Genomic DNA, 57,671 nt, shown 5'->3' with positions numbered 1-57,671 from the left:
GGATTCGCTTGTCTGTACACCCAACAACAACAAACGAAGAAACAGCCTATATCTGTAACTCTTTAAATACACTAGCTGAAAATATTGAAAATTGGGCTAAAGATTATAAATATGATCCTATTAAAAATGATTATGTACATAATTCTGAAGAGTCAATTGAGCGAAAATTAGTGGACACTTGGTTCGCTGTTTAAAAAATAAACATGAGTATTATTAATTTAGAATTTCTAGAGCAGGAATATCCATCAATTAAAGAAAAATCAATAGAAGGTAGATGGGTAACTTTTAAAGATATAAAAGGGGCTTTAGAAAGACTCTCTGAAAACTTTGAAAATAAACAAATTGGTAATTCGGAAGAGGGAATTCCAATCTATAAATTAAAATTAGGTTCTGGTAAGAAAAAAATTCTTATCTGGAGCCAAATGCATGGAAACGAAAGCACAGGAACAAAAGCTGTTTTTGACTTTTTGAATTTCATGGTTACCTATAAGACAAATGAAATAGTAAAAACTATTTTAGAGGAAACTGAAATTCTAATAATACCTATTTTAAATCCTGATGGGGCATTAGCCTATACGAGAGTAAATGCTAACGGCATTGATTTAAATAGAGATGCGGTTGATTTAAAGGCTAAAGAGAGTAAAATATTGCGAAGTGTATTGGATAACTTTAATCCTGAATTTTGTTTTAACCTACATGACCAAAGAACTATTTTTGGAGTAGAAGGAACAGAAAACCCTGCAACAATATCTTTTTTGGCACCTTCGGAAGAAGAAACAAGAAAAGTTACTCCGGGTAGAATTCAAACAATGAATGTGATTGTTGCCATGAATAAGCTTTTACAAGAGGTAATTCCGAATCATGTTGGTAGATATACTGATGAGTTTTATCCAACAGCTACAGGAGATAATTTTCAAAAGCTTGGACATAACACAATTTTGATCGAAGCAGGACATTTTTCTGACGATTATGCAAGAGAAGAGGTAAGGAAATTCAATTTTTATGCTCTTATTCAAGGAATTTTTCATATATCCGCAACAAATAATTTCGACGAATACAAGGAATATTTCGCTATACCTAACAATATCAAGAACTTCTATGACGTAATTGAACGTTCAAAAAATAATGAAAAAGATATTGCTTATCAGTATGTAGAACGAATTGAAAGTAATAAATTTGCACTTACTTTAGTTAAAGAGAAAGAAGGAGACTTGTCATCTTATTTAAGCCACGAAGAATTCAATAAAAATGATTAATCTTTGGATTTCTTGTAATTAAAGTATATAAAGTTTGAAAAAAAATCATATTTTAGCAATATTACTTGAATAAATACAAAAATGAAAAAATTTGTACTGGATGAGATCGATCATCAAATCTTAGACATTTTAATTGAAAATGCTCGAACACCTTTTACCGATATCGCAAAGAAATTATTAGTTTCTGCTGGTACTATACATGTTAGGGTAAAAAAAATGGAAGATGAAGGAATCATTGAAGGTTCTACTCTTACTTTGAACTATGAAAAGATGGGTTATTCGTTCATAGCACATGTAGGTGTTTTTTTAGAAAAAACCTCTATGACGCAACATGTATTAGATAACCTTAGATTAATACCGAATGTTACTGTTGCTTACGTTACTGCAGGAAAATATAATATATTCTGTAAAGTAAGAGCTAAAAATACTAATGATGCCAAAGATATTATTTATCGTATTGATGATATTCATGGAGTAAATAGAACAGAAACAATGATATCATTAGAAGAGAGTATTAATGATAAAAAACGTTTAATGCATGCTATTTTCAAAGAGTTTTAATAGCAAACAGCAAACAAACTAAAATCAAAACAAAATAAAAAAGGTTACCATTTGGTAACCTTTTTTATTAATATGGTAATTGAAAGACTATCTTCTTGTTAAGAAATATTCCAATTGAAATTTTTGAATATCTTTTTCCAATCTTCAGGAAAAGAAGCTGACAAAGTAAGTTCTTTTTCTGAAAAAGGGTGTTTAAATACTAAGGTTTTTGCGTGTAAAAATAGGTTCTCACAATCAAAATTACTTTGATACATTAAATTATGGTTTTTATCACCATATTTTGGATCACCGACGAGTGGATGACTGATTTTATTTGTGTGAATTCTTAGTTGATGAAGCCTACCTGTTTTGGGTGATAATTTCACTAAGCTATATCTTGAGGTATCATAAGGTTTCACAGGAATATCTAAAGTAATCTTATCCACAGTTTCAAGTAGTGTTTCTGCTTCTTTGTAAACATTAGAATCCCTTCCTTTTACAGGAGAATCGATAGCCAATTTCTCTGGTGAATGACCTCTAACGATACCGTAATAAATCTTGTTTATAGCATTATCTGTAAAAAGCTTTTGAAACTTTGAAACATATTTTGTTTCTCTGGCTAATAATATAATTCCTGAGGTTTTACGATCCAGTCTATGTACAGGATATAGTTTCTCTCCGAGTTGCTCTTGAAGTAGTTGTAATAAAGATTTTTCATCGACAACATTTCTAGAGTGATGTGCATGATGTACTACAACATTATTAGGTTTTGATACGCAAACTACATATTCATCTTGATAAACTATTTCTAAACTCAAAACTTCAAAAAATTAAAATATTAAACAGTAACATGTCTTTTAACATATTGTAATAAAATCAATGTAAGAATACCACATATTGAAAAACCAAAAAATAGAGGAATTGATGTTTTATCTACCCAATTACCAATAAAACTTGCTATTGGAACTGCCATAATTGTAGATATAAAACCATTTAAGGCAGCGCCAACCCCAGCAATATGACCAATAGGCTGCATGGCTAAAGCTCTTAGATTTCCAAAAAGAAAACCTATTGAGAAAAATTGAAGAGAAAAGAAACCTACTAATATTTCAACAGGAGGATTCTCTTTTCCAAAGAAAATAAATACATAGGTAATGGAAATAATAACGAATAAGAAGGAAAAAAACTTAACAAGTTTAAACATCCCAAATCGCATTACTAAAGTTCCATTTAAGAAAGTAGCTAACCCAACCGAAATTGCTAATCCGGCGAAAATAAAAGGGAATTCATCCACTAAGTTATATTGTTCCTGAAAAATTTGTTGGGAAGCACTTAAATACACCATAAAAGAGCCTGTAACCAATCCTGAGACTAAAGTAAAAATGACTGCTTGCTTGTATTTCATGAACTCTTTGAATCCATTGACGAATAGTTGAGAGGATAAAGGTGTTTTGTGTTCTTCCTTTAAAGTTTCTGGTTGTCTTTTCCAGAGCCAAATCATTACTAAAACTCCGAAAATAAGCTGGCTATGAAAAATCGATTTCCAACCATATAGGTCTAAAAGAATTTTACCGATTGAAGGAGCAATAACGGGAACTAAAATAAAAATCACAACAATAAATGACATGATTTTAGCCATATAATTTCCGCTAAAAGTATCTCTAACCATGGCAATACTAATAGTTCTTGGTGCAGAAAGACCAATTCCCTGAAGTATTCTTCCGAAAATCATTGTTTCTATATTATTTGCCGCTACACAAAGAAAACTGGCTAAAACAAAAAGAATAAAACCTGCATATATAACAGGTTTTCTACCAATACTGTCAGAAATTGGACCAGCTATTAATTGACCAAATCCAAGTCCCAGGAAAATCATGGTGACTAAAAGTTGATTGTCCTTAGAATCTGTAATATTAATTGACTTACCAATGTTTTCAAGGGCAGGAAGTAAAGCATCAATTGATAAGGCTACTAAAGACATTAAAGAAGCCATTAAAATAATGAATTCTAATCTAGACTGATTTTTTAAATTTTGCATCGGGCAAAGGTACAATAAGAAATAAGAATGTTTTTTAGAAGAAGTAAAATTAACATTAATTAAAGTGGTGCTATTAGTAAGTTAGAAGGGTGGTAGGGTATGGCTAATAGCACCTTTATTTAATTAATCAACTGTTAAACAAATAAAAATAAAAATACCCTACCATTTTTTTAAAAAATCTTAAGTTTGCTGTAATGAAAACCAAAAAGAATATTTGCCAAAAGAAAACATTTAACCAATTATATGAAGAGCAGTCGCAGTCTTTGTATAATTTTATGTACTACAAATGTGCCGATAGAGATCTAGCTGAAGATTTTGTTCAGGAATCATTTATAAAGCTGTGGGAAAATTGTGCCAAGGTAGTTTTAGAAAAGGCAAAATCTTTTTTATTTACAGTAGCAAATAATATGTTTTTGAACCATGTGGCTCATAAGAAAATCGTATTAAAGCATGCTTCTGAAAATAAAAAAGAGTATACAAACGAGACCCCTGAGTTTATTTTAGAAGAACAACAGTTTTTGAAAAAACTAAAAGAAGCAATTGCTAGTTTGCCTCCAAAACAGAGAGAGGTATTTTTAATGAATAGGATTGATAAGAAGAAATATAGAGAAATTGCGGACATCCTTGGTCTATCTGTTAAAGCGGTAGAAAAGAGAATGTCTCTAGCCTTAAAAAGCCTAAGAGATCAATTAGGCTCAAATTTTAGGTAGGGTTGCATAAGGTTTATTTGTTATACATTTAGAAAAACGAGAAATGAATAAAAGAATAGATGAAGCCTTCTTACAGAGGTGGTTAAATAATGAATTGACAGAGGTGGAGTTGAAAGAATTCCAGAAGACTTCTGATTATGCCATGTGTAAAAGAATAATGGAGGTTTCTGCTGAGTTTGAAAAACCTGAATTTAATTCCGATAAAGTTTATCAGGAGTTAAATGAGCGTATGGAAAAGAAAAAATCAAAAGTTGTAAAGCTAAATTGGAAATATATTGCTGCTGCTTCTGTAGCTTTGATTGTTGGTGCTTTATTTTTTATAGATTCTTCTGTAAAGTATGCTACTGGTTTCGGAGAACAAATGGCGGTATTCTTACCAGATAGTTCTGAGGTTTATCTAAATTCAAAAGCATCAATAAGTTTTGATGATAAGAATTGGGATGAGAACAGAGAGGTGATTTTGAATGGAGAAGCTTTTTTTAAAGTTAAAAAAGGGAAAAAGTTTAAGGTAATTACAGATTTGGGGAGTGTAAGTGTTCTAGGTACGCAGTTTGATGTACAAACTTCAACGGATTATGTAGAAGTAAAATGTTTTGAAGGAAAAGTAAGCGTTGTGTCTGGAAAAGAAAAGAATATTTTAACACGAGGAAAGGCTAGTAGGAGTTTTAAAAGTGGTGTTACTGAAAATTGGGTAATATCAAATCAAGAACCTCTTTGGAAAAACGGAGAAAGTTCTTTTCAAAGTATCGCTTTAAGGTATGTGGTGTATTCTATTGAAAATCAGTATGGTATAAAAATAAATGCCGATAAAATAAATTTAGAACAGAAATTTACTGGAGGTTATACTCACAGTGATTTGAAGGTTGCTTTAAAAACTGTTTTTGAACCTATGAAAATAGATGTTATTTTTACAGGTGAAAATACAGTCACCTTACTAAAGCAATAAATGAAATTTAAACTTTATGTTCTAATATTATATTTTCTCAGCTCATTTGTTAGTCAAATATTTGCGCAAGAGGATAACTCTAAGGGAGCCTTACCGTTGAGAGACTATTTGTTGAAAATAGAATCTGTTCATAAAGTAAAATTTTCTTATAGTGATCTTGTTGTTAAAAGCAAGTATGTGAAATTTGATAATTCAGCCAAAGAAATTTCAGTTATACTAAACCAATTACGAGAAGAAACTTCCTTAAACTTTGAAATTCTAAAGGATCGTTATATTATTATTTCGGAACATCATTTAAAAAATGATTATAAGCTTTGTGGATATATCTTTGACGAAAAAGAGGGGAAAGCCATTGAAGGAGCTAATGTTCTAGTAAAAAGATTAAAACGAGGTGTGAGTTCTAATTCAAAAGGTTTTTTTGGGTTGAATGATATAATAGATTCAGATTCAATTAGTATTTCATATGTTGGATACAAATCTAAAGTCATTCCTTGTAAAGATTTCAAAAAAAATAAATGTGTTGATATACGTTTAAATAAGGAGATTACAGTTTTAGAAGAAGTCCTTGTGTCTGATTACTTATCAGGGGGGATAGATAAACAATCTGATGGAGCCATTGTCATTTCTCCTCAAAAGTTGGGAGCTATTTCAGGCTTGGCTGAGCCAGATGTACTCCAAACCATTCAATTTTTACCAGGAATAAACAGTCCAAGTGAAACTGCCGCAGATCTTTTTATAAGAGGAGGAACGCCAGAACAAAATCTTATACTTTTTGATGGAATCAAAATGTATAATACTTCACATCTCTTTGGGATGATTTCCTCTTTTAACCCTTATATCATTAGTGACGTAAAAATATATAAGAGCGGAACAAGTTCGGAATATGGAAATCATATATCAGGGGTAGTGGATATAGAAACTAAAAAACAAATTCCGAACAAAATTCAAGGAGGTTTAGGAGTAAACATGACACATTTTGATGCTTTTGTCAATGTACCCTTAGGAAAAAAACTAGGAGTCGTAATTTCTGGGAGAAGATCTTTATCTGATATTTTTGAAACTCCAACTTTCAATAATTTTTCACAAAAGGTTTTTCAGAATTCTGTTATCGGTACTAATGCCACATTCTTAGGAGCTAATTTTGAGAATGAAAACAACTTTTACTTTTTTGACTTTAATACCAAAATTACCTACGATTTATCTCATAGAGATGTAATTACATTCAATTACTTGTTAGTTAGAAATAAACTGAATTATTTTTTCAATACAGTTAATTCTGATGCTTATATCACGAGAGACTTTTTAAATATTAGAAATACAGGATGGCGTTTAAAATGGAATCATGATTGGAGTACGAATACTGTTCAAAAGACTAGTATATACTCTTCAGAATACGATTTTTCTTATAATTACGAAGGAGAATTCAACTATGATCAACCTTATACTCAAAACGCGTTAAAAACAAATTTTATAAAGGATTTTGGTTTTAAAACAACAGTCGAGACCAAAACAAATGACAGAACTACTTTCTTGGCAGGTTACGAATTAGTGAATAATAGGGTTAGTTATGAGATTGATAGAAACTCTACTAGAGCAGGAGTTAATCCTGGTTTGTACCCTTTAAAAAATACTGCTGACAATAATTCGCACTCATTATTTTTTAACTATGCCTACAATAATAAAAGTAAGACTGTTTTAAATTTAGGGGTAAGAGCAAATTATTTTTCATTAGCTGATGAAACCTATTTAGCGCCAAGATTATATATGGAGCAGGAAATTATGCCTAAGTGGTCTTTAAAAACTTCATATGAGTATAAACAGCAAGTAATTAATCAACTTCTTGAAAATCATACTTCTGATTTTGGATTGGAAGATCAAATTTGGGTTTTAATAGATAATGATGAGTTGCCTGTATTGAGGAATCATCAATATACGCTGGGAGCTATTTATAAATCGAATAAAACGATATTCGATGTTGATTTTTATAAAAAACATAGTTTAGGTATTACTTCTTTTACTCGTGGTACTGTGGGAAGTGTTCCAAACTTGTTGCAAGGAACTGGAGAGGTAGATGGGGTTGATATTTTATTAAAGAAAAGCTTTGGTAAGTACGATTCTTGGATAAACTATAGTTATGCAAGATCTACTTATAAATTTGACGGAGCAAATGAAGGTAGGGCATTTCCTAGTAATTTCGATATAACAAATAGTTTTCAATGGGCACATAATTTAAAGCTCGGTAATTTTAGCTTGTCACTTGCATTGTTATACAAAACAGGAACACCTTTCAGTCTTGTCGATTCTATTACTAATAATGGAGCAATAGTTGTTAAAGACTTGAATTCACAACGATTACCGGACTATCACAGAGTTGATTTCTCTTCGAGTTACGAATTTAGCTTTGATAAATACAAACGATGGAAAGGAAGAATAGGTGTTTCATTACTTAATATTTATGACAGAACGAATATTTTAGATAGGAGTTATAGAGTTATGTCTAACAACTCAGAATTCAAAGCACAGACAGTGGATAATTTATCTTTAGGTTTTACACCAAATGTTGTATTAAGACTATTTTTAAAGTAATTATAAAAAAATGTGTATCTTTGTTTAATAAAAAGACTCAAATATTGAACAATATTAAGACGACTTTTACGATTAAAGACCTTGAAAATATTTCAGGAATAAAGGCGCATACCATAAGAATATGGGAGAAAAGGTATGGGTTACTTGAGCCCAAGCGTACAGATACCAACATTAGGTATTACTCTTCAGAGAGCCTTACGAAACTTTTAAATGTAGTTTTATTAAATACGCATAACTATAAAATATCAAAAATAGCAAATATGTCACCAGAGCAGATAAAAATTACTGCTCGCGAATTATCTTTTAAGCTAGCTGCTAGTGATGAGGCTATTAATTCGTTTAAGTTAGCTATGTTTCAGTTTGATAAGGTTTTATTTAACAATACGTATAATAAACTACTGCATAAAAAAACGTTCAGAGAGATCTTTAAAGACGTTTTTGTTCCTTTTTTAGAACATATTGGTATGTTGTGGCAGACGGATACTTTGTTACCTGCCCATGAGCATTTTATATCTAATTTAATTATTAGAAAAATACAATTAAATACAGAAAAGTTAGAGTATACTGCAAATAACAAAGAGCTTACCTATGTCCTGTTTTTACCAGAAGGAGAAATCCATGAAATTGGACTTTTATATTTAAACTATGAGCTTGCTCTTAGAGGGTATCATACAATTTATTTAGGTCAAAGTTTACCTTTAAATAATCTTACTTATTTCTTTGATAGTGAGAGTGATGTTTGTTTTGTTAACTCTATGACTGTTAAGCCTTATGACGACAAGATAGTTAAGTACTTTGAAGATGTAGATGAAGTACTTAAAAATACAAATCACAAATTTGTAAGTCTTGGGAACAGAGCAATGTCTTTGGATTTAAGTAAGTTTAAATCCAATATTACTGTATTCCCATCGGTTATAAAATATCTCGATCAGATGTAATTTTCAGCACTGATTTTAATTCTGTTTAATTAATTTAAAGAAAAAATTAACAGAAATTTTAGCTTGTTTTTTCGGTTCTATTATAATTTTGTTTAACTTTGTGTAAGTATGATTAAACAAAAAAATAAAATATCTATTATCGGTTCAGGGTTTTCCTCAATATCTGCGGCTTGTTATATGGCTAAATATGGATATGAGGTTACCGTTTATGAGAAAAATAATACTGTAGGTGGTAGGGCCAGACAATATTTGAATGAAGGATTTACTTTTGATATTGGTCCTACATGGTATTGGATGCCTGATGTTTTTGAAAAGTTTTTTGCTGATTTTGGTAAAAAGCCATCTGATTATTATGAGTTAGAAAAGTTATCTCCAGCATACCAGGTATATTTTGGTAAACAGGATAGTATAACAATACCTGACAATTTAGAGGATATATGTGAGGTTTTTGAAAAAGAAGAAAAAGGAAGTTCAAAGCATCTTATGAACTTCATGAATTCAGCAAGAGATAACTATGATATTGCAGTGAAGGATATGGTGTATAAACCAGGAGTATCTGCTTTAGAACTTGTAACTCCAAAAACAGCTGTAAGAGTAAACCAGTTTTTTTCTACCATAAGACAACAGGTAAGAAAAAAGATAAAAAGTAAGAAATTAATACAAATTTTAGAGTTCCCCGTTCTATTTCTAGGAGCCAAACCAAGTAATACACCTGCCTTTTATAATTTTATGAACTATGCCGATTTTTCTCTGGGAACTTGGCATCCGAAAGGAGGAATGTACAAAGTTATAGAAGGTATGGTTAGTTTGGCCAAGGAAATGGGGGTGACTTTTGTTACAAATGCGAGTGTAACCAAGATCAATCTAGACTCTAAGAGTAATGTAAAAAGTATACAGGTAAATGATAAGGAAATTGAAACATCCTTATTGTTGAGTGGTGCAGATTATCATCACACAGAGAGCTTATTAGACCAAAGCTATAGACAATATACTGAAAGGTATTGGTCAAAGAAAATATTTGCGCCTTCGTCATTATTGTTTTATATTGGGTTTAATAAAAAAATTAAGAATGTTGAGCATCATACATTATTCTTTGATGCGGATTTTGATACGCATGCAGTGACAATTTATGATGATCCGAGCTGGCCAGAAAATCCTTTATTTTATGCGAGTTTTCCTTCGATAACAGACGAGTCTTTTGCACCTGAAGGAAAAGAAGCTGGAACATTTTTAATTCCTTTAGCTCCTGGAATAGAAGACACTCAGGAGTTAAGAGAGAAATACTTCAATATTATCATTGAAAGACTTGAAAAACTAACAAACCAAACAGTGAGGGATAGCATTCTTTTTAAAGAGAGTTATTGTGTTAATGATTTCATCAAAGACTACAACTCATATAAGGGGAATGCCTATGGATTGGCAAATATTTTAACCCAAACGGCTTTTCTAAGACCAAAATTAAAGAGTAAAAAAGTAAACAATTTATACTTTACAGGACAACTGACGGTTCCTGGACCAGGGGTTCCTCCGTCTTTAATTTCTGGAAAAGTTGCCTCAGAACTAATCTTAAAAACACGTAGATAATGAAAGAATTATTTGATCAAGTTTCGTACAACTGCAGTAAACTAGTTACAAAAAAATATAGTACATCGTTTTCTTTAGCTACTCGAATGTTGGCTCCAGAAATACGATCTGCTATTTATAATATTTACGGGTTTGTTCGGTTTGCGGATGAAATTGTAGATACATTTCATGAATATGATAAAGAAGCTTTGTTATTTCAGTTTGAAAAGAACTACTATTTAGGAATGCATCAAGGAATTAGTTTAAATCCTATTTTAAATTCTTTCATTCATACAGTAAAGAAATATAATATTCAAGATGATTTGGTACAGGCTTTTCTCAAAAGCATGAGAGCTGATCTATCTAAGAAAGATTACGAAACCCAAGAGGAGTACGATGCCTACATCTATGGATCTGCCGATGTCGTAGGGCTAATGTGTTTACGTGTTTTTGTGAAAGGAGATGAAAGGAAGTATGAAGAACTAAAAGATGCAGCAATGCGTTTAGGTTCCGCTTTCCAAAAGGTTAATTTTTTACGTGATTTAAAAGAAGATATTGAAGAGTTAAATCGATCATACTTTCCAAATATTAATTTAAGAGAATTAAACAATGAATCAAAAGAAACGATAATAAAAGAGATTGAAGAGGATTTTCAGTATGCATATAACAATGGGATTTTAAAATTACCTGTTGAAGCAAAGTTTGGAGTTTATATCGCATATAAATATTACAAACGTTTACTGAGGAAGTTAAAATCGGTTCCTTCATCTGAAATTATGGAATCTAGAGTAAGGATTTCAAACGGATTAAAAATTAGTCTTTTGATGAGGGGATATGCGAGATATAAGTTAAATTTGTTAGAGTAAATTCTCTCACTATCTATCTATGAAGTTATTATTGCTTATTTTTTCGTTTGTTTTTGTGATGTCAAATGAGGTTCCTGAGTATGTTTTGGACTATCATAAAGCAGATACAAAAGAAAAAGAATTGGTTTTTATCAATAAATACAAATCTTCGGATAAAATTAGTATAAAGGGCTACGTCGTTTCATTACAAATGAAGCAAGCAAAACATAAATTTTTTCCTTGGAAAAAGTTAGCTGTTTTCAATCAAGGAAAGAAAAAATTGGAAACTTTAATAAAAGAAAACCCAAACAATACTGATTTACGTTATTTACGATTAGTAATTCAAGAGAATATACCAGCAATATTAAATTATAAATCAAGTATCAAAATAGATAAAGAGTTTTTGTCTCAAAAACTAAAAGAAGCCGATAACTCAGACTATTTAGATTTTTATATAAAAAAGAATACATCTTTATGATTTTATTTATAGCAATAACCTTAGTTACATTTATTATAATGGAAGGCATTACATGGTTAACGCACAAATATGTTATGCACGGTTTTGGATGGTATTTACATGAAGATCATCATCAACCTGGATATCCACACGTTTTCGAAAAAAATGATGCTTTTTTCATTGTGTTTGCCATCCCTAGTATGTTGCTCTTTTACTTTGGAATTAGACCGGAATTGAATTACTTGTTCTTTATTGGTTTGGGAATATTATTATATGGTTTGGCCTATTTTTTAGTCCATGACGTGCTAATACATAGAAGATTTAGTTGGTTTAAGAATACAAAAAACAGGTATTTAAGAGGGTTAAGAAAGGCTCACAAAATACATCATAAACACATGGGGAAAGAAGATGGAGAATGTTTTGGAATGTTGTTTGTTCCGTTTAAGTATTTTAAAAAGGCAAAATGGTAAATAATTATCTATATCTAATATTAAATATTGGAAGCCTCAGTATTCCTTTGCTGTATAGTATTTTTGAAAAAGAATTCCATTTTATAAAGCACTTTAAATACGCTTTACTAAGTATTTTGACCGTTGCTATTCCTTTTTTAATCTGGGATGCTCTATTTACATCTGCAGGTGTTTGGGGGTTTAATTCAGATTATCACGTGTCTTTACTTATTTTAAACATGCCAATAGAAGAATGGATGTTCTTTTTTTGTATACCTTATGCGTGTTTATTTACTCATGAAGTCCTGAAGTATTATTTACCGAATTTTAAATTGTCGAAACAAGCTACTTTATGGATTTCTTTAATACTTCTAACTTTAATAGCGGTGTTATTAATTATGAATTTTGGAAAATGGTACACCACCGTAAATTTTAGTTTCTTTTTGGTTCTTTTAATCTATTCACTTAAGTATTATAAGAAAGAGTTGGCAGTTTATTTTCCTAGTTTTTTGGTTATTCTAGTTCCTTTTTTCATCGTAAATGGAATATTGACAGGAAGCTTTATAGAGGAACCGGTTGTTTGGTATAATAATAATGAAAATCTCAGTTTTCGCTTATTTACGATACCATTTGAAGATATTTTTTATGCTTTCAACTTGCTATTTTCAATTCAGTTAGTGTTTAATTACCTAAAAAATAGAAGTTATGTTGAGTAAACCAATTACAAGGTATTTTGTATTCCTTACGGCTAATTTGTTAGCATTGTATATTGGTGTGCAGTTGATGAATGATGGACCTAGAACAGAGTGGTATTTATCTTTAGAAAAAGCTCCGTGGACCCCACCAAATTGGATGTTCGGAACGGCTTGGACCACCATTATGTTTCTGTATGCAGGATACATGACAAAATTAAGTTTTCAAAGATCCTTTTTAAACAAAAAACTTTTACTACTATATTCAACACAATGGATGTTAAATGTGGGTTGGAACTATGCATTTTTCAATCAACATAAAACAGGATTTGGCCTAGTCGTCATATTACTCTTACTACTCTTGATAGTTTATTTTACATTCAGTTTTAAAAATGAACTTAAACAATATTCGTGGCTCATTGCTCCTTATTTAATTTGGATGATTATTGCCACGAGTCTCAATACATATATTGTCTTAAACAATTAAAAATTAAAAAAATGACAGGAAAAAAAAGGATCACTTCAGACAAAATAATTGAATTATATATGAATGAAGTGTTGTTAAACGGTACCCCAAAATCAGTATACGCTTTTGCGAAAGAAAACAAATTCGAAGAAAATGAATTTTATCAGTTCTTTTCGAGTTTCGAGACTTTAGAGAAGCAAATTTTTGGGATTTTTTGTACAAAAACATTGGAGCTGCTTTTGAAGAATGAAGAATATAAAACGTATGATTCAAAAAGTAAATTATTAAGCTTTTACTATACATTCTTTGAATTATTAACAGCTAACAGGTCGTATGTTTTTCAAAGATTAAAAGAGAATAAAAATAAACTTGAATCATTGAAATTATTATCACATTTAAGGAGAGAGTTTATAGAGTTTACAGACAGAGAGATTTTTACCGATTCTATTGATTTAAAAAATGAAAGAATTAATAAATTAAGAGATAAAGGTATGGCTGAAGCTTCATGGTTGCAGTTGTTATTTACACTTCAATTTTGGTTGGAAGATGAATCTCCAAATTTTGAAAAGACAGATATTTTCATAGAAAAATCGGTTAAAGCAAGTTTCGATTTAAAAGATATAACACCAATTCAAAGTGTTTTCGATTTTGCTAAGTTTTTATGGAAAGAAAAAACGCCTACAGCTTGAAGTGATATGTTTAAATAATTATGTAAACATGCTGTGCTTATCTAAAACATTGAGCACAACAAAAAAAGAAAAAAATGAAAAGTATAAATAGTATACCAACCTCAAAAATAGAAAGAGCTTCAAAACTAATTACCACTGGAATCAAAGTAGGAGTTAATTATGCGAAGTATTATGGAGAAAAGATTGTGAAATCTGAGGAAGAGGCAAAAGAAAACTTGAATGAAGCGAATGCCACGGATATTTATGATGGATTGAAAACGTTGAAAGGATCTGCCTTAAAAGTTGCTCAAATGCTAAGTATGGAAAAGAATATTTTACCTAGAGCCTATGTTGAGAAATTTTCACTTTCACAATTTTCGGTGCCTCCTTTGTCTTCGCCTTTGGTCGTTAAAACTTTCCGTAAATATTTTAAAAAAGCTCCAACAGAAGTTTTTGATACGTTTACAACAGAATCTGTAAACGCAGCAAGTATTGGACAAGTACATAAAGCAACTAAAGATAAGAAGCAATTAGCGGTGAAAATTCAGTATCCTGGAGTTGCAGATAGTATCTCTTCTGATTTGGCAATGGTAAAACCAATAGCAATAAAGATGTTTAATATTCGAGGAGAGGGGTCTGATGAATATTTTAAAGAAGTAGAGAATAAATTAGTAGAAGAAACAAACTATGAATTGGAGCTTGCTCAAAGTAAGGAAATAGCTGATAAATGTCGTACAATTCCTAACTTAAAATTCCCTGATTATTATCCAGAATATTCTTCAGAGAGAATTTTAACCATGGACTGGATGGAAGGCTTGCATTTGTCGGAATACATAGCAAAGACACCTTCTCAAGAAAGTTTAAATAAAATAGGACAGGCTTTGTGGGATTTTTATATGTATCAAATGCATGTTTTAAAGAAGGTGCACGCCGATCCTCACCCAGGAAACTTCCTAGTTTCAGAGGATGATGAATTAATTGTGATTGACTTTGGCTGCATGAAAGAAGTTCCAGATAGCTTTTATATTCCTTATTTTGAATTAGCGGAAAAAGAAAATGTGAATAATCCTGAATTCTTCGAATCTAAGTTATATGAATTAGAAATTTTAAGAACTGATGATTCTAAAGAAGAAAAGGTCTTTTTCAAGGAGTTATTTCATGAAATGCTATCATTGTTTACACAACCTTTTCATCAAGAAGAATTTGACTTCTCAAACGAAGTGTTTTTTAATAAAATAGCCGATTTAGGTCAAAAGTATGCGAAAAGCACAGAATTAAAGAAAATGAATGGAAATAGAGGATCAAAGCACTTTATTTATATCAATAGAACATTTTTTGGTTTGTATAATTTAATGCATGATTTAAAAGCCAAAGATGTAAAAATTAATAACTTTAAAACACTATAATGTATTTCACTCGTGATCATATTGATCAATTAGAACATTTGTATAAAATAAATCTGATCAACAGTGTATCAGGTTTCAAGTCGGCAAACTTAATAGGTACAAAGTCTAAAAATGGAACATCAAATGTGGCTGTTTTTAGTTCTGTAGTTCATTACGGTTCAGCACCGCCAATTTTAGGTTTTGTCCTGAGACCAACTACAGTTAGACGAAATACTTACGACAATATTAAAGAAACGGGGTATTTTACAGTAAACCATATTCATCAAGGTATTATTGAAGATGCTCACCATACTTCAGCAAAATATTCATCTGATGTGTCGGAATTTGACATGACTTCATTGGAAGAAGAGTATTTAAATGAATTCTATGCACCTTTTGTGAAAGGTTCTCCCATAAAAATTGGGTTGAAATATGTAGAGGAATACTATATCAAAGCAAATGACACGATTTTAGTATTGGGTGAAATTTTAGACCTTTATATTGAGGAGAGATTGGTGAAAGAGGATGGGTTTGTTAATTTGTCAGAAGCTAAAGTAGCTGCAATAAATGGTTTAGATAGTTATTCTGTTCCAGAACAAAATAAACGTTTGACTTATCAACGCCCTAAATCAAAACTGTTAGAATAATAAAAATGATCATATGAAAATTTTAATCACAGGCACAACAGGTTATATCGCAAAACGTCTAATACCTAAACTTTTGGATGAAAACCATGAATTAATTTGTTGTGTCCGTGATTTAAATAGAATTCCAGAAAACCTTAAAGAAAAAGAAAACATAAAATTCATTGAAATCGATTTTCTTCAAAAAGAAAGAATTGAATTTCCTCAGGATATTGATATAGCTTATTATTTGATTCACTCAATGTCCACGAGTAGCTCCAATTTTGAAGAGCTTGAGTATATCTGTGCTTTAAATTTTAAAAACCTTCTGGAAGAAACAAAATGTAAACAAGTAATTTACTTAAGTGGTATTGTTAACGATCAAAGCTTATCAAAGCATTTGAAATCGAGATTTAGAGTAGAGGAGACTTTACAATCAAAAAAATACCATCTAACTACTTTCAGAGCTGGAATTATTGTGGGTAGTGGTAGTGCTTCCTTTGAAATTATTAGAGATTTAGTAGAAAAGTTACCAGTTATGGTTGCTCCAAAGTGGTTAAATACGAAAACACAGCCTATTGCTATAAGAGATATTTTAACGTATTTGACTGAAGCAATTGATAAAAAAGAACTTTACAATAAATCATTTGATGTTTTTGGACCAGAAGTTTTAACATATAAGCAAATGCTACTTCAATTTGCTGAAGTAAGAAAGTTAAGAAGGTTAATAATAACGTTACCTGTATTAACTCCAAAGTTGTCTTCCTATTGGTTGTATTTTGTGACCTCGACTTCATTTAAATTGGCAGCTTCTTTGGTTGATAGCATGAAGGTTGAAGTAATAGGAAAGCCTTCGGAAATAAATGAAATTATTAAAATTTCACCAATTAGCTATAAAGAAGCAGTAAAAAAGGCTTTTATTAAAATAGAACAAAACTCTATTGTTTCTAGTTGGAAAGATGCTATGATTAGCGGGGTTTTCAATGCTAACTTCTCTAAACATATAAATTTACCTCAATATGGTTGCTTCAAGGATATTCGAAGCAAAAAAATTATAGATGAAAATTTTACCCTAAATCAGATTTGGAAAATAGGTGGAGAAACAGGTTGGTACCGATTTAACTTCCTTTGGAAAATACGAGGTTTTATTGATAAACTATTTGGTGGTGTGGGGTTAAGAAGAGGAAGAAGACATCAAACAGAATTGACTTCGGGAGATGCTCTCGATTTTTGGCGTGTGCTTTTAGCAGATAAAAATGACAAAAGGTTATTACTTTATGCCGAAATGAAACTCCCGGGTGAAGCTTGGTTAGAGTTTAAGATTATTAAACAAACCTTATACCAACGTGCGGTTTTTAGACCCAAGGGAATATTGGGTAGAATGTACTGGTATGCTGTTTTACCTTTTCATGGTTTTGTTTTTAAGGGAATGTTGGATGCTCTAGTTGAAAACAATAACTCTTAATTCATATCCGATTATTGGGTTTATAAATCTTAGTTTCTGAAGCTAGTTTAATTATCAATACTATAATTTATATATAATTGACTAAAAAACAACACTTACCAACTAAAGTATGTCCAATTTGTAAAAAACCGTTTTTATGGAGAAAGAAATGGGAGAAAAATTGGGATTCCGTAAAGTATTGTAGTAAGAGATGTAGCGGTAATTCGAAAAGACGTACGTTAAAAGCTTAGACTTTCTACAATTTTTATTCAATAAAATAACCTTCTGAAAACGTTTTCATACTAATTTCTAGTTCTTTTTCATTAAAATGCGAATACCGTTGGTAAATATTTGTTTAACTTTAAGTTAGCATGTGTGATTGAAAACAATTTAAGGGGAGATATTTCTACGTTTTTTTTTGTTGCATACCACCTGTGAAGCTGAAGACTAAACAACTAAAAGATAAACCAACAAATGAGAAAATCTTTACTCGTTATCGTTATTATTGCTTTAAACTCCTGCAATAAAACTAATTCCAAAGCCAAAACATTTGACTCTATGAACAATACCGTCGTTAACAGTTCAATTGAACGAAAAATTGATAGTTTACTTGAGGTAATGACCTTAGAAGAAAAGGTAGGTCAAATGAATCAATACAATGGCTTTTGGGATGCAACTGGACCTGTTCCAAATAAGGGAAATCAAGCCGAAAAATATGAGGATTTAAAAAAAGGATTGGTAGGTTCTATGCTAAATGTAAGAGGAGTGAAGCAAGTGAAAGCACTTCAAAAAATTGCAGTTGAGGAAACACGTTTGGGAATTCCATTAATTTTTGGGTTTGATGTTATTCATGGATTTAAGACAATTGCTCCTTTACCGTTGGCGGAGGCTGCTAGTTGGGACTTAAAGATTATAGAGAAGTCAGCAAAGAATGCTGCAGAAGAAGCTGCCGCCGCGGGTCTAAATTGGACCTTTGCACCTATGATTGATGTTTCAAGAGATGCTCGTTGGGGTAGAGTTATGGAAGGTGGAGGAGAGGATCCTTTTTTGGGAGCTAAAATAGCAGTAGCACGGGTGAAAGGTTTTCAAGGAAACGATCTATCTTCACCCAAGACAATTGCAGCCTGTGCAAAACATTTTGCAGCCTATGGATTTATAGAAGCAGGTAGAGAATATAATACTGTAGATATTGGCACTTCTACGTTGTATAACACAGTTTTTCCTCCATTTAAAGCAGTATCAGATGCTGGTGTAAAAACGTTTATGAATGCTTTTAATGAACTTAATGGAGTTCCTGCCACAGCAGATAGATTTTTACAAAGAGAGGTTTTAAAGAAAGATTGGAAGTTTAAAGGTTTTGTAATTTCAGATTGGGGGTCAATAGGTGAATTGGTTGCACATGGGCATGCTAAAGATTTGAATCATGCGGCTGAATTAGCAGTAAATGCGGGGTCTGATATGGATATGGAGTCTAGTGCCTATGTTGAAGAATTGACTGGTTTAGTAAAAGAAGGTAAAGTAGGTAAAGAACTAATTGACGATGCCGTGAGACGAATTTTACGTGTAAAATATGAGTTAGGACTTTTTGATGATCCTTATCGTTATTGTAATGAAAATAATGAGGAGGAAGTAACTGGGAAAAAGAAGTTTCATGAAGATGCGTTAGACATAGCGAAAAAATCAATTGTACTTTTAAAAAATGAAAATGATCTACTTCCATTAAAAAAGCAGGGGATGAAAATCGCTTTAATAGGAGCGTTGGCAAATGATAAGACGAGTCCTTTAGGAAATTGGCGATTAGCAGCCAAAGAAGAGACTGCTGTGTCAGTAGTTGAAGGATTTCAAGAGTATAAAGAAAATAAATTGGAGTATGCAAAAGGTGCGGATTTGGTTATTCCAAATACAGAAATATCAATGACTCAAGAGGTACAGGTAAATACTAAAGATACTTCCGAGTTTGAAGAAGCATTATCTTTGGCTAAAAGGTCAGATGTTGTTGTTATGGTGTTAGGAGAACATGGAATGCAAAGTGGTGAAGCCCGAAGTAGAAGTACTATTGACTTACCAGGTGTTCAGCAACAGTTATTAAAAGAGGTTTATAAGGTAAACAAGAATATTGTGTTGGTGCTAATGAATGGAAGACCACTAGCTTTTCCTTGGGCTAAAGATAATATTCCAGCTATTGTTGAATCATGGCAATTAGGAGTACAAAGTGGAAATGCTATAGCTCAAGTAATTTATGGCGATTATAATCCTAGTGGTAAATTGCCAATGACTTTCCCAAAAAGTTTAGGACAGGTTCCAATATATTACAATCATAAGAACACAGGAAGACCAATAAGAGAAGGAAATGTTTTCTGGTCTCATTATTCTGATGAAACAAATGATCCGTTATATCCTTTTGGGTATGGGTTAAGCTATACTAGTTTTTCATACAATAATTTAAAGATAAAGGTTAATGGACAAAATAAGGTTCACGTAACGGTTGATGTTAAAAACACAGGAAAGGTAAAAGGAAAAGAGGTTGTACAATTATACTTGCATGATGTGTATGCTTCTATAACAAGGCCAATTCGAGAGCTTAAAGGTTTTGAAATGGTAGAATTGGAAAAAGGAGAGTCGAAAACAGTTAATTTCGAGCTTAATGAAAAAGAATTGGGGTTTTATAATAATAGAGGTGAGTTTTTAGTTGAACCAGGAAAATTTAATGTGTTTGTTGGTGGAAACTCAAAAGCTGAATTAACAAATACTTTTATATTGAAATAATTATGGGAGCATTATTTTCTTTTTTAGGATTTACAGCACTAGTAGCGATTATAGCATATTATGCAACAAGAAAAACTGATGAAAATACCTCAAAAGGGTATTTTTTAGGAGGTAGAAGTTTGACGGGAGTGGTCATAGCGGGTTCATTACTATTGACTAATTTATCAACTGAACAAATTGTAGGGCTGAATGGTTCGGCATATCAAGAAGGAATTTTGGTAATGGCTTGGGAAACTTTAGCAGCAATAGCTATGGTAATTACGGCGCTATTCTTATTACCAAGATATTTAAAAGGAGGAATAGCAACAGTACCCACGTTTTTAGAGCGAAGATATAATAAAACAACAAAGGCATTGACTTCCGGATTGTTCTTAACAGGGTACGTAGTTGTATTATTACCAATCGTTTTGTATTCAGGTGCTTTAGCTATTAATACCATGTTTGATATACCTGAGTTATTAAATGTTTCAAAAACATCTGCATTATGGATTTCTGTTTTTTCTATTGGAATTATTGGATCTATATATGCAATTTTTGGAGGTTTAAAGGCAGTAGCTGTATCTGATACTATCAATGCCATTGGTTTACTAATAGGAGGGCTATTAATTCCCTACTTTGGTTTTGTAGAAATAGGTCAAGGCGATTTTACAAATGGAGTTTCTACATTATTAAATAGTAATCCCGAAAAGTTTAATGCCATCGGAAGCAATGAATCATCAATTCCGTTTGCTACTATTTTTACAGGAATGATGCTCGTTCAGCTTTTTTACTGGGGAACCAATCAGGCTATTATTCAAAGGGCGCTTGGAGCAAAGGATTTAAAAGAAGGGCAAAAAGGATTGCTATTGGCTTCTTTTATTAAAATTATAGGTCCATTAATTGTAGTGGTACCGGGTATTATTGCATTTCATATTTTTCAGGGAAATCTACCTAATGCTGATGAAGCATATCCTGAGTTAGTCACAAAAGTATTACCACCCTCATTGGTTGGTTTTTTTGCCGCTGTATTATTTGGTGCAATTCTAAGTTCTTTTAATTCAGCTTTAAATAGTTCAGTAACCTTATTTGGTTTAGATATTTATAAAGAGTTTATTAATAAAGAAGCAACAGAAAAGGAAACGGTAAAAGCGGGTAAGTGGTTTGGTCTATTTTTGGCTTTACTAGCCATGTTTGTAGCTCCTTTTATAGCAAATGCTCCTGATGGATTGTTCGGTTATCTTCAAGAGGTAAATGGGTGTTATAGTATTCCTATATTAACTATTATTGTGGTAGGGTATCTTACAAAACGAGTTCCTGCTGTAGCCGCAAACTTTGCTATTATATTTGGTGCTGTATTGTATATCTTAAGTCAGTTTGTTTTGAAACCCATGGTTTTTGGTTCGGAAAATTACCCACATTTTTTACATGTAATGGGAATTCTATTTTTAATTAATATTGGTATTATGCTGCTTATTGGGAAGTTATATCCTCAAGAAGAGGCGTATGTTCAGAAATTTACGGAAGAGGTTGATATAACTCCGTGGAAATATGCGAAACCAGTAAGTGTAATTGTAGTTATTGTTGTTGTTTTGAGTTTCGTTTATTTTTCATAGCAGTATTTACCTATCACCAACTATTTATGTGGAGCAGATTACAAAAGTATATATAGTGATGGTTTTAATATAACCTTTGAAATTCAACTAGTTGTATTTAGAATAGGATAAAACGATATAACTATAAGAAATAAGAATTATTTTGTTTAATCTATTTTTTATTTAGTTAAACAAAATTCGTAAATTTGAAGTAATGTTAGTGTTAATCCGTTTTACATGCTTCAAAGAGAAAAAATAGTTGTTGTTTGGCTTAAGAGAGATCTTAGATTACATGATAATGAAGCTATTTACAATGCTTTAAAAACAGGTAATAAAGTTTTATTGTTATATGTGTTCGAACCTAGTTTGTTGAATGATCCTCATTATTCTGATAGACATTGGAATTTTATTAAACAATCTTTAAAAGATGTAAACGACCAATTAGCAACGTATCAAACGAGAATACTAACTGTTAACTCGGAAGTTATCCCTTTGTTTAGCTACCTTCAAACAAAATATAAAATTGTTAGTGTTTATTCCCACCAAGAAACAGGTTTGTTAAAAACGTACAATCGCGATAAAACTTTTAAGCGTTTTTGTAGTAATAACTCCATCAGTTGGATTGAAAATGTAAATAATGGTGTTTTCAGAGGAAGACAAAATAGAGAGCATTGGAAAGAGGATTGGGAAAATTATATGGCGGGCTCACAATTTCAGATTGAAAATGACAAAATACTTTCTTTTTTAGGTGAGCACGAAATTGATGAGATATCAAAGAACTTAACGCTGGTCTCATTAAATACTGATGATACTCCAAATTTTCAAAAAGGAGGAAGATCAATGGGATTAAAATACATGAGATCATTTTTTGAAGATCGTTATATCAATTATGCTAAATTTATTTCCAAACCAAATCAAGCCAGAGAAAGTTGTAGTAGGCTATCTCCTTATTTAGCTTGGGGCAACTTATCTGTAAGAGAGGTATATCAATATGCTAAAACTTTTAGAGGAGAAGCTGCAAATAAACGAGCAATTGACGCATTTACTTCAAGGCTGCGATGGCAAGCGCATTTCATTCAAAAATTTGAAATGGAATGTATTATGGAAAGCGAAAGTATAAATAAAGGATTTAGAAAGTTAAAGAAGGATATTTCGGTGAAGTATCAAGAGGCCTGGAAAGAAGGAAAAACTGGAATTCCGATTATTGATGCTTGTATGCGCTGTTTGCAAGATACAGGATATCTAAATTTTAGAATGAGGGCAATGGTAGTTTCTTTCTTTACCCACAATCTGTGGCAACCTTGGCAGGAAGCCTCCAAATATTTATCAAAAGTGTTCTTAGACTTTGAACCAGGAATCCATTTTCCGCAACTTCAAATGCAGGCAGGAGAAACTGGAATCAACACCTTAAGGATATACAATCCAGTAAAAAATGGAATAGAACATGATCCTGAAGCCTATTTTATATCCAAATGGGTTCCTGAACTCAAAGGATTACCCATTAGCTTTAGACATGAGCCTTTTAAACTTACCATGCTTGAGCAAAAATTATATGGATTCAAATTAGGTAAAAATTATCCGAATCCAATAGTAGATGTTGCAACAACAAGAAAACGAGCTTCAGATACAATATGGAACATGAGAAAAGATAGAGATGTAATTGAAGATAGTTTTAGAATTTTAAACAAACACATAATAAAATAGAGTATGATTATTTTTAATACAACGTATACAGAAAAATCAGATCTGCGTGAAATTAATCACTTAATAGGGAAGTCATTTTCATTTTTTGACAAGCTGCGATTAGGAGGTGTTGGAAGTGGGCGTTTAATTATTAATAATGTAAGTCAAAATTTTCAAAGTTTAGTGAACAAGGTTTCTGATTTAAATTATGCAAGCATAGAATTAAGACCAAAAGGAATCATTGTTCATATGACAAATCAATTAAAGCGGTTTTCATGGGCAATTCCTTACTATAAACTAGTCATTTTTAATGGAACTTATTTTAGCATACATTCTGACGGTAGCTTTGTTCAAATGATAAAAACAGGAAACCGTTCTATAAATAAGAAATTTATTGAAAAAATGCTCGATTTAAAAAATATAGCGAATGAAGAATTTGAATTTATTGACGACTATTGAAATAGATAGGATTATAGAAATGGCATGGGAAGACAGGACGACTTTTGACGCCATAAAATTTCAGTTTGAGCTCAGTGAGAAAGAAGTAATTCAGCTCATGAGAAAGAATTTGAAAGTAACTAGCTTTAAACGTTGGAGAAAGAGAGTGCAAGGAAGAAGAACCAAACATGAAGCTAAAAGAGATTTTTTAGTAGGACGTTTTAAGTGCTCAAGACAAAAGACAATAAGTAATAATAAGATAGCTAAAAGATAAATGAGTGAATTTAAACTTGGAATAACTCGTAAAGAGCATTTCAATGCAGCCCATAGATTGCATAACAAAAATTGGACCGATGAGAAAAATAAAGAGGTATTTGGTAAATGCAACAACCCGCATTATCATGGTCATAATTATGAATTAGAAGTAACCGTTATTGGCTATGTTGATGAGGAGACAGGATATGTTATTGATACAAAAATATTATCTGATATTATCAAAGAAAAGGTTTTAGAACCTTTCGATCATAAAAATTTAAATTTAGAAGTAGAATATTTTAAAGAGGTAAATCCAACTGTAGAGAATATAGCAGTTGTTATTTATCGAGTTATTAAAAATGAAATTCCAAAGCATTTGGAATTAAAAATTAAACTATATGAAACACCAAGAAACTTTGTTGAATACCCTTTTAACGTCTAATTCTTTAAATGGTCTTTCATTAGACGAAATTGGAGAAGATCATTTATATACAGGAATTGATACACCAATGAAGCCAGATGCTTTTAAAGTATCTGATAATGAAAAGAAAGAGAAAATAGCGGACTTGTTTTCTCAAATAATGGATGTTATGGGCTTAGACTTAACAGATGATTCATTGAAAGGTACGCCACAGCGTGTAGCTAAAATGTATATCGATGAGATCTTTTCTGGGCTAAATCCAGCTAATAAGCCGAAAATTGCCCTTTTTGATAATAAGTATCAATACAATCAAATGCTCATTGAAAAAGATATTCAATTTTACTCTAATTGTGAGCATCATTTTGTGCCTATCATAGGAAAGGCTCATGTAGCTTATATTTCATCAGGAAAGGTAATAGGCTTATCAAAATTAAACAGAATAGTACAGTATTACGCTAAGAGACCTCAGGTACAAGAGCGTTTAACAAATCAAATAGCTGTTGACTTACAAAATATTTTAGAAACAGAAGATGTAGCTGTAATTATTGATGCAAAGCATTTGTGTGTTTCTTCTAGAGGTGTTAAAGATGACTCATCATCAACAATTACTTGCTTTTATGGGGGAGCATTTAATAAACAAGAAAAGATTGTTGAACTACAAAACTATTTAAAAAGTTAAAAAATCAATTTTATATGAAAACCATCTTAGTAGTAGGAGGAAGTAAAGGAATAGGAGCTGCTATTGCGAATCAGTTAAAAAGTACACATCATATAGTTTCTTTTAGTAGAGGTGCAAACGATATTGAAGGTATTACTCACCATAGTATAGATGTATTACAAGATGAGTTTCCTAATATCGAAAATTTAGATGGATTGGTGTATTGTCCTGGAAGTATAAACTTAAAATCGTTAAGTAGACTTAAAATAGAAGATTTTCAGACCGACTTTAATATCAATGTAATTGGAGCTATTCGGGTGATTAAACATTATGAAAAGCAACTCATACAAACGAATGGAAGTGTTGTTTTGTTTAGCACAGTTGCTACACACTTAGGAATGCCGTTTCACTCGAGTATAGCTGTTAGTAAAGCAGCCATAGAAGGGTTGGCAAAATCGTTAGCGGCAGAATATGCAACAAAAATTAGATTCAATGTAATCGCACCTACTGTTACCGATACACCATTGGCGTCAAGATTACTCAGAAATGAAAAACAGCAAGAGAGTATGCGAGAAAGACATCCTTTAAAACAGTATCTCGATCCGAAAGAAGTGGCGTCATTAGCGGAGTACTTACTATCAGGAAATGCGAAATCTATTTCTGGGCAAATAATACCAATGGACGCCGGAATTGTGAGTGTTAAACTATAAAAATTAAGATATGAAACTTTTTACTATCATAGCGGCATTATTTATGGCAATTTCTGATATCGTAATCTGTGATTTTTCGAAAAATACTCCTTATAATTGGAGGGTAACCAATGATGATGTTATGGGAGGTATCTCAACATCTTCAATGAAAATAAACTCTAATAATCAGGGAGTTTTCTCAGGTCAGGTTTCTACTGAAAATAATGGAGGCTTCGCCATGACAAGATTGAAAACGGAAATTGAAATTTCTAATAAAAACAAAAAAGTTGCGCTTTACATCAAAGGAGATGGTAAAAAGTATCAATTCCGTATCAAATCTCAGAGAAATAAGAGGTATTGGTATGTACAATCCTTCCAAACAACAATGGGAGAACAAAAAATAGAATTGAACTTAAAAGATTTTTATCCTTCATTTAGAGGATATAAACTCAATAAAGAAAATTTTAACGCCAATAAAATAGAAGAAATTGCAATTTTGATTGGAAACAAAAAAAATGAGAATTTCAAATTAGAAATAAAAAAAATATTAATTGAATAAGTACTTTTCAATAAAGAGATAGCAAAAATTGGATACATGAAACTATATAAAATACTATTACTTATGACGCTGTTCGGAACATCAATAAAAGCACAAACCCTTGAGCCTAAGACTTCTTTATACGATATAAAAATTAGTGATATCAATGATAAGTCGATTGATTTGAAGGATTATAAAGGGAAAAAGATCTTGTTCGTAAATGTTGCTTCAAAATGCGGTTTTACAAACCAATACAAAGGCCTGCAAGAGCTTTATGATAAGCATAAAGACAATCTTATGATCATCGGAGTTCCATGTAATCAATTTGGAGGACAAGAACCTGGTACAGCTTCAGAAATTGAAAGTTTTTGTGAGTTGAATTATGGAGTTACGTTTTTAATCACGGAAAAAGTTGAGGTGAAAGGTGAAAATCAACATGCACTATATAAATGGCTAACTCAAAGAGGGTTAAATGGAAAATCCAACTCTACTGTAAAATGGAACTTTCAAAAGTATTTAGTAGACGAGGAGGGGAGGTTAGTAGATTATTTCTATTCAATGACAAAGCCTAATAGTAAGAAAATTACAAAATATATTTAAACGAAAACCCTTCAATCTGGGGGTGTGACAACTTCCATTAGGAAAAACGTTTGTGATTTTAGATTAATTGTTCACAAAAAGCACACCCCCTAAAAGAAGATGTCTCTTAATTTTATTTTAGTTGTAGGAATATTTTATAAATTAAGTGTTTAATTGATATTTAGATCCGAATGAAAAAACCTGATAATATTGTTTATAATGAAGAAACAAATGAGTACGACGCTTATTTAAAACCTTATGCAACTAATTTCACAGCGCCTAAAATCGATTTACCTAATTCTGTTAGTTGGAAAAAGCAAAATATTACGCTAGCTAACAAACAGATAAAAGCGTCTTTTGAAGAGTTAAAAAAAGAGTTTGAGGTGTTGTATAATAAATTTTCTTATAACGAATTGGTATATAGTTCAAAATTTACTTTTGAACCTATTGTAGGAGAAACATACCATTTATATGAAAACGAAAAGGGGCGTTTTTTATCATTGCTCAAACCTTCAGAATGTAATTTTAACTATATAGGTAGTTTTCGATTAGATTCAGATAAAATTTGGAATAAAATAGAATAATTGTAAAAATGATTGAGTTCAAAAAACACTCAGGAATATATACTTTGTCTACAAAGCAAGTATTAAATGTTTCATTGGAAGAGGCTTGGGACTTTTTTAGTTCCCCAGAAAATCTTCAAAGGATTACTCCTTCGCACATGGGCTTTAAAATTACTTCAGATGTAAATCATAAAGCATATGCTGGACAAATAATAACATACAAAGTAGGAATTCTACCAGGAGTAAAACAAAACTGGGTAACCGAAATCACTCAAGTGAAAGATCAAGAGTTTTTTATTGATGAGCAGCGTTTTGGTCCTTATAAAATGTGGCACCATGAGCACTGGTTTTATAGTTTACCTGATGGGAAAACATTAATGGAAGACAAAATTTCATATAAAATACCTTTTGGTTTTTTAGGTACGATAGCTCAAAACATATTTATAAAAAAACAATTGAAAGAAATATTTGAATATAGGTTTAACACGTTAGAAGCTATGTTTAATGAAAAATAATGTTGTTTTTTTCTGGTTCAGGCGTGATCTTCGTTTGGAAGATAACACTGCTTTATTTCATGCCTTAAATTCAGGTTTCGCTGTAATTCCAGTTTTTATTTTCGACGATGAAATCCTTGATAAACTTTCAAAGGACGATGCAAGAGTAACTTTCATTTATAAAACCTTGCACGAAATAGATGTTCAATTAAAAAAGCTGGGTAGCTCGTTAATCGTAAAGAAAGGAAATCCGCTAAAGGTTTGGAATAACTTATTAGAAGAGTATTCATGTAAGGGGTTATTCTTTAATCGAGATTATGAGCCTTATGCGTTGAAAAGAGATGCTGAGGTTATTGGTAATTTTGAGAAGAATGAAATCCCTACAAATACATTTAAAGATCAAGTAATTTTTGAAAAAGGGGAGGTGTTAAAAAAAGATAACACCCCCTATACAGTATATACACCTTTTAAAAATCAATGGTTGAAGCTTTTTAAGGCAGAAGAACACTTGATTCAAAATGATACAAGGGAGTATTCTAATAAATTTTATAAGTATAGTATTGACTTTCCTTCAATGCATGAAATGGGTTTTGAAGAAAGTAAGATTAAAGTAATTCCTTATAAAATTGATCAGTTGTTTAATTACGAAGAAGTTCGTGATTATCCAGCTTTAGACCAAACGTCGTATTTATCGCCTTATTTAAGATTCGGTCAAGTAAGTATACGTGCAATGGTGAAACATGCCCTAAAAACGAATGCAATCTTTTTGAGTGAGCTTATTTGGCGGGAGTTTTTTATGCAAATACTTTTTCATTTTCCCAAAGTGGTAACGAACAATTTTAGGGCCAAATATGATGTTGTTCCCTGGAGAAATAATGAGAACGAATTTAAGAAGTGGTGTAAAGGAGAAACTGGATATCCAATTGTCGATGCTGGAATGCGTCAATTGAATGCAACTGGATATATGCACAATAGAGTACGAATGATTACAGCAAGTTTTTTATGTAAACATTTGTTAATAGATTGGAGATGGGGCGAGGCTTATTTTGCTGAGAAACTATTAGATTATGAATTAGCATCAAACAATGGAAATTGGCAATGGGCAGCTGGAACTGGATGCGATGCAGCTCCTTATTTTAGAATTTTTAATCCCATTGAACAGCTTAAGAAATTTGATAAAGAACTAAAGTATACGATAAAATGGGTGCCTGATTTAAATGAATTGACCTACCCGCAACCAATTGTAGATCATAAAATGGCAAGATTAAGAGCTCTTGAAGCCTATAAAAAGGCATAATTTTATATAAATGGTAACGAATGCAAAGCCAGAGATAGATCTCTGGCTTTGTTTGTTTTTATTCTTTATTGGATAAATGCCCCGAGGCTTGTCTCACAGGTAAATGTTTTTAGTCTGAAAACGTATTCCTGTAAAGTACTCTGTTGGATTGCCCAAGAGAAATTTACTTCAACAGAACTATTTTACGATCGATAGACGCATTATTTTCCAATAAGAACCTTATAAAATATACCCCTTTGTCTTGTTTATTAAGATCTATTTTTCCATTTTCAATGTACGATTTTCTGTTATTAGAATATATTTCTCTTCCCAATGTGTCAAAAACACTAATTTTCTTAATTTTTGACGAAGCATTATTGAAATAAAAAATTCCTGTACTAGGGTTTGGATAAATAGTAGTTTTATAAAGAGAGATGTCACTAATACTAAGTACTTGTGATTGCGAGCAACCGTATTGATCAGGTGTCTCATTAGAAGGTGTGTTTCGGCATTCATCTATATTATTAGGAACTCCATCTTGATCGTCATCATCTAAAGATATTTCGTCAAAAGAATCTGTTACATCTAAATCAAACTTTTTCAAAATTGCTCTTTGCCAGGCATATTCTGGATTTAAATAAAGTGAGCTACCAACTGATTCAAGTGTTAGTAAATATTGATCATCATATTCTACATTTACATCACTATCAAGACTTATAGATGTATTAATTTCAAAATAGTTAGGCAGCATTTCACCAAATTTATTGAAAACGTATATATATTGGTCTCTGTAATTATGAAATAATAATTGATTGTTTTTTTCTTTAACATAAAAGGAGAATATTCCTATATTTCTATATTCCGAATCTGGTGAGTTTATAACTGTTAACCTATCCGAATAAATGACAATTTCTCCTTGATAGTTCATTGTGAAGATCCAGTTATTGGTAAAGGGTTGAATAATTGGAATCAATTGATTTAATTCTAAGCTTAAATATTCATTATTCAGTGAGAATTTATGAATTGTAAATTCATTTAAACCATAAATATATGTTGAAAGTAAAAAGTCCCCTTTATTATTTACTTTCCAATCCATAATTAATTCATCATCATTAGTAATTCCATCACCATTGGGGTCTTCATATAAATTTAAATCTCTAGACCATTGAAAGACATTATTCTTGAATAAGGAAATATTGGTTGTATCACTACTAATTTCGTAAATATAGTTATCTCCATTATTAGATATAAAAGAAGTTGAAAGGTCTTTTGGATATATTGGCGTATATAGGATTTCATCAGTAGGTACAATTTTATCTTCTAATATTGATAAATCACTTTTGTTCAAAGTAACGAATCTCTGTTGTCTAGGAGAAATAGATCCTCCAGGACCAAAATTATCTGGCCCCGTAGCTTCAGTTACGGCAAAAGCATAAGCAGTATCTCTAACAACTAACTCATTTCTCATAAAAACTTTCGAGGTACCTTTTCCACTATAACGATAAGAGGTTAGTTCGTCAGAATGATTCGCTTTTTTGATTAGCATATCAGTTTCAGAAATCAAAACACTTCCAGAATAATTTATATCCTTTGTAAATCCGGAAAGGAATGTTTCTTCTTCTGTTTTTAAAAGATCAATTATTTGAAATTCAGAAGTTGCTATTTGATTAAGTTGAATATTATCCAAAACATCAAAATTATGATCATAGTTGATTATTTTATTGCCATCTGTCAATATTGAAACCTGCCCATTATTAATACTGGCAAACTTCGCATTATAAGGAGAATCTTTCTCAAAAAATAAATTTCCGTCCTCATCATATTTTTGAAGCGTAACTTTTAGATTATTAGCATCTGAAGAAAGGGCATTATTACTAACAATTAGAAGGTTGTTTTGCTCGTCGAAGCCAAATTCGAGAGGGTATTTATTCACAGAGTCTTCGGGTAAAATAACATATTTGATTTCCCCATTTAGATCGACGTTTAATAATCCAAAGTTTTTATTGTTATCATAATTAGGAACAAGTAATAAAATATTATTTGAATTATCCTTTTTAATAACGCTATATTCTTCTGCAAACGATTGTCTAAAAAAACTAATAGCTTCATCCGTTAGGTCTAACTCAGAACTTGAATATATTGAATTTGTAAAGTGTTGAAATATAAATTTTTGATACGGAAATGAAGCAATATCCTCCGAGCTAATAGCGTAATATATATCGTCAATATTAATTATTTTAGATATTCTATTACTTCCATCGCTTGCAATAAAAGGTTGATTAGTCGAGAATTCGCTTAGTACTTCTCCAGAAGGAGAAATTTTTTTGAAATAGAAATTTACGGGTGTTTCGTTTATGGGTTTAAATATGAAACTAACATTATTTGAACTATCTATAAAGGATTTAAAAGATGAAGAATCATAGGCTATTGGGTCGTTTAAATCTGATAGGGCATGTTCCCATAGGAAGTTCCCATGTTTATCTAACTTAGTTAAAATGAAAGTTTGCCTATTACTTGTGTAAGCAGCTCGAAATATTATAATTAAATCGTCATTGGAATCTATATGAACACCAAGAATCCCATCATAAGACAGTCCTGTATCAAAAGATTTTTCTTTTTCCCATATGACATCGAGATTGCTATTTAACTTTATAATTTTACCGTCATTAAATGTGAAGTCATTTTCTGTTGTTCCAATTAAATAAAAGTTATTATTGCTATCCTTGATAGTAAACTTTAGGACGTCTCTATTAGTGTGGTTTTTATTCCCGTATGATATTTCTTTAAAGGGATTTATTTTCTCTTGAGAGAAGAAAAAGGAGTTGCAAAGTACTAAAATTAAGAAATAAATTTTTTTCATTATTTGGTCAATTTTTGGTTACTGCAAGATAATTATTTGATTTTTAATTGGATGTTCTATTTTTTTATACTGATGAATCGATTTAATATTGCGTCATTTTTTATCACAATTGCGTCATTTTAGGATTTTTTTACGTCTTAATTTTGTATTCAACTATTAAGACTAAATAAAAATAAATGATCTTAGACGAATTCCCGGTTCTTGTCGATTCTTCATTGCAAACCGACTTATTGCATGGAGAGTCTTTTAAAGACTTAGAAAAACAAACAAATTTAATTTTAGAAACCTTAAAAAAATTCTTTAGCAAAGAAGATTTTTATGTTGGAGATAATTTAAAGGAAATTAACCAACATAAATTAGATGCACAAATTGATGGAGAAGATACACTGTCATTTGAGAATGCCTTAGAATATCTCAATGATTTATATATAAAGAATACAATTGCTTTTCATAACCCTAACTACGTTGCTCATTTAAATTGCCCTGTTGTTTTACCTGCAATGGCTGCGGAAATTATAGCATCTACTGTTAATACAGCTATTGAAACTTGGGATCAAAGTACTTCTGCTACCTTTATAGAGCAGGCAGTAATTAGATGGATCAGTAACGAGTTTAAATTTCCTGAAAGCTCAGATGGTGTGTTTACAAGTGGAGGAACTCAATCTAATTTTATGGCACTATTGATGGCTCGCGATCATTATGCTTTTGAAAATTATGGAGTAAATATTAAACAACATGGTTGGTTTGAAGAGGTAAGTAAGTTCCGAATTTTCTGCTCTGAAAAAGCGCATTTCAGTATAAAAAAGAATGCAGCCTTATTAGGTATGGGCTACGATGCTGTTATTCCTGTAAAAACGGATAATAAAATGCGAATGGACCCTAATGAATTGGTTTTAGCAATAGAAAAAGTGAAACAAGAGGGGAATATACCGGTAGCAGTTGTGGCTACTTTAGGAACCACGGATTATGGTAGTTTTGATCCTTTAGAAACGATTTCAAGCATTGCTAAAGATTATAAAATGTGGTTACATGCTGATGGGGCATACGGAGGGTGTTTTGTTTTAACGGATACACATAAGAGTTACTTTGAAAAAATTAATTCGGTTGATTCAATAACAATCGATTTTCATAAAACAATGTTTCAACCAGTGTGTTGTAGTGCTTATTTAGCCAAGAACAAGCAACACTTTCAATATGTATCTTATTATGCGGACTACTTAAATCCAATCGAGGATAAAGACCCAGAGAGACCTAATTTAATAGAAAAGTCAATTCAAACAACAAGAAGGTTTGATGCTCTTAAAGTGTGGTTTACATTAAAAACATTAGGAAAAGAAACAATAGGAAGGTATTTGGAAAGAGTACATCACTTAGCAACTTCAGTATATAACAAAATCAAAGATGATGCTCATTTCGAAGTAGCTCATCAACCTGAATTAAGCACTATAGTGTTTAGATATAAAGCATTGGGAGTTCGTGAAAATAAAGTGCATGACAGAGTAAACATGTATATAAAAAACACCTTGTTTAAACAAGGAAGAACCTCCGTGGCTAGTACAAAGTTAGATGGAAATATCTATTTGAAATTTACCTTGTTAAATCCGAATAACACAGAAGAAAACCTTTTTGAAATTTTAAAAATGATTCAACAAAAAGGAGAACAATATAAAACTAATAACTAAAATAAAATGGCAGAGAATATAGCAGATTTTATAGCAATTGGAGTAGGTCCTTTTAACCTAGGATTGGCTTGTTTAACAGCTCCTATTGAAGGACTTAATGGAATATTTTTAGATAAAAGCGAAAAGTTTGATTGGCACCCAGGAATGATGTTACAAAGTACAACATTACAGATTCCTTTTATGGCCGATTTAGTAACCTTGGCTGATCCAACAAATCCGTTTAGTTTTTTAAATTACAGTAAAGAAAAAGGAAGGATTTACTCTTTTTATATCAGAGAGAACTTCTTGTTGCTTCGAAATGAATACAATCATTATTGTCAATGGGCAATTGAAAAGCTCCCTAATGTTTTTTTCAATACAGAAGTAAAAAATATTGATTTTGATGAAAAAGATCAAGTTTATGTGGTGACTAGCATATGTACAAAGACCTATGAAATCAAAATTTATAAGGCTAAAAAGATTGTTTTAGGTACTGGAACACAACCCTACATTCCAAATAGCGCGAAAAAACTAAATAAAGTGGCTACTCATTCTTCTAGCTACTTATTTGAAAAAGAAGAGTTGCAAAAGAAGAAGTCGATTACAGTATTAGGAAGTGGACAAAGCGCTGCAGAGATATTTTACGATTTATTACAAGATATTGATGAAAAAGGTTATGAGTTAAATTGGATAACAAGATCTCCTAGATACTTTCCACTTGAATATTCAAAACTTACTTTAGAAATGACTTCTCCTGAGTATGTTGATTATTTCTACAACCTTCCTTCAGAGAAAAGAGATGATTTAATTAGTAATCAAAAGCATTTATACAAAGGAATTAATCAGGATTTGATAAACGATATTCACGACTTGCTTTATACAAAAAGATCATATGCTTCTGAGCCATTAAAAGTTTCATTACGAACGAACACGGAGTTGGTAAATTCATCATATGAAAACAATAAAATTTCTTTAGAACTGCATCAAGTAGAAGAGGATAAGTATTTCGAAAAAACTACTGAAGGGCTGGTTTTATGTACAGGTTATCACTATAAAATGCCTGATTTTATAGAAGGAGTTAATGATAGAATTGGATGGGATGCAAAAGGTAGATATGATGTACAACGAAACTATACAATTGATAAAAACCACAATGAAATATTTGTTCAAAATGTTGAACTCTATACACACGGTTTTGTTACACCAGATTTAGGAATGGCCTGCTATCGTAACTCATATATTATAAAAGAAATTACAGGTAAAGAGCACTATCCAGTTGAAAAAAGTATTGCGTTTCAACAGTTTGGTGTAAGCCAAGAGGAAGAAATAATTAAAAACGTAAAAGAAACGGTATAAGTTCGATAAATGTTTAAAGTATTGGATTCGAAAGAAGTGCGCTATTTTAAATATTGAGACTTATATCTGTTTTTTTTAATGATAAAAATATACAGATGAATCTAAAGTCATTTTTAATAACAATGACCTTTATTGCAGTTGTTAGCGATTATTTATTGCATCCGTTTTATCCTCAGTTTTTTGAATTGAGATTTGGAATGTCAAATCCTAAAAATGTAGGGTATTATTTTGCTGCTATATGTTTCATGGTAATGATTGCATTTCCTTTTTGGGCATATGTTTCAAAGAAAGTAGCGGAGCTAAAAATACTGATATACACACAAGCAATAGCAGGTGTTTTGGCATTGTATTGTTATTGGACTGAGTCGTATATCAACTTTTGGATTGTTTCCCTAATCATGGTGCTTTTCAAAGGAAGTTATCTCTTGGTGTATCCTTACATACTTAAAATTATAAAGAAAGAAGAACATACAAGCACTATCGGTTTATTATCGGTAGTGGTTCATCTTGGAGGAATTCTAGGAGCCGTAATAGGAGGGTTTACAGTGGATTTTATCAATCCTAGCTCGATATTTATCATAATGGCACTTGGTGACTTTTTACAAATGTTAGTAAGTGCTTATCTATTACAGAGTAAAAAATACAATACAGATGTCATTATCGTTGCCGATGAGACGGAAAAAAGTTCTACTTCTAATAGTTTTATTATAAAAATTGGTTTGTTGACTTTAATTCTGTACTTCAGTGATTTCTTAATCCGCCCTTTCTTTTCAATGTATTGGGAAAGCTTTGCGTCAAATGACTCCAAGTTAATCTCAGGAACAATTTATGCGATACCAGGATTCGTTGCTTTAATCGCATTATGGATTAACAACAAGAGAAGCGCAAGTGGATACGAAGGTATTATAAAAGCTTTAATTATTGGACTTGTAGGACTCTCTCTTCAAGGAATTCCTTCAGAAAGCATGGTAATTATTGGTAGAATAATTTATGGATGGGCAATATTCCAAGGAATGGTAAAATTCGATGTCTTCTTATTCGAAATGAGTTCTCCTGAGTCGTATTCTATAGATTATAGCAAAATTCACTTTTTCCAAAATTTAGGAGTTTTACTGGCTTCGTTAAATGTAGGGTTAGTAGTTGACAACTTCGGTCTGCAAATGCCATTTATACTTGCCTTATCAGGTTTTATAATAACACTGTTACTGTACTTTTTTGTTTTTAAGTTTTCTTCTAACCTTAAAAGTAATCAGCCAAAATTAAAGCAGAGTTAGTGAAAGGAATACAAACTAAATATAAATTACTTATACCTCATACCGTGAGTAAAATTGTCATAAATGTCAGTAAATAATAAAATAGTATATAAACATAACTACAAAGATTTTGGAGAAATAAGCATTCGAACTTTTGATTTAAATGAGGATTCGAAAACACTCCATAATTGGGTAAATCAAGAGTATGCTGTTTTTTGGGGAATGCATAATACATCATTAGAAGATGTAAAAAGTGAATATAGGAAGTTAATAGAACCCGTAGATTATGATGTTTTTGTAGGGATTTATAACAATGAAGAAGTTTTTTTTCTTGAACGCTATAATCCACAGAATGACTTGATTAATAAGCATTATGAAGCCCAAACTTCCGATGCAGGAGTCCATATAATTGTGGCACCGCCGAAAAACACTAAAATTCCTCATTTTACATGGTATATGTTTCAGTCAATAATGGATTTTGTTTTTACAAATGAAAGTATCGACAGAATTGTAGTTGAACCAGATATTCGAAATAAGAAGATGTTCGCCTTATGCGAAAGAATCGGCTTTTATTTAGATAAAATCATAGAATTACCTCATAAAACGGCTCAATTAGCTTTTCTCGACAGAAAGAGATACCAAAATCAAATTAAGAAAATTACCCCTTCAAAACGTAGTAATATGAATACATTAGATAATGTGGTTTCTCCACAACAATCTGTTCAACATATAAAGCCAGAAGTATGGCTACAGTCAAACAAGCTATTGGTTAAGAAAGCAATATGTGAATTTACACATGAAAGAATATTTGCGCCTAAAAAGGTAAAATCTATTGGTGAAGGATGGAGTTTATTTACTTTATCTGCTGATAATTCCAATATTGTTTATGAATTTGAAGCTAAGGAATTGGCTTTAGAACAACTTATGATTAAAGAATCGACTTTAATCAAAAGGAAAGATAATGATCTTGTTGATTTAGATGCGATATTGTTTATTAAAGAGTTTGAACAAACTCTTGGAATAGATAAGCAGAAACTACCTGTTTATCTTGAAGAAATTATCAGCACCCTATATGGAAGTGCTTTTAAAATTACGAAGGGAAACCCAACGGCAAAGGAGTTAGCTCAAGCCGACTTTCAAACTATAGAACAATCTATGACGGAAGGACACCCTGGATTTGTTGCTAACAATGGACGTATTGGTTTTGATAGTAGTGATTATCGCTCATATGCACCTGAAGCAGGAAACTCGTTCTCATTATTATGGTTGGCAGGGCATAAATCAAAAGCCGTTTATTCAGCAATAGAGAGTTTGCCTTATGATAAACTTATTCATCAAGAATTGGATGCTAACACGATAAATCAGTTTAACCAAACATTGTCTTCAAAAGGATTAAATCCAGAAGACTATTTGTTTATTCCGATTCATCCATGGCAGTGGTTTAATAAACTGGCAATGGTCTTTGCTCCGGAAATAGCAAAAGCAGATTTAGTTTGTTTGGGATATGGTCCAGATCAATATTTAGCACAGCAATCAATTAGAACTTTGTTCAATACAACAAATCCACAAAAGTTTTATACGAAATCGGCCTTGTCTATATTAAATATGGGCTTTATGAGAGGATTACCTTTGTATTACCTAGGAACCGCTCCGAAAATGGCTATATGGCTTGAGAATTTGCTTTATGAAGATAAATTTATTCAAGAAGTAGGATTTAAAATGTTGAGCGAAATAGGATCAGTAAGCTATGTAAATCCTTATTTCGAGGAATTTGGTCCTCATAATGATTATAATAAAATGCTCGCTTCTTTATGGAGAGAAAGTCCATATTCTAAAATAAAAGAGGGACAAAAGCCAATTACTATGGCAGCATTACTTCATGTTGATCATCATGGAAACGCCTTATTACCAGAATATATTAAAAGCTCAGGATTAAGTATTGAATATTGGATAAGTAGCTATTTAAAAGCCTATTTGAGTCCATTAATTCACTGTTTCTATAAATACGACTTGGTGTTTATGCCTCATGGTGAAAATATTATCCTTGTCTTAGAAAACAACAAACCCGTAAGCTCATTACTTAAAGATATTACTGAAGAAGCCGTGATTTTAAGTCCAGAGGTGGAATTACCAGAAGACTTAAAAAGAATGTATGCACCTGTGCCAGAAGATGTAAAGTTATTATCAATATTTACTGATGTTTTCGATGGTTTCTTTAGGTATCTGACACCAATATTGGAAGAGCATGCGAACTTCCCAGAGAGCAAGTTTTGGGAGCTAGTAGCATTGAATATTAGAGAATATCAACAGCAACATCCCGAACTGATTGATAAGTTTAACAAATATGATTTATTCGCCGATACCTTTAAGCTATCGTGTTTAAATCGCTTACAATTAAATAATCATAAACAAATGATTGATTTAGATGACCCAGTGGCATTACTACAATTTGCAGGTGAAATAGCAAATCCTATCGCAGTTTATAGTGTTGAAACCGAACCAGAAGAAGTAGTATGATGTCGTTGATAGAACAAAAGATTTTTAGTAAAGAAATAGAGGGAATTGGGTGTATTGTATTACGACCAATTAACCTGAAGGAAGATATCAATACTTTGTACGATTGGGTGAAACAACCATATGCTAAGTATTGGGGGATGCTAGATTTTTCAAAAGATCAAGTTTTTGATTCTTATGATGAAATAGAAAACAATCCTCATCACCATACTTATATAGGAACACTCAATGATCGTCCTATTTTTTTAATGGAACGTTACAAGGCTTCTGAAGATATGATTGCAAAATATTACGATGCCGAATTAAATGACTATGGAATGCACATTTTGGTAGCACCAGCTCAAAAGAGAATTCCTCAATTTACTTGGAGTGTTTTTTCAACCATTATGGACTACTTTTTTAGTCTTCCATATGTGGCAAGAGTTGTTGTAGAACCTGATGCGAACAACGAAAAAATCCATAAGTTGAATAAAAAGGCTGGGTTTGTTTATCAAAAGGAAATAGAGTTACCTCATAAAGTTGCTTCATTAGCCATTTGTACAAAAGAGAACTACGAAGAAGCCTTAAATAAGTTACAAAATCATGAATAACCAAGAAATAACCTTTATTAACCCTGAAACTTGGGAGATAGTGAATAAACACTTAGTTAAAAAAGCAATTAGTGAGTTTGCACATGAGCTTATTTTAACACCAAATTTGAAGTCTGATGAATTAGAAAAGTCATGGAATGTTTATGAACTAATTAATGACAATAAAGAGGTTACCTATAAATTCAAGGCAAAAAAGTTTCATTTAGATCATTGGCATGTTGATGTGGATAGCATAATAAAGCTAAGAAACGGAAAAAAAGAAACAATTGATGCACTTATGTTCATCACTGAGTTTAGAAAAACACTTGAAATACCTGATGAGTTCTTAGCAACCTATTTAGAAGAAATCACAAGTACTTTAATTAGTGCAGCATATAAATATGAAAACGAACAGTTATCATCTGCTGATCTTGCTAATTCGGGATTTCAAGAGATTGAGCACGCGATGTCCGAAGGTCATCCTTGTTTCGTAGCCAATAACGGAAGAATTGGTTTTAATATTAACGACTATCATAAATATGCTCCTGAAACCAATAATCCATTTAAAATACTTTGGATAGCAGCTCATAAAGAGTTTGCAACATATACAGCAATAGAAGAGTTTGGTTACAATGAGATATTAATAAATGAATTAGGTATAGCCAAGATAAATCAGTTTAACGAAGTTCTTGAAAAAGTAGAGTTATCAAAGTCTGATTATATTTTTATGCCAGTACATCCTTGGCAATGGACGAATAAATTAGTACATGTTTTTGCTTCGGATATAGCAAATAAACGTATTGTATTGCTAGGAGAGAGTAACGATGATTATTCTGCACAACAATCCATAAGAACCTTATTTAATTTGACCAATCCAAAGAAGTTGTACACCAAAACCTCCTTATCCATTTTAAATATGGGATTTGTTAGAGGTTTATCACCTTATTATATGCAAAGTACTCCTTACATTACAAAGTGGATTAATGAACTTTTAGAGCGTGATTCTTATTTGAAAGAGGTTGGTTTCGAAATGTTGGGAGAGGTAGCAACTGTAGGATACCACAATCATTATTATGAAGTACTTGGAAAGACAAATCCGCATAATAAAATGTTATCTGCATTATGGCGAGAAAGCCCATTTTCTAAAATAAAGAAAACACAAAAGGTGGCTACAATGGCTTCATTACTTCATATTGATAGGAATGGAAAGTCTTTATTAGCTGAGTTTATTAAGAGTTCAGGTATCAAAGCTGATTTGTGGATTGAAAAATATCTAAAGGCATATTTTCAGCCTTTAATCCATTGCTTTTATAAGTACGAGCTGGTGTTTATGCCGCATGGAGAAAACATAATCTTGGTTTTAGAAAACAATCAGCCCGTTTCTATTTTGATGAAAGACATTACGGAGGAAGTAATTGTTTTTAATGAAGAAATGTATTTGCCAGAGCATGCAGATAGACTTTTTACTAAGACTACAGACAAAATGAAGATACTATCAATTTTCACAGATGTTTTTGATTGTATTTTCAGATTCTTGGGACAAATACTAGAAACGCATTGTGGTTATTCCGAAGATAAGTTCTGGGAACTTGTAGCAAAAAGTATTAACGAGTATCAACAAAGTCACCCAGAGTATACTGATAAATATGAAAGGTATAATTTATTTGTACCTGAATTTGATCGCTGTTGCTTAAATAAGCTTCAGTTATCAAATACAAAGCAAATGCTCAACTTGGCAGATCCTATCGAAAGCTTAAAGTTAAACGGAGTTCTTGAAAACCCTGTAGCTAAGTATGTAAAAGAATTTGTAGAACTTAAACCTGCGGACTAATGGAAATAGAAAGTTTAAGTGAAATTATTAAGAAACGAAGAACATATTACGCTTCCGACTTTTCAAACGAACCACTTCCTCGTGAAGCTGTAGAAACCATTGTAGAAAATGGACTTTGGGCTCCAACTCATAAGCTAACGCAACCATGGCGATTTGCTGTTTTAGAAGGAGTTCATAAACAGGAAATGGGAGTATTTATGGCTAATTTTTATAGAGAACTATTTACTATTGAAGAGTTTTCAAACGAGCGATTTGAAGAAACCAAACGGTATGCAAATAATGCTACGATGATTGCGATATTGTGTAAGCCAAGTTCTCGATTACCAGAATGGGAAGAAGTAGCGGCTGTTTCGTGCGCTGTTCAAAACATGTGGCTCAGTTGTACTGTAATGAATATTGGCGGGTATTGGGATACTGGAGCGGCTACTATAAAATATGTAGAAAATTGCATGGAAATTAAAGAAGGAGAAAAGTGTTTGGGTGTCTTTTTTATGGGGAACTTAAAACAAGATTTAATGGAAGTAAATCGAAAACGAAAACCTTTGTCTAAAAAACTAAGTTGGATATAATAAAAATGGGGAGTTTATCAAAAAAGAGAATTGAAGCCATTGATTTGGCTAGAGGAATTGGAGTGTTTTTTATTCCAATGGCTCATACATTATTAATTTACGGATCAACATATACGCAAGAAGAAAGCTGGTTAGGACTAGTAGTGCACTTTTTTGGAAAGTGGGCAGGTGTTTTCCTTATTGCTATGGGGTTTTCATACACATTATCGAGAAACAACTCAGTAATGAGTTCAATTAAAAGAGGAATAATGTTGATATTAGTTGGGTATTTAATGAATTTCCTAAAGTTTATTGTTCCCATCGTATTGGGTCTTGTACCAGAAAGTTTTATCAATGCTTATGGTTGGGAAATGCCAATAGGATTAGATAAAATGATATACCTCGTATTAACAGGCGATATATTACAACTCGCGGGGGCTTGTCTTCTTTTTATGGGGATAATACATAAATACGCTCAAAAACATAAGTTCTTGGTGTTATACATTGCAGTAGTAGTGTTAATCTTAACGGAGTTCATAAGAGGAACTAGAGCGGGAATTCCTGTGCTCGATTACATTCTAGATCTACTATGGGGTAAAGATTGGAATATTTATTTTGCAGTATTCCCTTGGTTTGTATTCATTTTAGTTGGAATGTTTTTTGGCTATTATTTTAAAGAAAATGAAAAGAACGTTCAAAAAACGTTCAAACTAATGCTTCTTGCAGGTGCAGCAACTTTTATTATAGGAGGCGCTTTGTGCTTACAGAACTATGAGTTTCATATGCGAGACTACTTTCATACTGGAATAGGGGGAGTTGTCTATTTAATTGGGTGTAACTTATTATTCTTTTGGCTATCTCTTTTTATTTTAAAGAAGTTTAAGTCAAATAAAATTACAGATCTATTCTTTTATTGTAGTAGAAAAATAACATCCATTTATGTAATTCAGTGGGTGCTGATTTGTTGGTCAATGGGCTTGGTAGGATACCATGATAAAGATGTAAAAACCAGTTTAATATTAATGGTTTTATTTACTATCGCAACATTTGTTGTTCAAAAGATAATTGATGTGATTACAGAGAAAAAATCTTTTAACTCCGGAAAAAGATCAGGTAAAGTTACTGTTAAAGTGTCCTAACAATAGTTTATAAAAAAACAAACCAAACCTTAAAGAAGTATTAATGTTAAATCAATATAAACACGTAGAAGTAAACTATCTTCCAGAAATGGAAACGGCAGTTTGGAAAATTAAAACAGAGGGAATACCTAACTTTACATTGGACGGTTTAAGAGAGTTTACTCGTTTTGCAGAAGACTTGAAAATAATGTTCACAGATAATTCCTATCCATTGAAATACTTAGTCTCTTGCTCTGCACATGAAGAAGTATATAACCTTGGGGGTGATCTAACATTTTTTCTGAATTGTATTAAAAACAAAGATGAAGAAGGTTTAAGAGAATATGCCTATTTATCAATTGATGCGATATATAATATTTATACATCGTTTGATCTTTCAGCGGTGTCAATAGCTCTAGTTGAAGGAAATGCTTATGGAGGAGGCTTCGAATGCGCAATGGCTCATGACTTAATTTTGAGTAATTCTAAGGCAAAATTTTGTCTTCCAGAGAAGAAATTCAATCTATTCCCAGGAATGGGAGCTTATAGTCTTTTATGTAGAAAGTTAAATTTTAAAACAGCTACAGAAATATTATATGGAGGAAATGTTTATAGCTCAAAAGAAATGTTTGACTTTGGGTTAATTGATCGGATAGAAGACGAGAAAGTTGGTATTGATGCTGTTAAAAATTACATTGAAAAAATAGATAGGGATTATAATTTTAATCATAGCCATTTTCAATGTTTAAAAAAGGTTTTTCCTTTACAAAAAAAAGAGTTGCTTGAAATAACGAATATTTGGGTAGATGCTTGCTTAAAAATGAATATATCTGACCTACGAAGAATGGAGCTTATTGTTAATGCTCAAAATAGAAAATTAAAACAAACATTGTAACATTGAATTTAGTTGAGAAGTTTTTGCCATAAAACAGACTAAATGAAAATATCCGCCCAGGAGGGCGGATATTTGTTTCAAAATGTAAATAAAAACAGGGGATTATTGATTATTTATATTTTAAAGGATAAGCTTCTGAATTGTTTTGGTGTTTGCTTACTGTGTTTTTTAAAAGCAGCCGAAAAATGAGTAGGGTTTTTATAGCCTACCATATCAGAGATCTCATAAATAGGTTTGTTTGTATGAGATAGTAATTCTTTCGCTTTATCCATTCGAACTTGTAAGGAGTATTCGGAAATTGTAGTATTAAATACCCTTTTATATTCTTTTTTTAGCACCGTATCATTTAATAAAACCTTTTTAGCCAATTCTTTTACTGAAAAGGGTTCATTTAAATTAGATAGGATAATTTTCTTTACATCATAAAGTTTTTTAATCAAGCTTTGAGGCGATCTGCCAATCGCGTTTTTTTGCTTTAAGGTTGAAACTAATTCTAAAGTTTTACCTTCAAGAAATAGTCTTTTTAAAATACCCGAACGAGTATCTGATAAAATTTCAGATGCTATTTCATCCGTTTTTGAAGAAAATGATGTAGCAAAAAAGTTACATTCTTTTTCACGTAAATGGAATTGTTGTATATGGGTAATTAAATCAATTAGCTGATGCTTCTTTATAAATTCATAATACATTCTTATTTTAATTTCCTTAATTAAGGTATCTCTGAAATAAGTTGTATTTATGGATTTACCATCAGAAGAAAACAGGAAGCATTCTTGTTCTTGTTGAACAATTTCCATATTCATGTTTTCACATTCCATTGTTTTTTCACCACTTAATAATAGTGATAATTCCAATGTATTTGTACTTGATTGTTCATTGAAAACAAAATCATCATGAAATGTGGTATTCAAGTACTCAATGTATAAACCATCAAAGCTATAGGTAATTGCTGAACCGTTGCCATATAGTGGATTAACACTATATTTTCGGGATAAAATTCCGCAATTGGAAGAGTGATATTGCTCCTGCAATATCCCATTGAAGAGTAAGTTTATCTTTTTGTTTGCCATAACTACTATAATATAATGACAAATTTAATATTTAATGAGTCTAAATAAAAGTAAAAGAAATGAATTTTATTCAAATAATTATTATTGAATATCCAATGTAAATCATAATGGGAATATCGGAGTCATTCCGAATCTTGGTTATAATCTCATCATGGTAATAAATAAATATTTATGATGAGAACCTTAAATTAGTTCAATTTATAGTTACATATTACTATATCACTTCATTAATAAGCACTGCCAATCTATATAGAAAAGATAGGGGATATGTTATGTTAAATGTTAATCTTAAACAGATAGAAAGATAGAAACCCTAATTATATCTATAACATTATTTGAATTTAGGAATCTATTACAATTCTTGGGCTCGGTATTTAGCAAATAATTTTAAATCGGGTTGAAATTAGCAATTAATTATACATGTTGTCGGCTACAGTTTTATTCTGGGTAAAATAGCTTTTCATTCCATTCAGTAAAGGGTAATTTTTTAAGCTTGATTAGTGTGCGTCCCTTAAATTTTTTATCATAATTATTTCTATATGTCTTGTATGGATCTATTAATGTATAAAACATTATTTCGGCAGAGGAGGAGTTTAAAATTTCACTTCCAAGTTGAACTATATAATAAGGCACATCCGTTAGCATGTAGTTTACATAAAATTGATCTTTTTGAATAGGATTACAGTTTTGAATTCCGCTCTTCTTTAAGCAATCAGGTCCAACTTGAAATTTTATTTTAAAGAAATTTATGTTTGAATCAATTTTGATGGTGTCTGATATACAACACCCTAATTTTACATAGCCTTTAGAACCATTTATTAGATTTTTTGGTATGAAAAATTTCCCTTTTGAGTTACAGTAATGTATTGTTTTTACTCCATTTTTATCTTCCATAGTAAAAAACAATGTAGGCAATGGTTTGTTGGAATAATCTATAACCTGCCCTTCAATTCGGTTTGGAATTGTATCTAAGGTGAAATTAGGGGACGATTCAATAAAATATGGGTTTAACATTAATAGTTTACTATCATCTATATTTTGGCTAAATAGAAGAAAAGAATGAAGAAGTAATATAACTAATATGAGTTGTTTCATATAATTGTTGTCAACGTTATGCGTATGGATTAGTTGCAATTTTCTCTCAAATGTACTTAAAATTCTTGATCTTTAACTTTAGATAGTATTTTCTCAACTATTTAGAATTGAGAAGTTAATTATACATGTTTTAGCTTTAGTTTTTATTCTAAGTCATATAACTTTCATTCTATTTAGGAAAACAATAGTTTTTTAAATCTAATGAATATCAACTTCTTAAGTTCTTCTTACTATCGAATTATTGAAAACCGGTGGGCAATGAAAAAATGATAAAATAGAAGGTACTATAGATAGAAAATATTAACTTAATGGATTCAAAAACTGAGAGTTAATTTTTATAAGTCATTTTATTAGGTATTTGATTATGTTTTAATTTGATGATTGTTATTTTCAAGAATGTTTTTAGGAGTTTTAATAATTCTAGATTTGTTCCAAGAGTATAAAGTTTTTGATTGTTAATGTTTTACCTATAGCGTTTGAAGTGTTATTATTTATTATAACATTGAAACTAATTTAGGAATTTCTTTGAAAAATATTAGAAATGAAAAAAATACTTTTACCGTTTTTATTCTTTGTTTTGTTTTCTTGTTCGGAAAACGGTGTTGAGAAAGGCTCAGAGCCACTGGAGTATGGACCGCAAGATTTTGTAACAGATGCGAGTGGAGTGCAATATCCTTTTCTGGATCCACCATCATATCAATACTGTGGCCCAGGTTGGGGGAGAAAGTTTTGTCGATTTTTACGTAAATATGATGGGACAACTTGGGCCGATGCTGAAAATTATTATAGCGATTTTTCAGATATAAGGTTTTCAAACTTTAATGGCGATGAATATTTTATATCTTTCTTTAATATTGATGTTGTGACTTCATATTGTAAAGGGTGGAAAAAAGGTGAAAACACGTACGATGGAATAAAATGGAATATAAAAATAAAAAAAGATGAAGCGGATGTTTTGTGGTTTGATTATGAATATTATGGGACTAGTGAAGAAATTGAATATACTATAACTTATAAATATGAAGTAATTGATGGTTTACTTCATTTTTCAAATTCTGAAGGCCAAACATTTATTTTCAACCCCTCTGAAAAAAATTATACGGAAGGTTCTCTTAATACAGGTGAAATAGTTTATTTAGAAGGCTGTATTTTTTAATATGTAATAAGTAATCTTCTTTAGGATGTTAGGAATTTGGAGCATTATTTTTTGATTTGCTTTAATGCATAAATCAATTGCCTATCTCTTAATTCTATTAAATCTTGAGTTGTTAATTTAATCTCAATATCAGGCATTACTCCAGTTCCTTTTTTTACTGTTTTGTCTTTGATATGTTTCTTTGCTTTTACGAATGACATCATCATTTTAATTTTTGAATTCGGTAAGGTATAAACCACTGGATATCCTCCAGTTTGTGAATAATAGCCACCACCAGTTTCTTCACCAATTAAAGTAATTCCTTGATTTTTACAATTTAAGGCAAAGGTTGAGCCTGCTGAAAAAGTATTACCACCAATTAGAACATAAACTTGTCCCTCAAATCTTTTTTTCCTTGGAACCATAGATCCTTTATTTTCTGGGCTATAAATAACCCATTCACTTTCTGTTTTAGAACCATTACGGAAATACTTCTCAAAAAATGATTTATAAGTATACCCATTAATTATTTCTTGACTATGCTCCTTATGTGGCAGCTTAGAAGTAATAACATGTTGTGATTTGGGTTGAATAAATGCTTTTTTAGCAATGTATGAGAACGTATAATTTGAATTTTCTGGATATCCACCATCATTTTGTCTAATATCAATAACAAGCTGTTTTATTCTTTTTCGTTTTATTTTTTTGAATATTTCTTTTAGTTCTGATTGAAATTTTCCTTGATTCAAACCAAAAGTATTTAAAGTTAACACAGCTGCATTCAATGAATCAATGTAACGAACGAAAGGTTCTTTTTTGCTTAAAGCGTTCTTTGCAAAATGAGAATTCCTTTTACTGAATCGCTTACCAATACTTTCAAAAGATTGGCTTTTGATTGTTTTAGTAATGACTTGATTATTTGGTGTTTTGTATTCTACTTTATAGGTAGGTTTTGTCCCAAATTCATAAAAATGTAGAATTCCAAATTCCCTTTCAATCTGTCTATCTTTTTTAGTTGTATTAAAACCATCAGAAGGGACATATTTTAAGAATCGTTCTCTCAATTCTGTTCCTTTAATTTCATCAATTGAAATTATTTCAGAACCTACAGGAATGTTAAAATCATCAGTATCGGTATATAGCTTTTTATTGATTATTTTTAACCATATAGGAAAAAGATTAGGTATAGAATCAAGCTGCGGTCTCATAATAATCAAATGTCCATCTCTGACATAATCAGTTAATTCTATAACTTTTTTGTAAAAGTCATTATTACTTCTAACAGTCTTTATTTTTTCCTTTTCAAAATTAACAAATAGACTGTCCCATTCAGTTTTAGAGGTGTAATCGTATAGACTTGGATGCCCTTTTACAAGTACATTTTTTAAAATTGTATAATCTTCCAAAACCTGCTCTTGCGTCAATTGAATTTGACTGAGAACTGTATATGGTAAAAGTAGAGCTAAAAATAATGGATGATATTTTGTCCTCATTGTAATGTGTTGTAATATTTTTATATGCGTTTAGTTGCCGCGGTTTAGCTTTAAATTAAACAAATAATTACTAAATGAAAAACCCGCAAGAGTCTTTTAAAATAGGCTTTAAGTAAGCAATTGGTAAACTATTATTTTTGGTTTATAAACTACTTCTACAAGTAAAAAATGTCTATTTGTTCGAGCCTTAAATCCCTATTATACTTATACGTTGTTATTTCATGTTATTTTTCATCGAGTGTTAATGATTTACAATTAGTTTTAAGGTTTCAATTTTATTATCTATTAAAAAAACTTTCACGAAATAAATTCCATCACTCAATTTATTAGTATTGTAGACAATACTAGCTACATTATTACTGAATTTTTCACGAATTCTTTTTCCTGATAAATCCCAAATCTCAATTTTTTCGATATTTGAATTTGTGGTAGATTCAATGGTGACTAAACTTTCTGCTGGATTTGGATAAAGTCTAGCGAAATTAAAATTGTTGTTTTCATTTATTGCATAATCATTAGTACTTAGAGTAGATGCATCAATGTCTGTTACGTAAAGCTCGTTACCACTAATGTCATTTCTGGCTCTAAAATATAAATGGTTAACTGTTGCTCCCATTTCTTCTATTGAATCATTATTTTCAAAATTTGGACCGTTTGGAATATTTATATCTAATTGCAATGGTAAATTTAGATTATCGTTAGTTATCCATATTTTATGCGGAAATGATTCGGCTAAGTAAAGAAGGTTGTTTTCATAACAGGTTAAATTTCGTATAAACAAGAAATCTGTTGTATCTGGTCCAGCGATTTGTTCAGTGATAATTCCATTAGTCCTCCATAATTCCTTTTCAGTTTTATAACTATTTTGCACTGGAAAATATACATAGCCACCACAAGTCATTATTAAGTCAATATCTAAATCAGGCATAGTAGGATGATTAGCTCCGTCAAATAATATCGCAGTTCCAGAAACTGTACCATCGGTTTTATAAATAGCTTTTCTAAAACTAGTAGGACTTTTTGCTACAAAATATAGTTCATCATTCAAAATTGTTGTAAACCTAATATCACTGTCTAAATTATCACCAAAAGACTGCAAATGATTAGTACCAGAGGCTGTACCGTCAGAAACCCAGACATCATGTGGACCATAAGTAGTTCCAGAGGTTTCTGCTACTATTATTAATTTATTATTAACAGCTTTTAAAACTCTCATATCGTTTAAAGTAATTATTTTACTTGTTCCAGAATCTGTTCCATCGGTAGTCCATAAACCTGTACCAGAACTATCATTGGCAATGAAATACACTTTGTTATTCAATGAGACAAACTCTCTTGCATAACTACCATAATTTGAGCCGCCTGTACTTATATCTTTAATCATAAATGTCCCAGTCGCGGTACCATCACTTTTCCATAGTTCAAAACCATGAACACCATCATTCGCATTGAAATAAAGAATATCATTAATGACTGTAAACTCTTGTTTATGGTTATGATTCTGCATACTGCTTTGATTACCAGTTCTTATATCTTTTACCATAAAAGTCCCGCTACTTGTTCCATCACTTCTCCAAAGTTCATAACCATGTGTACCATCAATTGCACTAAAATATAAGATACCATTTATTTCTTTAATTTCTGAAAGGTCGTCAATACAACTATATCCAGGATTTATATCCTTTACAATATGAGTCCCTTCAATTGTTCCATCGCTTTTAAATAATTGATTACCATATTCCTTTCCCCTTCCTCTGAAAAAAAGATTCCCATTAACATTAGTGAATTTACTTGGAAAACTACTGTTTGAATAATTTAAATCAGCAAAGAATGAGGTACCTGCAATTGTTCCGTCTGTAATCCATAGTTCATTACCATAAGTTTCATTTTCACCTGTTACTATAGTAGAATTATTGATGGTAACAAAATTTTCTTCTAAACCAGAAATATTACTGTCTGTAATATTCGATAATTCAAATGTACCATTTGACGAACCATCACTAACCCATAATGTTCTGTTTGAAGAATTAGAACTATTTGTGAAAAATAGCAGCTTGTTATTTACTTGGTCTAAATGAAATTTTTCAACCGATATGGATGAATTCCCATTGTTGATGTCTTTGAGTAAAGTTGTTCCATCTTCGGTTCCATTTGTTTTCCATATTTCAGTTCCATGAACATTGTCGTCTGCTAAAAAGTAAACTTCGTTATTATATGCTATATAACTATTATTGTATGATATACTATTAAAATTAGTGCTATTAATATTTTTAATCATTGAAGTACCACTTTCCGTTCCGTCACTTTTCCATAATTCAGTTCCATTTGTTCCATCATTAGCTTCAAAAATTATAAAATTGTTAATAGAGCTACCTTTTAATAAATTAGCACTTGAGTTAGAACCGACTCTTATATCTTTTACAATAACTGTTCCGTCTTCCGTTCCATCACTTTTCCATAATTCAGTTCCATTTGTTTCATTATTTGCAAAAAAATAGAAGAAGCCATTTAAAGTCAAAAATTGATTTCCACTATTTAATCCAGAATAATTTTGACTAATATCCTTTACCATAGTTGTTCCATCTTCCGTTCCATCACTTTTCCATAATTCAGTTCCATTTATTCCATCATTAGCTATAAAGTATATGCTATTATTAAAAACAAATAAATCACTTGGGTTTCCATTGCCATTTGGATTAATATCTTTTATCATTATTGTACCGGCTTCTGTACCATCACTTTTCCATAATTCGTAGCCATCATCATCATTTGTGGCAGTGAAGAATAACATCCCATTATAATCTATTAAATTATAAGGTCCATTATATGAACTGCTATTATTTGGAAGAATATCTTTAACCATTACAGTTCCTGTTTCAGTTCCGTCACTTTTCCATAATTCCGAGCCATGAATACCATCATCAGCTGTAAAATATAACGTGTTGCCAACGATAAGCAAGGAACTAGGGTTAGATGAATTTTGACCTTGTTTTATATCTTTAATCATCATTGTTCCCTCAGATGTTCCGTTTGAATACCAGAGCTCTCTCCCAAAGTTATTAAAATTACCATCTGTAGCTGTAAAATAAAATCCATTTTGAAAAACAGTAAATTTTTGAGGATTACTATCTTCATGGAAATTTAATTCTATTAGACTTGCATCAATAGTTTGTCCAATTATAAAGTGTACTGTAAAAATTAAAAATAAAAATGTAATTCTGTATTTCATAGTTCTTATATTTTGTTATAATTTGCCGTAACGTTCGGCTTATGGTTTGTTGTGTATTTAAATGTACATATTTTTTAAGTTAAACGCTAGTTTTATCAAAAATCACCTAACTATGGTTTAACAAGTAATAGCAATTAACTATACATTTTTTTAGTAAGTTTTTAATTTTTTAAAAATTCATAATTAAGGTCTCTAAAGATTACTTTTCTGGGTTTATTGAAGAACATTCTTCGATAGAAGTAAGTATTATAATTTTTTTAAATTTAAAATCAATTCTTGTTCCCGTAAGTCCATGTTTCAAACTCCATGTTCCTCAACTAATTACAATCTCCTTTGAACATAATAAAAGAGAAGCCATTTTTCTATCTATCTACTTTCTTTTTAGTTATTAAACCGCTATTATTTCTTATACATTGTTATCTGCTTTTATTCACAGCTATAATCATGTATCTCGTAGCTATAAACATTTGATCGAGTACTATTATTTCTTCTATATATATTATCTTCTCTTTTCTTTTTATTAGTTTTACAAGCGCCATATCCTTCTTTCATAACTCGAATTATGTAATTTTCACCAGATTTTATTTTGATTTTAATCTTTTTTGTCTTTGAAACTTTACCAACGTAAATCCAATTTTCACAATTATTACTTAATGTGGCTTTTGTTTTGTAAACATCATATTTGCAGTTTATTGATGAATAAACAACTTCTGTATAAGAAGAATTGATAACATCGTCTATTTCAATTGGTGGTGGAGGCACTTCTTCAATTTCTAAAGGTTTTATAGGTCCTTTAATTACTTTGAAATTTTTTAGGTGAAACATTTCATTTCGGTTGACAGGTGGTAAATTAAAAATATTGTTATTGATATTTTCTGGTTTAAAATGATTAGATATACCGAATAATTTTAGATTTTTAATTTTCGCATTAGCTCCTTTTCGATTTAAATAATTTTTATTTCCTCTGGAAGATAGTTTAATTCTATATCCATAATATTTATAAGGACCTTCTGAACCATCATCAAGAAAGTAAATTGGGGTTACTTTGGGAACATCCCAGTCACCTCTACCATCTATTTGATAATCAATCCCACATGCTTGATACCCGTAAGGGACAAAGAATTCAGTACTCCAAGAGCATGTACCGTTCCATTTAGATTCACAATATAGTAATGGTGATATATCAAAAGTGACCTTATCAGTTTCATCTGGAAATTCTTTTAAAGGAGCTGAATTTGACCAAGGTGCATGTCCATTTGCGCCTAAACAAATATCCTTTAAATATTTTTCAATTACCTCTTCTTCTGTTATCCCTAGGGAAATTGCTTGATAATAAAAGTCCGTCTTAGGTTTTAATTCTCTCATTATCATTTCTTTCAATTTAGAAACACCATATGGTTTACTGCAATAAAATTTAATAGTGTCCTCAGGTATTTGTGGTATACGTTGAGAAAAGGAATATGAATTAATTAAGAAAACAAAAGATGACAAAAAAAACTTTTTCAAACTACTCATGACTCAGAGCATTTTAGTTCTGCTAACTGTTTTGCTTGGGAGTCATTTGTAGCAGTCAAAGTTATTATTTTTCTGGTACCGTCAGATTTTTCGCATTGAAATACATAGTCATAATATCCTAAACTAGGGTTGTTAAATTTTTCTTTTTGAATACAGTTACACATATGAATACTTAATTTATTTTTTATTATTGCAGATAACGGTTTGGTTATGGTTAGTAAGAGATTAAAAGTAAATAAACTTTCGATTAAGCACTTAGCCAAACTTTTTATTTTGTTTTATCATGTCTTTTAAAGTCAAATCAAAAAGATTTAGCGGACTTGGTTTAAAGATAAAAACTTTGAGTTAAGCATCAAACCCCACATTAACTATAGCTATTGTTGGCAAATCGTTATCTTTTAGAATATCCAATTGATGGTTGTTATAAATCCAATTATTAAGAAAATAAATAAACCTATAATAATTCCAAAAATTAAGTAACCATATAATTTATCTTTCCAAGTTTCTTTATATTCAGGAAAAGATTCTCCGCTTTCAGTTTTTATTTTTCTTGTAAGAACTATATTTTCAAAGTAATAATCAGCATTTGAGTCAGTCCAGCCAATTTCCATTTCCAAATATTCCACTTCTCTGTTTTCAAACTTCCGATTCTCAATTTCAAGTCTAGCTTTCAATAATTCGGCAGAGAATAATTCAAGTCCTTGCTTATTTGCTTTTATACAAGTATTATATTCATCTCCATCTTGATGATAAAACCCAAAAAGAGCCTCTTCCTTTTTATTACTATCCTTTAATTCAAATATTATATTTTCTAATTCGTAATTAGTCACTTTTTAATGTTTGACAACTAGTTATATCCCCGCAAATATAGCCGTTATCCTGTATGTATTTTCGGATAACAACACATTTGGTATATTATTATCCGTAATTTATTGTATGGCTTGAATTTTAATATTTGGCTAAATTAATTAGCCCTTCTTTAAAACGTTCTTTCGGTAAATATTGTCGTTCAAGATTAGCAGCAAAAGGAATCGGTGTTTCAAGACTCGCAACTCTTTTCACAGGAGCATCAAGATATTCAAAGCAGTTTTCCATAATTAAAGAAGAAATATCACTTGAAATACTACCAAATAAAGAATCTTCTTGGTAAATAATAACTTTTCCTGTTTTCTTTACAGAGTTGAAAATAGCTTCTGTATCTAAAGGCTGCAAAGATCTTAAATCTATTAAGTCAACAGAAATTTCTTCTTCTAATGTATTTAAGGTATCTAGGGCCCAGTGAACTGTAGCACCGAAAGTGATAACCGTAATATCACTTCCTTCTTTTAGCGTGGCAGCTTTACCTAAAGGAAGCGTGTAATAATTCGTAGGAACATCGTCATAAATACTTCTGTACAGACCTTTGTGTTCAAAGAAGAGGACTGGATTTGGATCGTTTACAGCGGCAATTAGTAAACCTTTTGCATCTTGAGGAAAAGCAGGATAAACCACTTTTAAACCAGGGGTTTTGGTAAACCAAGCTTCATTGGTTTGCGAATGGAAAGGCCCCGCACCAACACCAGCGCCACATGGCATCCGTATAACAACATCAGCCTCTTGTCCCCATCGGTAATGAGATTTCGCAAGTAAGTTTACGATAGGATTGAATCCAGTGGAAACGAAATCTGCGAACTGCATTTCAACAACAGCTTTTATTTTTTGAATAGAAAGACCATAGGCTAGAGAAACAATAGCAGATTCACATATAGGAGTATTCCTTACCCTTTCTTTACCAAACAACTCCACAAAACCTTCGGTTATTTTAAATACGCCTCCATATTCAGCAACATCTTGCCCCATAACAACAAGATCTTTATGTTTTTCCATTGATTGTTTTAATCCTTCAGAAATAGCATCAATTAATCGAATATTGTTTTTTTCTGTTGCAGGAGAAGATGAAATCGCAATTTTATCTTTATAAAGATCCTTTATTTCATCTTCGATTGTTGATTCAATAATGGGTTCGTCGAAAGTTTTGTTTAGGTCTTCCTGAATTTGATGAGTCATTTCATTTTTGAATTGTTCATCTAAGTGTTCGGAAAGAATTTTTTCTGATACTAAGAACTCTTTGAAATTGGTAATAGGGTCCTTTAGAGCCCAGGAATCTAATAATTCCTTTGGAACATATTTTGTTCCACTAGCTTCTTCATGCCCACGCATTCTAAATGTTTTAAATTCGATTAAAATAGGTCTCGGATCTTTTCTAACACTTTCGGCAAGCTTTTGAACTTTAGTATATACTTCAATAATATTATTTCCATCAATAATATGAGATTCCATTCCATAACCAACACCACGATCAGCTATATTTTCACAATTATACTGTTCTGAAGTAGGAGTGGAGAGCCCATATCCATTATTTTCAACACAAAATAACACAGGTAGTTTCCATATTGAAGCTACATTTAAAGCCTCGTGAAAATCACCTTCACTTGTACCTCCATCACCAGTAAAAACGGCACAAACTTTTTCTGATGCTCTTAATTTGTTAGCAAGAGCAATACCACTGGCAATTCCCATTTGAGGACCAAGATGAGAAATCATTCCAATAATTTTATAGTCTTGTGTACCAAAGTGAAAACTACGATCTCTTCCTTTTGTAAATCCATTGGCTTTACCTTGCCATTGAGAGAATAATCGATACAAAGGAATCTTTCTTGTAGTAAAAACCCCCAAATTACGATGCATGGGTAAAACATACTCATCATTTTCTAAAGCAAGAGTAACTCCTATAGATACAGCTTCTTGGCCAATACCACTAAACCATTTTGAAATTTTTCCTTGACGCAGTAGAATAAGCATTTTTTCCTCAATTAATCTGGGTAAAAGCATGCTTTTGTATAGTTGTAAAAGAATTTCGTTGGGTAGTTGATGTTTGCTATAATCCATTGTTAAACTGTTGTTTATTTAGTTTTTCTCAAAACGTATTTGGAATAATACTATTCAAATGTGATTAAAAAAAAGATAGAATCAAAGTAGTAGGATACAATTTTTAATTTTTTTATTTCCGTATATTCGTGGCAATAAACTACAATTTAACATGATTAAAAAAATAACAGCCTTAGTTTTATTGTTTGTTTCAACAATTACTTTGGCACAAGAAAAAGTTCTATTACGTTTGAACTATGAAAAAGGAGAGTCTTATACAATGGACATGAAAATGAACCAAGTTATGGGGGCTGGATTGATGACAAATAAGATGAATATTGTTATGAATCAAAAGATAACTAGTGTAACAGGTGATTTATATAATGCAACTGTAAAGTTCGATAGAATGACCATGGATATGTCACAAGGAGGAATGAATGTATCCTATGATTCATCAAAAAAGGAATCTGAATTGGATGAAGCTGGAAAAGTGATGAAAACAAGAATGGATCCAACATTAAAAACGATTATTAGTATGAAAGGGAATAATTTAGGAGAAGTCTTGGAGTCAAAGGCGGAACCTAACATTCCAGGTGCTGGTGATTATGCAAATGAATCTTCAGTTGTTTATCCAAAACATAAAGTTGCAGTTGGTGATACTTGGACAATGTCGAAAAGCAAAAATGGATTAGATATGAACTTTGAATATAAAGTAAAATCTATTGAAGCAAATAACGTTGTTTTAGAAATTGGAGGTAAAGTAGCTGGAATAGGAGAAGGAGATATCAAAGGTAGTATGAACATCGATAGAAAATCGGGAGTTCCAATTAAATCAAATATAGACATGACAATTAAAGTTCAAGGTCAAGATTTAATAACGAATATGACTGTTACTTTTACGAAGAACTAAAATTATAATAATTATAATAAAAAAAGCTCAGAAGTACTTCTGAGCTTTTTTTATTTTAGCATATCTAAAAATATAGACTATTTCATAATTATAAACTAATTACTATTGAAAGAATCGATTCTTTTTTTCTTTTGTTCTCTTGGAGTTTTCAACGGCTTCTTGTTGAGTATGTATT

At 31.2% G+C, this 57,671-nt stretch carries 52 protein-coding genes (1 of these 52 cut by a window edge); 42 read left to right on the top strand and 10 right to left on the bottom strand.

The window, feature by feature from the left end; genetic code table 11:
• The 3 genes from ACKTTV_RS13315 to ACKTTV_RS13305 form a co-directional block, all read left to right on the top strand.
• A protein-coding gene (locus ACKTTV_RS13315; RefSeq protein ID WP_408031336.1) for an aminotransferase class V-fold PLP-dependent enzyme crosses the window boundary here: on the top strand, window positions 1-194 show its 3' end. The gene continues 1,273 nt to the left of window position 1, outside the view; only the last 194 of its 1,467 coding nucleotides appear in the window; its start codon lies beyond the left edge, outside the window; it ends in the stop codon at window positions 192-194.
• A 9-nt stretch (window positions 195-203) separates the two neighbouring features.
• Window positions 204-1,256: a M14 family zinc carboxypeptidase gene (locus tag ACKTTV_RS13310; RefSeq protein ID WP_408031335.1), complete on the top strand. Its 1,053-nt coding sequence runs from the start codon at window positions 204-206 to the stop codon at window positions 1,254-1,256.
• An 81-nt stretch (window positions 1,257-1,337) separates the two neighbouring features.
• A complete protein-coding gene (locus tag ACKTTV_RS13305; protein WP_093667842.1) occupies window positions 1,338-1,817 on the top strand; it encodes an Lrp/AsnC family transcriptional regulator in 480 nt (159 codons plus the stop codon).
• A 98-nt stretch (window positions 1,818-1,915) separates the two neighbouring features.
• Here the strand turns inward: ACKTTV_RS13305 and ACKTTV_RS13300 are convergent, their stop codons facing one another.
• Window positions 1,916-2,614 carry a pseudouridine synthase gene (locus ACKTTV_RS13300; RefSeq protein ID WP_408031334.1) on the bottom strand — a complete coding sequence of 233 codons (699 nt, stop codon included), beginning with the start codon at window positions 2,612-2,614 and terminating at the stop codon, window positions 1,916-1,918.
• A gap of 20 nt (window positions 2,615-2,634) precedes the next feature.
• Window positions 2,635-3,834 carry a multidrug effflux MFS transporter gene (locus ACKTTV_RS13295; protein WP_408031333.1) on the bottom strand — a complete coding sequence of 400 codons (1,200 nt, stop codon included), beginning with the start codon at window positions 3,832-3,834 and terminating at the stop codon, window positions 2,635-2,637.
• Between the two features lie 194 nt (window positions 3,835-4,028).
• Between ACKTTV_RS13295 and ACKTTV_RS13290 the strand changes: the two genes are divergently transcribed.
• From ACKTTV_RS13290 to ACKTTV_RS13155, 28 genes are all read left to right on the top strand, one after another.
• A complete protein-coding gene (locus ACKTTV_RS13290) occupies window positions 4,029-4,544 on the top strand; it encodes an RNA polymerase sigma factor (protein ID WP_408031332.1) in 516 nt (171 codons plus the stop codon).
• Between the two features lie 43 nt (window positions 4,545-4,587).
• Window positions 4,588-5,490, top strand: coding sequence for a FecR family protein (locus tag ACKTTV_RS13285; protein WP_408031331.1), 903 nt, complete (start codon window positions 4,588-4,590; stop codon window positions 5,488-5,490).
• Window positions 5,491-8,076 (top strand): TonB-dependent receptor, encoded by a 2,586-nt coding sequence (locus tag ACKTTV_RS13280; protein ID WP_408031330.1) that lies wholly within the window; start codon window positions 5,491-5,493, stop codon window positions 8,074-8,076.
• Window positions 8,077-8,120: 44 nt separating this feature from the next.
• On the top strand, window positions 8,121-9,014 hold the full coding sequence (locus tag ACKTTV_RS13275; RefSeq protein WP_408031329.1) for a MerR family transcriptional regulator: 894 nt from the start codon (window positions 8,121-8,123) through the stop codon (window positions 9,012-9,014).
• 108 nt (window positions 9,015-9,122) lie between these two features.
• Window positions 9,123-10,598 (top strand): phytoene desaturase family protein, encoded by a 1,476-nt coding sequence (locus tag ACKTTV_RS13270; RefSeq protein WP_408031328.1) that lies wholly within the window; start codon window positions 9,123-9,125, stop codon window positions 10,596-10,598.
• On the top strand, window positions 10,598-11,443 hold the full coding sequence (locus tag ACKTTV_RS13265; RefSeq protein WP_408031327.1) for a phytoene/squalene synthase family protein: 846 nt from the start codon (window positions 10,598-10,600) through the stop codon (window positions 11,441-11,443). The genes ACKTTV_RS13270 and ACKTTV_RS13265 overlap by 1 nt, the downstream gene beginning before the upstream one ends.
• A 19-nt stretch (window positions 11,444-11,462) precedes the next feature.
• Entirely contained in the window at window positions 11,463-11,900 is a 438-nt protein-coding gene (locus ACKTTV_RS13260; RefSeq protein WP_408031326.1) for a hypothetical protein, read from the top strand.
• Window positions 11,897-12,349: a sterol desaturase family protein gene (locus ACKTTV_RS13255; RefSeq protein ID WP_408031325.1), complete on the top strand. Its 453-nt coding sequence runs from the start codon at window positions 11,897-11,899 to the stop codon at window positions 12,347-12,349. The genes ACKTTV_RS13260 and ACKTTV_RS13255 overlap by 4 nt, the downstream gene beginning before the upstream one ends.
• On the top strand, window positions 12,343-13,044 hold the full coding sequence (locus tag ACKTTV_RS13250) for a lycopene cyclase domain-containing protein (RefSeq protein ID WP_408031324.1): 702 nt from the start codon (window positions 12,343-12,345) through the stop codon (window positions 13,042-13,044). Before ACKTTV_RS13255 ends, ACKTTV_RS13250 begins: the two co-directional genes overlap by 7 nt.
• Window positions 13,034-13,507 carry a TspO/MBR family protein gene (locus ACKTTV_RS13245; protein ID WP_408031323.1) on the top strand — a complete coding sequence of 158 codons (474 nt, stop codon included), beginning with the start codon at window positions 13,034-13,036 and terminating at the stop codon, window positions 13,505-13,507. The genes ACKTTV_RS13250 and ACKTTV_RS13245 overlap by 11 nt, the downstream gene beginning before the upstream one ends.
• 11 nt (window positions 13,508-13,518) lie before the next feature.
• Entirely contained in the window at window positions 13,519-14,175 is a 657-nt protein-coding gene (locus ACKTTV_RS13240; RefSeq protein WP_408031322.1) for a TetR family transcriptional regulator C-terminal domain-containing protein, read from the top strand.
• Window positions 14,176-14,249: 74 nt separating this feature from the next.
• A complete protein-coding gene (locus ACKTTV_RS13235) occupies window positions 14,250-15,560 on the top strand; it encodes an ABC1 kinase family protein (protein ID WP_408031321.1) in 1,311 nt (436 codons plus the stop codon).
• Window positions 15,557-16,186, top strand: a complete 630-nt coding sequence (locus ACKTTV_RS13230) for a flavin reductase family protein (RefSeq protein WP_408031618.1) — start codon at window positions 15,557-15,559, stop codon at window positions 16,184-16,186. Before ACKTTV_RS13235 ends, ACKTTV_RS13230 begins: the two co-directional genes overlap by 4 nt.
• A gap of 13 nt (window positions 16,187-16,199) precedes the next feature.
• Window positions 16,200-17,627 carry an SDR family oxidoreductase gene (locus ACKTTV_RS13225; RefSeq protein WP_408031320.1) on the top strand — a complete coding sequence of 476 codons (1,428 nt, stop codon included), beginning with the start codon at window positions 16,200-16,202 and terminating at the stop codon, window positions 17,625-17,627.
• Window positions 17,628-17,704: 77 nt separating this feature from the next.
• Window positions 17,705-17,857 (top strand): DUF2256 domain-containing protein, encoded by a 153-nt coding sequence (locus ACKTTV_RS13220; RefSeq protein ID WP_408031319.1) that lies wholly within the window; start codon window positions 17,705-17,707, stop codon window positions 17,855-17,857.
• Between the two features lie 223 nt (window positions 17,858-18,080).
• Window positions 18,081-20,372, top strand: a complete 2,292-nt coding sequence (bglX, locus tag ACKTTV_RS13215; RefSeq protein ID WP_408031318.1) for a beta-glucosidase BglX — start codon at window positions 18,081-18,083, stop codon at window positions 20,370-20,372.
• Between the two features lie 2 nt (window positions 20,373-20,374).
• On the top strand, window positions 20,375-21,964 hold the full coding sequence (locus tag ACKTTV_RS13210) for a solute:sodium symporter family transporter (protein ID WP_408031317.1): 1,590 nt from the start codon (window positions 20,375-20,377) through the stop codon (window positions 21,962-21,964).
• 216 nt (window positions 21,965-22,180) lie between these two features.
• Window positions 22,181-23,647: a cryptochrome/deoxyribodipyrimidine photo-lyase family protein gene (locus ACKTTV_RS13205; RefSeq protein WP_408031316.1), complete on the top strand. Its 1,467-nt coding sequence runs from the start codon at window positions 22,181-22,183 to the stop codon at window positions 23,645-23,647.
• A 3-nt stretch (window positions 23,648-23,650) separates the two neighbouring features.
• Window positions 23,651-24,085 (top strand): hypothetical protein, encoded by a 435-nt coding sequence (locus ACKTTV_RS13200; RefSeq protein ID WP_408031315.1) that lies wholly within the window; start codon window positions 23,651-23,653, stop codon window positions 24,083-24,085.
• Window positions 24,054-24,338: a TIGR03643 family protein gene (locus ACKTTV_RS13195; protein WP_408031314.1), complete on the top strand. Its 285-nt coding sequence runs from the start codon at window positions 24,054-24,056 to the stop codon at window positions 24,336-24,338. Before ACKTTV_RS13200 ends, ACKTTV_RS13195 begins: the two co-directional genes overlap by 32 nt.
• The gene (locus ACKTTV_RS13190) at window positions 24,339-24,761 is read left to right on the top strand and encodes a 6-pyruvoyl trahydropterin synthase family protein (RefSeq protein WP_408031313.1); all 423 of its coding nucleotides are present in this window, start codon (window positions 24,339-24,341) and stop codon (window positions 24,759-24,761) included.
• Window positions 24,718-25,419, top strand: a complete 702-nt coding sequence (gene folE / locus ACKTTV_RS13185) for a GTP cyclohydrolase I FolE (RefSeq protein WP_408031312.1) — start codon at window positions 24,718-24,720, stop codon at window positions 25,417-25,419. Before ACKTTV_RS13190 ends, folE begins: the two co-directional genes overlap by 44 nt.
• Before the next feature lie 14 nt (window positions 25,420-25,433).
• On the top strand, window positions 25,434-26,108 hold the full coding sequence (locus tag ACKTTV_RS13180; RefSeq protein WP_408031311.1) for an SDR family NAD(P)-dependent oxidoreductase: 675 nt from the start codon (window positions 25,434-25,436) through the stop codon (window positions 26,106-26,108).
• A gap of 10 nt (window positions 26,109-26,118) precedes the next feature.
• Window positions 26,119-26,646: a CIA30 family protein gene (locus tag ACKTTV_RS13175; protein ID WP_408031310.1), complete on the top strand. Its 528-nt coding sequence runs from the start codon at window positions 26,119-26,121 to the stop codon at window positions 26,644-26,646.
• A gap of 63 nt (window positions 26,647-26,709) precedes the next feature.
• Window positions 26,710-27,225: a glutathione peroxidase gene (locus ACKTTV_RS13170; RefSeq protein ID WP_408031617.1), complete on the top strand. Its 516-nt coding sequence runs from the start codon at window positions 26,710-26,712 to the stop codon at window positions 27,223-27,225.
• Window positions 27,226-27,395: 170 nt separating this feature from the next.
• Entirely contained in the window at window positions 27,396-27,788 is a 393-nt protein-coding gene (locus ACKTTV_RS13165) for a DUF2452 domain-containing protein (RefSeq protein WP_408031309.1), read from the top strand.
• A gap of 8 nt (window positions 27,789-27,796) precedes the next feature.
• Entirely contained in the window at window positions 27,797-28,282 is a 486-nt protein-coding gene (locus ACKTTV_RS13160) for an SRPBCC family protein (protein WP_408031308.1), read from the top strand.
• Window positions 28,272-29,558, top strand: a complete 1,287-nt coding sequence (locus ACKTTV_RS13155; protein ID WP_408031307.1) for a cryptochrome/photolyase family protein — start codon at window positions 28,272-28,274, stop codon at window positions 29,556-29,558. Before ACKTTV_RS13160 ends, ACKTTV_RS13155 begins: the two co-directional genes overlap by 11 nt.
• 163 nt (window positions 29,559-29,721) lie before the next feature.
• On the opposite strand, the gene ACKTTV_RS13150 is transcribed toward ACKTTV_RS13155, so the two are convergent.
• Window positions 29,722-32,397, bottom strand: coding sequence for a T9SS type A sorting domain-containing protein (locus ACKTTV_RS13150; RefSeq protein ID WP_408031306.1), 2,676 nt, complete (start codon window positions 32,395-32,397; stop codon window positions 29,722-29,724).
• A 176-nt stretch (window positions 32,398-32,573) separates the two neighbouring features.
• On the opposite strand from ACKTTV_RS13150, the gene ACKTTV_RS13145 reads away from it, so the two are divergent.
• The 9 genes from ACKTTV_RS13145 to ACKTTV_RS13105 all read left to right on the top strand — a co-directional run bounded on the left by ACKTTV_RS13145 (window position 32,574) and on the right by ACKTTV_RS13105 (window position 44,142).
• A complete protein-coding gene (locus ACKTTV_RS13145; RefSeq protein ID WP_408031305.1) occupies window positions 32,574-34,079 on the top strand; it encodes a pyridoxal phosphate-dependent decarboxylase family protein in 1,506 nt (501 codons plus the stop codon).
• 6 nt (window positions 34,080-34,085) lie between these two features.
• The gene (locus tag ACKTTV_RS13140; RefSeq protein ID WP_408031304.1) at window positions 34,086-35,414 is read left to right on the top strand and encodes a lysine N(6)-hydroxylase/L-ornithine N(5)-oxygenase family protein; all 1,329 of its coding nucleotides are present in this window, start codon (window positions 34,086-34,088) and stop codon (window positions 35,412-35,414) included.
• 95 nt (window positions 35,415-35,509) lie between these two features.
• Window positions 35,510-36,688 (top strand): MFS transporter, encoded by a 1,179-nt coding sequence (locus ACKTTV_RS13135; protein ID WP_408031303.1) that lies wholly within the window; start codon window positions 35,510-35,512, stop codon window positions 36,686-36,688.
• 63 nt (window positions 36,689-36,751) lie between these two features.
• Window positions 36,752-39,184: a GNAT family N-acetyltransferase gene (locus ACKTTV_RS13130; protein WP_408031302.1), complete on the top strand. Its 2,433-nt coding sequence runs from the start codon at window positions 36,752-36,754 to the stop codon at window positions 39,182-39,184.
• Window positions 39,181-39,771: a GNAT family N-acetyltransferase gene (locus tag ACKTTV_RS13125; protein WP_408031301.1), complete on the top strand. Its 591-nt coding sequence runs from the start codon at window positions 39,181-39,183 to the stop codon at window positions 39,769-39,771. Before ACKTTV_RS13130 ends, ACKTTV_RS13125 begins: the two co-directional genes overlap by 4 nt.
• Entirely contained in the window at window positions 39,764-41,581 is a 1,818-nt protein-coding gene (locus ACKTTV_RS13120) for an IucA/IucC family protein (protein ID WP_408031300.1), read from the top strand. Before ACKTTV_RS13125 ends, ACKTTV_RS13120 begins: the two co-directional genes overlap by 8 nt.
• On the top strand, window positions 41,581-42,150 hold the full coding sequence (locus ACKTTV_RS13115) for a nitroreductase family protein (protein ID WP_408031299.1): 570 nt from the start codon (window positions 41,581-41,583) through the stop codon (window positions 42,148-42,150). Before ACKTTV_RS13120 ends, ACKTTV_RS13115 begins: the two co-directional genes overlap by 1 nt.
• A 5-nt stretch (window positions 42,151-42,155) precedes the next feature.
• Window positions 42,156-43,268: a heparan-alpha-glucosaminide N-acetyltransferase domain-containing protein gene (locus tag ACKTTV_RS13110; RefSeq protein WP_408031298.1), complete on the top strand. Its 1,113-nt coding sequence runs from the start codon at window positions 42,156-42,158 to the stop codon at window positions 43,266-43,268.
• A gap of 43 nt (window positions 43,269-43,311) precedes the next feature.
• Complete coding sequence (locus ACKTTV_RS13105) at window positions 43,312-44,142, top strand: crotonase/enoyl-CoA hydratase family protein (RefSeq protein ID WP_408031297.1); 831 nt, start codon at window positions 43,312-43,314, stop codon at window positions 44,140-44,142.
• A 113-nt stretch (window positions 44,143-44,255) separates the two neighbouring features.
• Here the strand turns inward: ACKTTV_RS13105 and ACKTTV_RS13100 are convergent, their stop codons facing one another.
• Window positions 44,256-45,212, bottom strand: coding sequence for a helix-turn-helix transcriptional regulator (locus ACKTTV_RS13100; RefSeq protein ID WP_408031296.1), 957 nt, complete (start codon window positions 45,210-45,212; stop codon window positions 44,256-44,258).
• 438 nt (window positions 45,213-45,650) lie between these two features.
• A complete protein-coding gene (locus ACKTTV_RS13095) occupies window positions 45,651-46,307 on the bottom strand; it encodes a hypothetical protein (RefSeq protein WP_408031295.1) in 657 nt (218 codons plus the stop codon).
• 541 nt (window positions 46,308-46,848) lie between these two features.
• Here ACKTTV_RS13095 and ACKTTV_RS13090 point away from each other — a divergent pair.
• Complete coding sequence (locus ACKTTV_RS13090; protein WP_408031294.1) at window positions 46,849-47,463, top strand: hypothetical protein; 615 nt, start codon at window positions 46,849-46,851, stop codon at window positions 47,461-47,463.
• Window positions 47,464-47,507: 44 nt separating this feature from the next.
• Here ACKTTV_RS13090 and ACKTTV_RS13085 read toward each other — a convergent pair whose 3' ends face one another.
• The 5 genes from ACKTTV_RS13085 to ACKTTV_RS13065 all read right to left on the bottom strand — a co-directional run bounded on the left by ACKTTV_RS13085 (window position 47,508) and on the right by ACKTTV_RS13065 (window position 56,607).
• The gene (locus ACKTTV_RS13085; RefSeq protein ID WP_408031293.1) at window positions 47,508-48,935 is read right to left on the bottom strand and encodes a S41 family peptidase; all 1,428 of its coding nucleotides are present in this window, start codon (window positions 48,933-48,935) and stop codon (window positions 47,508-47,510) included.
• Window positions 48,936-49,176: 241 nt separating this feature from the next.
• Complete coding sequence (locus ACKTTV_RS13080; protein ID WP_408031292.1) at window positions 49,177-52,164, bottom strand: ELWxxDGT repeat protein; 2,988 nt, start codon at window positions 52,162-52,164, stop codon at window positions 49,177-49,179.
• A 426-nt stretch (window positions 52,165-52,590) separates the two neighbouring features.
• Window positions 52,591-53,679 carry a hypothetical protein gene (locus tag ACKTTV_RS13075; protein WP_408031291.1) on the bottom strand — a complete coding sequence of 363 codons (1,089 nt, stop codon included), beginning with the start codon at window positions 53,677-53,679 and terminating at the stop codon, window positions 52,591-52,593.
• A 398-nt stretch (window positions 53,680-54,077) separates the two neighbouring features.
• Window positions 54,078-54,509: a hypothetical protein gene (locus tag ACKTTV_RS13070; RefSeq protein WP_408031290.1), complete on the bottom strand. Its 432-nt coding sequence runs from the start codon at window positions 54,507-54,509 to the stop codon at window positions 54,078-54,080.
• 118 nt (window positions 54,510-54,627) lie between these two features.
• A complete protein-coding gene (locus ACKTTV_RS13065) occupies window positions 54,628-56,607 on the bottom strand; it encodes an alpha-ketoacid dehydrogenase subunit alpha/beta (RefSeq protein ID WP_408031289.1) in 1,980 nt (659 codons plus the stop codon).
• A 151-nt stretch (window positions 56,608-56,758) separates the two neighbouring features.
• Here ACKTTV_RS13065 and ACKTTV_RS13060 point away from each other — a divergent pair, with 151 nt between their 5' ends.
• A complete protein-coding gene (locus tag ACKTTV_RS13060; RefSeq protein WP_408031288.1) occupies window positions 56,759-57,496 on the top strand; it encodes a DUF6263 family protein in 738 nt (245 codons plus the stop codon).
• The last annotated feature ends 175 nt before the right edge of the window (window positions 57,497-57,671 follow it).

Origin of the sequence: Tenacibaculum xiamenense, from assembly GCF_964513065.1 — a bacterium.
GTDB classification, from domain to species: Bacteria; Bacteroidota; Bacteroidia; order Flavobacteriales; family Flavobacteriaceae; genus Polaribacter; species Polaribacter xiamenense.
This window is presented reverse-complemented; position numbering and strand designations above follow the sequence as displayed.

Bases quoted from the DNA above. Each gene is read 5' to 3' on its own strand.
- ACKTTV_RS13310 (WP_408031335.1), top strand. From the start codon at position 204: ATGAGTATTATTAATTTAGAATTTCTAGAGCAGGAATATCCATCAATT.
- ACKTTV_RS13305 (WP_093667842.1), top strand. From the start codon at position 1,338: ATGAAAAAATTTGTACTGGATGAGATCGATCATCAAATCTTAGACATT.
- ACKTTV_RS13295 (WP_408031333.1), bottom strand. From the start codon at position 3,834: ATGCAAAATTTAAAAAATCAGTCTAGATTAGAATTCATTATTTTAATG.
- ACKTTV_RS13290 (WP_408031332.1), top strand. From the start codon at position 4,029: ATGAAAACCAAAAAGAATATTTGCCAAAAGAAAACATTTAACCAATTA.
- ACKTTV_RS13285 (WP_408031331.1), top strand. From the start codon at position 4,588: ATGAATAAAAGAATAGATGAAGCCTTCTTACAGAGGTGGTTAAATAAT.
- ACKTTV_RS13280 (WP_408031330.1), top strand. From the start codon at position 5,491: ATGAAATTTAAACTTTATGTTCTAATATTATATTTTCTCAGCTCATTT.
- ACKTTV_RS13270 (WP_408031328.1), top strand. From the start codon at position 9,123: ATGATTAAACAAAAAAATAAAATATCTATTATCGGTTCAGGGTTTTCC.
- ACKTTV_RS13265 (WP_408031327.1), top strand. From the start codon at position 10,598: ATGAAAGAATTATTTGATCAAGTTTCGTACAACTGCAGTAAACTAGTT.
- ACKTTV_RS13260 (WP_408031326.1), top strand. From the start codon at position 11,463: ATGAAGTTATTATTGCTTATTTTTTCGTTTGTTTTTGTGATGTCAAAT.
- ACKTTV_RS13255 (WP_408031325.1), top strand. From the start codon at position 11,897: ATGATTTTATTTATAGCAATAACCTTAGTTACATTTATTATAATGGAA.
- ACKTTV_RS13250 (WP_408031324.1), top strand. From the start codon at position 12,343: ATGGTAAATAATTATCTATATCTAATATTAAATATTGGAAGCCTCAGT.
- ACKTTV_RS13245 (WP_408031323.1), top strand. From the start codon at position 13,034: ATGTTGAGTAAACCAATTACAAGGTATTTTGTATTCCTTACGGCTAAT.
- ACKTTV_RS13240 (WP_408031322.1), top strand. From the start codon at position 13,519: ATGACAGGAAAAAAAAGGATCACTTCAGACAAAATAATTGAATTATAT.
- ACKTTV_RS13235 (WP_408031321.1), top strand. From the start codon at position 14,250: ATGAAAAGTATAAATAGTATACCAACCTCAAAAATAGAAAGAGCTTCA.
- ACKTTV_RS13225 (WP_408031320.1), top strand. From the start codon at position 16,200: ATGAAAATTTTAATCACAGGCACAACAGGTTATATCGCAAAACGTCTA.
- bglX (WP_408031318.1), top strand. From the start codon at position 18,081: ATGAGAAAATCTTTACTCGTTATCGTTATTATTGCTTTAAACTCCTGC.
- ACKTTV_RS13210 (WP_408031317.1), top strand. From the start codon at position 20,375: ATGGGAGCATTATTTTCTTTTTTAGGATTTACAGCACTAGTAGCGATT.
- ACKTTV_RS13205 (WP_408031316.1), top strand. From the start codon at position 22,181: ATGCTTCAAAGAGAAAAAATAGTTGTTGTTTGGCTTAAGAGAGATCTT.
- ACKTTV_RS13200 (WP_408031315.1), top strand. From the start codon at position 23,651: ATGATTATTTTTAATACAACGTATACAGAAAAATCAGATCTGCGTGAA.
- ACKTTV_RS13195 (WP_408031314.1), top strand. From the start codon at position 24,054: ATGAAGAATTTGAATTTATTGACGACTATTGAAATAGATAGGATTATA.
- ACKTTV_RS13190 (WP_408031313.1), top strand. From the start codon at position 24,339: ATGAGTGAATTTAAACTTGGAATAACTCGTAAAGAGCATTTCAATGCA.
- folE (WP_408031312.1), top strand. From the start codon at position 24,718: ATGAAACACCAAGAAACTTTGTTGAATACCCTTTTAACGTCTAATTCT.
- ACKTTV_RS13180 (WP_408031311.1), top strand. From the start codon at position 25,434: ATGAAAACCATCTTAGTAGTAGGAGGAAGTAAAGGAATAGGAGCTGCT.
- ACKTTV_RS13175 (WP_408031310.1), top strand. From the start codon at position 26,119: ATGAAACTTTTTACTATCATAGCGGCATTATTTATGGCAATTTCTGAT.
- ACKTTV_RS13170 (WP_408031617.1), top strand. From the start codon at position 26,710: ATGACGCTGTTCGGAACATCAATAAAAGCACAAACCCTTGAGCCTAAG.
- ACKTTV_RS13165 (WP_408031309.1), top strand. From the start codon at position 27,396: ATGAAAAAACCTGATAATATTGTTTATAATGAAGAAACAAATGAGTAC.
- ACKTTV_RS13160 (WP_408031308.1), top strand. From the start codon at position 27,797: ATGATTGAGTTCAAAAAACACTCAGGAATATATACTTTGTCTACAAAG.
- ACKTTV_RS13155 (WP_408031307.1), top strand. From the start codon at position 28,272: ATGAAAAATAATGTTGTTTTTTTCTGGTTCAGGCGTGATCTTCGTTTG.
- ACKTTV_RS13150 (WP_408031306.1), bottom strand. From the start codon at position 32,397: ATGAAAAAAATTTATTTCTTAATTTTAGTACTTTGCAACTCCTTTTTC.
- ACKTTV_RS13145 (WP_408031305.1), top strand. From the start codon at position 32,574: ATGATCTTAGACGAATTCCCGGTTCTTGTCGATTCTTCATTGCAAACC.
- ACKTTV_RS13140 (WP_408031304.1), top strand. From the start codon at position 34,086: ATGGCAGAGAATATAGCAGATTTTATAGCAATTGGAGTAGGTCCTTTT.
- ACKTTV_RS13135 (WP_408031303.1), top strand. From the start codon at position 35,510: ATGAATCTAAAGTCATTTTTAATAACAATGACCTTTATTGCAGTTGTT.
- ACKTTV_RS13130 (WP_408031302.1), top strand. From the start codon at position 36,752: ATGTCAGTAAATAATAAAATAGTATATAAACATAACTACAAAGATTTT.
- ACKTTV_RS13125 (WP_408031301.1), top strand. From the start codon at position 39,181: ATGATGTCGTTGATAGAACAAAAGATTTTTAGTAAAGAAATAGAGGGA.
- ACKTTV_RS13120 (WP_408031300.1), top strand. From the start codon at position 39,764: ATGAATAACCAAGAAATAACCTTTATTAACCCTGAAACTTGGGAGATA.
- ACKTTV_RS13115 (WP_408031299.1), top strand. From the start codon at position 41,581: ATGGAAATAGAAAGTTTAAGTGAAATTATTAAGAAACGAAGAACATAT.
- ACKTTV_RS13110 (WP_408031298.1), top strand. From the start codon at position 42,156: ATGGGGAGTTTATCAAAAAAGAGAATTGAAGCCATTGATTTGGCTAGA.
- ACKTTV_RS13105 (WP_408031297.1), top strand. From the start codon at position 43,312: ATGTTAAATCAATATAAACACGTAGAAGTAAACTATCTTCCAGAAATG.
- ACKTTV_RS13100 (WP_408031296.1), bottom strand. From the start codon at position 45,212: ATGGCAAACAAAAAGATAAACTTACTCTTCAATGGGATATTGCAGGAG.
- ACKTTV_RS13095 (WP_408031295.1), bottom strand. From the start codon at position 46,307: ATGAAACAACTCATATTAGTTATATTACTTCTTCATTCTTTTCTTCTA.
- ACKTTV_RS13090 (WP_408031294.1), top strand. From the start codon at position 46,849: ATGAAAAAAATACTTTTACCGTTTTTATTCTTTGTTTTGTTTTCTTGT.
- ACKTTV_RS13085 (WP_408031293.1), bottom strand. From the start codon at position 48,935: ATGAGGACAAAATATCATCCATTATTTTTAGCTCTACTTTTACCATAT.
- ACKTTV_RS13080 (WP_408031292.1), bottom strand. From the start codon at position 52,164: ATGAAATACAGAATTACATTTTTATTTTTAATTTTTACAGTACACTTT.
- ACKTTV_RS13075 (WP_408031291.1), bottom strand. From the start codon at position 53,679: ATGAGTAGTTTGAAAAAGTTTTTTTTGTCATCTTTTGTTTTCTTAATT.
- ACKTTV_RS13065 (WP_408031289.1), bottom strand. From the start codon at position 56,607: ATGGATTATAGCAAACATCAACTACCCAACGAAATTCTTTTACAACTA.
- ACKTTV_RS13060 (WP_408031288.1), top strand. From the start codon at position 56,759: ATGATTAAAAAAATAACAGCCTTAGTTTTATTGTTTGTTTCAACAATT.